55 protein-coding genes and 2 tRNA genes (1 of these 57 running past the window's edge) are annotated in these 57,671 nt (G+C 31.4%); 28 read left to right on the top strand and 29 right to left on the bottom strand.

What is annotated here, in order from left to right:
• From mraY to mraZ, 6 genes are all read right to left on the bottom strand, one after another.
• A protein-coding gene (mraY, locus tag ASC41_RS05385; RefSeq protein ID WP_055435617.1) for a phospho-N-acetylmuramoyl-pentapeptide-transferase crosses the window boundary here: on the bottom strand, window positions 1-1,191 show its 5' portion. It extends 42 nt beyond the left edge of the window; only the first 1,191 of its 1,233 coding nucleotides appear in the window; the start codon lies at window positions 1,189-1,191; the stop codon falls past the left edge of the window.
• 49 nt (window positions 1,192-1,240) lie between these two features.
• The gene (locus ASC41_RS05380) at window positions 1,241-2,704 is read right to left on the bottom strand and encodes a UDP-N-acetylmuramoyl-L-alanyl-D-glutamate--2,6-diaminopimelate ligase (protein WP_055435616.1); all 1,464 of its coding nucleotides are present in this window, start codon (window positions 2,702-2,704) and stop codon (window positions 1,241-1,243) included.
• Entirely contained in the window at window positions 2,701-4,650 is a 1,950-nt protein-coding gene (locus tag ASC41_RS05375) for a penicillin-binding protein (protein ID WP_055435615.1), read from the bottom strand. The genes ASC41_RS05380 and ASC41_RS05375 overlap by 4 nt, the downstream gene beginning before the upstream one ends.
• Before the next feature lie 61 nt (window positions 4,651-4,711).
• Window positions 4,712-5,035: an FtsL-like putative cell division protein gene (locus ASC41_RS05370; protein WP_055435614.1), complete on the bottom strand. Its 324-nt coding sequence runs from the start codon at window positions 5,033-5,035 to the stop codon at window positions 4,712-4,714.
• 136 nt (window positions 5,036-5,171) lie between these two features.
• A complete protein-coding gene (gene rsmH / locus ASC41_RS05365) occupies window positions 5,172-6,068 on the bottom strand; it encodes a 16S rRNA (cytosine(1402)-N(4))-methyltransferase RsmH (protein ID WP_055435634.1) in 897 nt (298 codons plus the stop codon).
• Window positions 6,055-6,525, bottom strand: a complete 471-nt coding sequence (gene mraZ / locus ASC41_RS05360; RefSeq protein WP_055435633.1) for a division/cell wall cluster transcriptional repressor MraZ — start codon at window positions 6,523-6,525, stop codon at window positions 6,055-6,057. The genes rsmH and mraZ overlap by 14 nt, the downstream gene beginning before the upstream one ends.
• Window positions 6,526-6,821: 296 nt before the next feature.
• Here mraZ and ASC41_RS05355 point away from each other — a divergent pair, with 296 nt between their 5' ends.
• The 6 genes from ASC41_RS05355 (at window position 6,822) to lspA (ending at window position 12,436) form a co-directional block, all read left to right on the top strand.
• Window positions 6,822-7,586, top strand: a complete 765-nt coding sequence (locus ASC41_RS05355) for an alpha/beta fold hydrolase (protein WP_055435613.1) — start codon at window positions 6,822-6,824, stop codon at window positions 7,584-7,586.
• Between the two features lie 109 nt (window positions 7,587-7,695).
• Window positions 7,696-8,304 carry a ribosome biogenesis GTP-binding protein YihA/YsxC gene (yihA, locus tag ASC41_RS05350; protein ID WP_055435612.1) on the top strand — a complete coding sequence of 203 codons (609 nt, stop codon included), beginning with the start codon at window positions 7,696-7,698 and terminating at the stop codon, window positions 8,302-8,304.
• A 137-nt stretch (window positions 8,305-8,441) separates the two neighbouring features.
• On the top strand, window positions 8,442-9,302 hold the full coding sequence (locus tag ASC41_RS05345) for an RluA family pseudouridine synthase (protein WP_055435611.1): 861 nt from the start codon (window positions 8,442-8,444) through the stop codon (window positions 9,300-9,302).
• 92 nt (window positions 9,303-9,394) lie between these two features.
• The gene (locus ASC41_RS05340; RefSeq protein WP_055435610.1) at window positions 9,395-10,951 is read left to right on the top strand and encodes an NAD(P)/FAD-dependent oxidoreductase; all 1,557 of its coding nucleotides are present in this window, start codon (window positions 9,395-9,397) and stop codon (window positions 10,949-10,951) included.
• Between the two features lie 88 nt (window positions 10,952-11,039).
• On the top strand, window positions 11,040-11,933 hold the full coding sequence (gene fabD / locus ASC41_RS05335) for an ACP S-malonyltransferase (protein WP_055435609.1): 894 nt from the start codon (window positions 11,040-11,042) through the stop codon (window positions 11,931-11,933).
• A 2-nt stretch (window positions 11,934-11,935) separates the two neighbouring features.
• A complete protein-coding gene (gene lspA / locus ASC41_RS05330; protein WP_055435608.1) occupies window positions 11,936-12,436 on the top strand; it encodes a signal peptidase II in 501 nt (166 codons plus the stop codon).
• Window positions 12,437-12,454: 18 nt separating this feature from the next.
• Here lspA and ASC41_RS05325 read toward each other — a convergent pair whose 3' ends face one another.
• From ASC41_RS05325 to ASC41_RS05315, 3 genes are all read right to left on the bottom strand, one after another.
• Window positions 12,455-12,646, bottom strand: a complete 192-nt coding sequence (locus ASC41_RS05325) for a hypothetical protein (RefSeq protein WP_055435607.1) — start codon at window positions 12,644-12,646, stop codon at window positions 12,455-12,457.
• A gap of 170 nt (window positions 12,647-12,816) precedes the next feature.
• A complete protein-coding gene (gene galE, locus ASC41_RS05320) occupies window positions 12,817-13,830 on the bottom strand; it encodes a UDP-glucose 4-epimerase GalE (RefSeq protein ID WP_055435606.1) in 1,014 nt (337 codons plus the stop codon).
• A gap of 150 nt (window positions 13,831-13,980) precedes the next feature.
• Window positions 13,981-15,138 carry a DegT/DnrJ/EryC1/StrS family aminotransferase gene (locus ASC41_RS05315; RefSeq protein WP_055435605.1) on the bottom strand — a complete coding sequence of 386 codons (1,158 nt, stop codon included), beginning with the start codon at window positions 15,136-15,138 and terminating at the stop codon, window positions 13,981-13,983.
• 70 nt (window positions 15,139-15,208) lie between these two features.
• Here ASC41_RS05315 and ASC41_RS05310 point away from each other — a divergent pair, with 70 nt between their 5' ends.
• Both ASC41_RS05310 and ASC41_RS05305 read left to right on the top strand, forming a co-directional pair.
• Window positions 15,209-16,444 carry a 3-deoxy-D-manno-octulosonic acid transferase gene (locus ASC41_RS05310; protein WP_055435604.1) on the top strand — a complete coding sequence of 412 codons (1,236 nt, stop codon included), beginning with the start codon at window positions 15,209-15,211 and terminating at the stop codon, window positions 16,442-16,444.
• 114 nt (window positions 16,445-16,558) lie between these two features.
• Complete coding sequence (locus ASC41_RS05305; RefSeq protein WP_055435603.1) at window positions 16,559-16,999, top strand: hypothetical protein; 441 nt, start codon at window positions 16,559-16,561, stop codon at window positions 16,997-16,999.
• Between the two features lie 444 nt (window positions 17,000-17,443).
• Here ASC41_RS05305 and ASC41_RS17285 read toward each other — a convergent pair whose 3' ends face one another.
• The 4 genes from ASC41_RS17285 to mutS form a co-directional block, all read right to left on the bottom strand.
• Window positions 17,444-17,803: a hypothetical protein gene (locus tag ASC41_RS17285; protein WP_055435602.1), complete on the bottom strand. Its 360-nt coding sequence runs from the start codon at window positions 17,801-17,803 to the stop codon at window positions 17,444-17,446.
• Window positions 17,804-18,343: 540 nt separating this feature from the next.
• Window positions 18,344-18,427, bottom strand: a tRNA-Leu gene (locus tag ASC41_RS05295).
• A 30-nt stretch (window positions 18,428-18,457) separates the two neighbouring features.
• Window positions 18,458-18,529: transfer RNA gene (locus ASC41_RS05290), tRNA-Gly, on the bottom strand.
• Window positions 18,530-18,615: 86 nt separating this feature from the next.
• On the bottom strand, window positions 18,616-21,228 hold the full coding sequence (gene mutS, locus ASC41_RS05285; protein WP_055435601.1) for a DNA mismatch repair protein MutS: 2,613 nt from the start codon (window positions 21,226-21,228) through the stop codon (window positions 18,616-18,618).
• A gap of 147 nt (window positions 21,229-21,375) precedes the next feature.
• Between mutS and ASC41_RS05280 the strand changes: the two genes are divergently transcribed.
• Both ASC41_RS05280 and ASC41_RS05275 read left to right on the top strand, forming a co-directional pair.
• On the top strand, window positions 21,376-21,909 hold the full coding sequence (locus ASC41_RS05280; protein WP_055435600.1) for an RNA methyltransferase: 534 nt from the start codon (window positions 21,376-21,378) through the stop codon (window positions 21,907-21,909).
• Window positions 21,910-21,915: 6 nt separating this feature from the next.
• Window positions 21,916-22,572 (top strand): class I SAM-dependent methyltransferase, encoded by a 657-nt coding sequence (locus ASC41_RS05275; protein WP_055435599.1) that lies wholly within the window; start codon window positions 21,916-21,918, stop codon window positions 22,570-22,572.
• Window positions 22,573-22,620: 48 nt separating this feature from the next.
• Here ASC41_RS05275 and ASC41_RS05270 read toward each other — a convergent pair whose 3' ends face one another.
• Window positions 22,621-24,966 carry a hypothetical protein gene (locus tag ASC41_RS05270; RefSeq protein WP_152971424.1) on the bottom strand — a complete coding sequence of 782 codons (2,346 nt, stop codon included), beginning with the start codon at window positions 24,964-24,966 and terminating at the stop codon, window positions 22,621-22,623.
• A gap of 52 nt (window positions 24,967-25,018) precedes the next feature.
• Window positions 25,019-26,143, bottom strand: coding sequence for a 2-amino-4-hydroxy-6-hydroxymethyldihydropteridine diphosphokinase (gene folK, locus ASC41_RS05265; RefSeq protein WP_055435597.1), 1,125 nt, complete (start codon window positions 26,141-26,143; stop codon window positions 25,019-25,021).
• Between the two features lie 133 nt (window positions 26,144-26,276).
• Between folK and ASC41_RS05260 the strand changes: the two genes are divergently transcribed.
• From ASC41_RS05260 to rpsU, 3 genes are all read left to right on the top strand, one after another.
• The gene (locus ASC41_RS05260) at window positions 26,277-26,981 is read left to right on the top strand and encodes a queuosine precursor transporter (RefSeq protein ID WP_055435596.1); all 705 of its coding nucleotides are present in this window, start codon (window positions 26,277-26,279) and stop codon (window positions 26,979-26,981) included.
• Between the two features lie 109 nt (window positions 26,982-27,090).
• A complete protein-coding gene (locus tag ASC41_RS05255; protein WP_055435595.1) occupies window positions 27,091-29,769 on the top strand; it encodes an AsmA-like C-terminal region-containing protein in 2,679 nt (892 codons plus the stop codon).
• 112 nt (window positions 29,770-29,881) lie between these two features.
• Window positions 29,882-30,076, top strand: coding sequence for a 30S ribosomal protein S21 (gene rpsU / locus ASC41_RS05250; RefSeq protein WP_055435594.1), 195 nt, complete (start codon window positions 29,882-29,884; stop codon window positions 30,074-30,076).
• Between the two features lie 187 nt (window positions 30,077-30,263).
• Here rpsU and ASC41_RS05245 read toward each other — a convergent pair whose 3' ends face one another.
• Window positions 30,264-31,058 carry a DUF2797 domain-containing protein gene (locus tag ASC41_RS05245; protein WP_055435593.1) on the bottom strand — a complete coding sequence of 265 codons (795 nt, stop codon included), beginning with the start codon at window positions 31,056-31,058 and terminating at the stop codon, window positions 30,264-30,266.
• Between the two features lie 43 nt (window positions 31,059-31,101).
• Here ASC41_RS05245 and ASC41_RS05240 point away from each other — a divergent pair, with 43 nt between their 5' ends.
• On the top strand, window positions 31,102-32,616 hold the full coding sequence (locus tag ASC41_RS05240) for a GH3 auxin-responsive promoter family protein (protein ID WP_055435592.1): 1,515 nt from the start codon (window positions 31,102-31,104) through the stop codon (window positions 32,614-32,616).
• A gap of 144 nt (window positions 32,617-32,760) precedes the next feature.
• On the opposite strand, the gene ASC41_RS05235 is transcribed toward ASC41_RS05240, so the two are convergent.
• The 7 genes from ASC41_RS05235 to ASC41_RS05205 form a co-directional block, all read right to left on the bottom strand.
• Window positions 32,761-33,282, bottom strand: coding sequence for a GNAT family N-acetyltransferase (locus ASC41_RS05235; RefSeq protein ID WP_083477147.1), 522 nt, complete (start codon window positions 33,280-33,282; stop codon window positions 32,761-32,763).
• 66 nt (window positions 33,283-33,348) lie between these two features.
• Complete coding sequence (gene clpX / locus ASC41_RS05230; protein WP_055435591.1) at window positions 33,349-34,581, bottom strand: ATP-dependent Clp protease ATP-binding subunit ClpX; 1,233 nt, start codon at window positions 34,579-34,581, stop codon at window positions 33,349-33,351.
• An 84-nt stretch (window positions 34,582-34,665) separates the two neighbouring features.
• Window positions 34,666-35,340 (bottom strand): ATP-dependent Clp endopeptidase proteolytic subunit ClpP, encoded by a 675-nt coding sequence (gene clpP / locus ASC41_RS05225; protein WP_055435590.1) that lies wholly within the window; start codon window positions 35,338-35,340, stop codon window positions 34,666-34,668.
• A gap of 184 nt (window positions 35,341-35,524) precedes the next feature.
• The gene (tig, locus tag ASC41_RS05220) at window positions 35,525-36,853 is read right to left on the bottom strand and encodes a trigger factor (protein ID WP_055435589.1); all 1,329 of its coding nucleotides are present in this window, start codon (window positions 36,851-36,853) and stop codon (window positions 35,525-35,527) included.
• Between the two features lie 319 nt (window positions 36,854-37,172).
• A complete protein-coding gene (locus tag ASC41_RS05215) occupies window positions 37,173-37,526 on the bottom strand; it encodes a phage holin family protein (protein WP_055435588.1) in 354 nt (117 codons plus the stop codon).
• 24 nt (window positions 37,527-37,550) lie between these two features.
• Window positions 37,551-38,315: an alpha/beta fold hydrolase gene (locus ASC41_RS05210; RefSeq protein ID WP_055435587.1), complete on the bottom strand. Its 765-nt coding sequence runs from the start codon at window positions 38,313-38,315 to the stop codon at window positions 37,551-37,553.
• Entirely contained in the window at window positions 38,315-39,028 is a 714-nt protein-coding gene (locus tag ASC41_RS05205) for a pyridoxine 5'-phosphate synthase (protein WP_055435586.1), read from the bottom strand. The genes ASC41_RS05210 and ASC41_RS05205 overlap by 1 nt, the downstream gene beginning before the upstream one ends.
• A 93-nt stretch (window positions 39,029-39,121) precedes the next feature.
• Between ASC41_RS05205 and ASC41_RS05200 the strand changes: the two genes are divergently transcribed.
• From ASC41_RS05200 to ASC41_RS05160, 9 genes are all read left to right on the top strand, one after another.
• Window positions 39,122-39,781 (top strand): CBS domain-containing protein, encoded by a 660-nt coding sequence (locus ASC41_RS05200; RefSeq protein WP_055435585.1) that lies wholly within the window; start codon window positions 39,122-39,124, stop codon window positions 39,779-39,781.
• 2 nt (window positions 39,782-39,783) lie between these two features.
• Window positions 39,784-40,659, top strand: coding sequence for an NAD kinase (locus ASC41_RS05195; protein WP_055435584.1), 876 nt, complete (start codon window positions 39,784-39,786; stop codon window positions 40,657-40,659).
• Between the two features lie 141 nt (window positions 40,660-40,800).
• Entirely contained in the window at window positions 40,801-41,496 is a 696-nt protein-coding gene (gene porG, locus ASC41_RS05190) for a type IX secretion system protein PorG (protein ID WP_055435583.1), read from the top strand.
• Window positions 41,497-41,551: 55 nt separating this feature from the next.
• Entirely contained in the window at window positions 41,552-42,235 is a 684-nt protein-coding gene (locus ASC41_RS05185) for an isoprenyl transferase (RefSeq protein ID WP_055435631.1), read from the top strand.
• Window positions 42,207-44,819 (top strand): outer membrane protein assembly factor BamA, encoded by a 2,613-nt coding sequence (gene bamA, locus ASC41_RS05180; RefSeq protein WP_055435582.1) that lies wholly within the window; start codon window positions 42,207-42,209, stop codon window positions 44,817-44,819. Before ASC41_RS05185 ends, bamA begins: the two co-directional genes overlap by 29 nt.
• A gap of 237 nt (window positions 44,820-45,056) precedes the next feature.
• Window positions 45,057-46,052 (top strand): OmpH/Skp family outer membrane protein, encoded by a 996-nt coding sequence (locus ASC41_RS05175; protein ID WP_055435581.1) that lies wholly within the window; start codon window positions 45,057-45,059, stop codon window positions 46,050-46,052.
• 38 nt (window positions 46,053-46,090) lie between these two features.
• Window positions 46,091-46,600 (top strand): OmpH/Skp family outer membrane protein, encoded by a 510-nt coding sequence (locus ASC41_RS05170; protein WP_055435580.1) that lies wholly within the window; start codon window positions 46,091-46,093, stop codon window positions 46,598-46,600.
• A 75-nt stretch (window positions 46,601-46,675) separates the two neighbouring features.
• Window positions 46,676-47,458, top strand: a complete 783-nt coding sequence (gene murI, locus ASC41_RS05165; RefSeq protein WP_055435579.1) for a glutamate racemase — start codon at window positions 46,676-46,678, stop codon at window positions 47,456-47,458.
• Between the two features lies 1 nt (window position 47,459).
• A complete protein-coding gene (locus tag ASC41_RS05160; RefSeq protein ID WP_055435578.1) occupies window positions 47,460-47,813 on the top strand; it encodes a hypothetical protein in 354 nt (117 codons plus the stop codon).
• Between the two features lie 24 nt (window positions 47,814-47,837).
• Here the strand turns inward: ASC41_RS05160 and ASC41_RS05155 are convergent, their stop codons facing one another.
• From ASC41_RS05155 to ASC41_RS05140, 4 genes are all read right to left on the bottom strand, one after another.
• The gene (locus tag ASC41_RS05155; RefSeq protein ID WP_055435577.1) at window positions 47,838-48,353 is read right to left on the bottom strand and encodes a gamma carbonic anhydrase family protein; all 516 of its coding nucleotides are present in this window, start codon (window positions 48,351-48,353) and stop codon (window positions 47,838-47,840) included.
• A gap of 123 nt (window positions 48,354-48,476) precedes the next feature.
• The gene (locus ASC41_RS05150; RefSeq protein WP_055435576.1) at window positions 48,477-49,214 is read right to left on the bottom strand and encodes a LytR/AlgR family response regulator transcription factor; all 738 of its coding nucleotides are present in this window, start codon (window positions 49,212-49,214) and stop codon (window positions 48,477-48,479) included.
• 43 nt (window positions 49,215-49,257) lie between these two features.
• Window positions 49,258-49,602 carry a hypothetical protein gene (locus tag ASC41_RS05145; protein WP_055435575.1) on the bottom strand — a complete coding sequence of 115 codons (345 nt, stop codon included), beginning with the start codon at window positions 49,600-49,602 and terminating at the stop codon, window positions 49,258-49,260.
• 1 nt (window position 49,603) lies between these two features.
• On the bottom strand, window positions 49,604-51,796 hold the full coding sequence (locus ASC41_RS05140) for a histidine kinase (protein WP_055435574.1): 2,193 nt from the start codon (window positions 51,794-51,796) through the stop codon (window positions 49,604-49,606).
• Between the two features lie 204 nt (window positions 51,797-52,000).
• On the opposite strand from ASC41_RS05140, the gene ASC41_RS05135 reads away from it, so the two are divergent.
• The 3 genes from ASC41_RS05135 (at window position 52,001) to ASC41_RS05125 (ending at window position 54,248) form a co-directional block, all read left to right on the top strand.
• Window positions 52,001-52,645, top strand: a complete 645-nt coding sequence (locus ASC41_RS05135) for an SIMPL domain-containing protein (RefSeq protein WP_055435573.1) — start codon at window positions 52,001-52,003, stop codon at window positions 52,643-52,645.
• A gap of 29 nt (window positions 52,646-52,674) precedes the next feature.
• Complete coding sequence (locus ASC41_RS05130; RefSeq protein ID WP_055435572.1) at window positions 52,675-52,968, top strand: hypothetical protein; 294 nt, start codon at window positions 52,675-52,677, stop codon at window positions 52,966-52,968.
• A 95-nt stretch (window positions 52,969-53,063) separates the two neighbouring features.
• On the top strand, window positions 53,064-54,248 hold the full coding sequence (locus tag ASC41_RS05125; protein ID WP_055435571.1) for a vWA domain-containing protein: 1,185 nt from the start codon (window positions 53,064-53,066) through the stop codon (window positions 54,246-54,248).
• Between the two features lie 74 nt (window positions 54,249-54,322).
• Here the strand turns inward: ASC41_RS05125 and ASC41_RS05120 are convergent, their stop codons facing one another.
• Window positions 54,323-55,333 carry a PorP/SprF family type IX secretion system membrane protein gene (locus ASC41_RS05120; protein WP_055435570.1) on the bottom strand — a complete coding sequence of 337 codons (1,011 nt, stop codon included), beginning with the start codon at window positions 55,331-55,333 and terminating at the stop codon, window positions 54,323-54,325.
• A gap of 259 nt (window positions 55,334-55,592) precedes the next feature.
• Here ASC41_RS05120 and ASC41_RS05115 point away from each other — a divergent pair, with 259 nt between their 5' ends.
• Both ASC41_RS05115 and ASC41_RS05110 read left to right on the top strand, forming a co-directional pair.
• Window positions 55,593-56,495: a NifU family protein gene (locus ASC41_RS05115; protein ID WP_055435569.1), complete on the top strand. Its 903-nt coding sequence runs from the start codon at window positions 55,593-55,595 to the stop codon at window positions 56,493-56,495.
• 109 nt (window positions 56,496-56,604) lie between these two features.
• Complete coding sequence (locus ASC41_RS05110; RefSeq protein ID WP_055435568.1) at window positions 56,605-56,805, top strand: dodecin family protein; 201 nt, start codon at window positions 56,605-56,607, stop codon at window positions 56,803-56,805.
• A 168-nt stretch (window positions 56,806-56,973) separates the two neighbouring features.
• Here ASC41_RS05110 and ASC41_RS05105 read toward each other — a convergent pair.
• Window positions 56,974-57,671 (bottom strand): T9SS type B sorting domain-containing protein (locus tag ASC41_RS05105; protein WP_152971423.1); only part of this gene is annotated, 698 nt, incomplete at its 5' end.

Genomic DNA, 57,671 nt, shown 5'->3' with positions numbered 1-57,671 from the left:
TATTCCAACAATCCAAAAACGTGTTACTATTTTACTTTCGTGATATCCTCCTTTTTGATAATGATGATGCAAAGGCGACATTTTAAAAATACGTCGACCCTCACCATATTTTTTCTTTGTATACTTAAACCAACTTACCTGTAGAATTACCGATAATGATTCAGCAAAAAAGATTCCACATAACAATGGAATTAACAACTCTTTTCTAACCGCAATTGCTATTACCGCAATAATCCCACCAATAGTTAAACTACCCGTATCACCCATAAACACTTGAGCTGGATATGTATTATACCAAAGAAACCCAATTAACGCTCCTACAAAAGCCGCGATAAACACCACAAGCTCTCCAAGCCTAGGAATAAACATGACATTGAGATAATCTGAAAACACAATATTTCCAGAAATGAAGGCAAAAATGGCTAGTGTAAATACTATTATAGCCGAACTTCCTGCTGCCAAACCATCGATACCATCGGTTAAATTTGCACCATTAGAAACTGCTGTTACAATAAAAATCACAATAGGAATAAACACCAACCATGCATACTTTGCATAATCATCTCCAAACAATGTTACAATACTTGTGTAGTCGAATTCATTATCTTTTACAAAAGGTATTGTTGTTTTAAGAGACTGTTCTTCTGGATTAAATTCTTTAACTGAATTTTGAGTAATTAACTCGGTACTATTAACTGGGTTTATTTTTTCAGTCTTAATGGTTACACCTGGATGAAAATACATTATTGATCCAACAAAAATGCCTAAACCTACTTGACCTAACACCTTAAACTTACCACTTAATCCCGCTTTATCCTTTTTAAATACTTTTATATAATCGTCTGTAAAACCAACTAATCCCATCCAAATAGTAGTTACAATAAGCATTATCACATAGATATTTTCTAGTTTCGCTAATAACAATACAGGGATTAACGTTGAAAAAATAATAATTAACCCACCCATTGTTGGCGTACCTGCTTTTTCAACCTGACCTTCTAAACCTAAATCTCTAACCGATTCACCAACTTGCATTTTTTGTAATAAACGAATGATTCTTTTTCCAAAAATTGTAGAAAACAACAACGACATAATAATTGCCAAGGCAGCACGAAACGTGATAAACTGAAACACACTCGCTCCTGTTAATTGAAATTGTTTTTCTAAATATTCGAATAGGTAATATAACATTGTTTATTTTTTATTTCTTTTTAATTTAAGGCCTAAGCCAAACAACAAACTACTTCTGCATTTGCTTTAATAATTCTTTTACAATTTTAAAATCATCAAAATCGCTACGCTCACCATTAACCTCTTGATAAGTTTCATGACCTTTTCCAGCTATTAATATAATATCTCCTTCATTAGCCAATTGACATGCTGTTTTAATAGCCTGTTTTCTATCTACAATTGATAATGTTTTCTTGAAGTTTTGAGGCTCTACACCTTTTTCGACATCTTCTATTATAGTTTCTGGCACTTCAGTTCTAGGATTATCGCTTGTAAAAACAGCTTTAGTACTTAAAGCTGAAGCAATGTTTCCCATTTTTGGTCGCTTTGTTTTATCTCTATCACCACCGCAACCAACAACAGTAATTAATTCTTCGTTTTTAGTACGAATACTATTTATAGTTTCCAATACATTTTTTAAAGCATCAGGTGTATGCGCATAATCTACTATCGCAGTTATTTTACCTTCAGAAATTAAATATTGAAATCTTCCACTTACACTTTCTAACAAGCTTATTAATCGAAGAATCTCTGTTTTTTCAAGTCCTAATAATTCCGCGGTAGCGTAAATAGCTAAAACATTCGAAGCATTAAAACCACCAATTAACTTTGTCCAAACCTCACTATTGTTAATTTTTAACAACATTCCGCTAAAGGAATTTTCAAGAATTTGCGCTTTATAATCTGCGTAATTTTTTAATCCGTATTTATATTGTTTCGCCTTAGTATTTTGAAGCATTACTGCTCCATTTTTATCATCTGCATTTGTAAGTGCAAAAGCATTTTTTCCAAGGTTATCGAAAAACGTTTTTTTAACGTCGCGATACTCAGCAAACGTGTCGTGATAATCTAAATGATCATGAGTAAGATTTGTAAAAATTCCACCCGCAAACTCTAATCCTTCTGTTCGTTTTTGATGAATACCATGAGAACTCACTTCCATAAAACAGAACTCTACACCTTCGTTATTCATCTCTTTTAAATAACGGTTAATCGTTAGAGAATCTGGCGTTGTATGTGTAGCTTTATAATCTTTATCACCCACCTTAATAACAACAGTAGACAACAAACCGACTTTATAACCTGCCTTTTTAAATAGCTGAAACAACAAAGTTGCAATTGTAGTTTTTCCATTAGTTCCAGTAACACCAACCAATCTTAAATTTGATGATGGATTACCATAATAATTAGAAGCCATAATAGCCAATGCCGAACTAGAATTCTCCACAACAACATAAGCTACACCTTCTTTCAAAGCCTGAGGCAACTGCTCGCAAACTACAGCAACAGCACCTTGTTCTACCGCATTTTCTATATAATTATGCCCATCTACAACACTACCTTTTATTGCAACAAACAAATCGTTTACTGCAACACTTTTTGAGTTAAAATGGATATTACCTATAGATACGCTTGTTGACCCAACAACACTATTGATAGTAACCTTATATAATATGTCTATTAATAAATTCACGATAATTCTAAAACTATAGTTTGATTTTTCTTTACTTTTTGTCCTTTTGGAATAGATTGTGATTTCACAACTCCATTACCACTCATTTTCACCTTTAAACCTAAATTCTCACACAAAGCCATTGCATCCATTACAGGAAGACCAATTACACTTGGCATTATTGTTAAATATGTATTTGCTATATCGTAAAAGTTTTGAAACTCTTTATCTATAGCCGCATTTTCCACTTCAAGAGACTCAATCTCATCAATTATTGGTGTGTCTGTAAAAATCTTTTGAGCGATACGTTTAAAAACCGGTCCTGCAACATCTGCTCCATATAAACCAATTTTTATACTCGGCTTATGAATTACCACAATACAAGAATATTTTGGATTTTCTACCGGAAAATATCCTGCAAAAGACGATACATATTTCCTATCCTTTTTCCATTTTTCAAAATCACCATAATCTGTTCTAGCAGTTCCCGTTTTTCCTGCCATAGAAAAATATTTTGAATACATTCCTCTTCCTGTTCCGTGCTCTACAACATTCTCTAAAAGTTTTTGCGCTTTCTTTATCGTTTCATCAGAGGCAATTTTCTTTACTCGAATTTCCTTATCAAAACTTTCAATCTCTCTATCTAATTCTTTTACCTGACGTAAAAAACGAGGTTTTAACATCTCACCATCATTAGCAACCGCATTATAAAATGTTAAGGTTTGCAATGGTGTTAATTGCATATTATAACCATAAGCCATAGATGGCAATGCGTTTCTACTCCATATTTTATCTCCCGGCTTAGGTATTACCGGCTCTCCTTCACCAACAATAGGTAAGTTTAAATTCTCATGAAGCTTCCACTGCTTTAGTCTATTAATAAACTTACTTGGATTCTTAGAATAGTTATCGTCTATTATAGTAGCCATACCAATGTTAGATGATTTCTCGAACGCTGTACCTACAGAAATCTTTCCATAACCACGCGTATCTGTTATCCCTCTTCCATAAAATGTTTTATACCCACTTCTTGTATCAATAATTGTAGAAGTATCAATCACCTTGTCCTCTAAAGCAGCCATTACAGCCATTAATTTAAAAGTAGAACCAGGCTCGTGAGATTCCCAAACTGCATAATTTCTTTTTTCGTAATACTTACCAGACTTAGATTTCCCTAAATTCGAAATCGCCCTAATCTCACCAGTCTTCACCTCCATCACTACAACACAACCATGTTCTGCATCGTACTTCTCCAACTGCTCCAACAAAGAATGATGTGCGATATCTTGAATATTAACATTAATAGTAGTGTAAATATCATAACCGTCTTGTGGTTCAACTTCGTTAGAATCTTTAATAGGCTTCCATTGTCCTTTACCAATTTTTTGCTTCATACGATGCCCATCTACACCTTTTAGGTATTTCTCACCAAAAGCACCATCTAATCCTGCTCGAGTTATATTCCCTTCTTCGTCTGTTCTCTCATAACCTATGGTTCTCATAGAAATCCCTCCCATTGGATGCTCTCGCTTTGTTGTTTGCTCAACAATCAATCCTCCTTTAAAAGCACCTAATTTTAGTAATGGAAAATCGCGCAACCTGATATAGTCTGAATACCCAATATCACGCGCTAACAAATAATATCTGTTTTTTTTAGCTCGTGCCTTTCTTAAATTCTCTCTATAATAACTTGACGATCTTCCTGAGTATTTTGACAACGAATCGCATAATGGACCAATTTGCTCCTGCCATATTTTTTTCTTCGGCGTTTTTGTATCTATTCTAATATCGTATTTAGGAATAGAAGTTGCCAACAAGTTTCCGTTTACAGAATACACATTACCTCTATTAGCAGGAATTGGCTTATCCTCAATAGTTCTGCTATCTGCCAACTCACGATATTTATCACCATGGATATACTGTATCGTTAACAATTTAATAACCACAGCAAGCCCGAAGATGAACATACATCCAGCTACAAAATACAATCGATTTAATATGTTCGCTTCGTTTACTGCCAAGACTGAACTATTCTTTATTTTGAGATTTAACTTTTATTTTTTGAGGCGGAACTTCTGAAGTTTTCAAGCCTTTTTCTTTCATTTTCACCGATACAACAGATTCTTTTTTCAACTCCATCAATCGCCCTCTGCCTTCTATAAAAGCAGATCGCAACTCTTTTGCTTCATTACCTAGCCGTGCAATTTCATAAACTTTTTTATCTGCACTATGCGAGCTTGCAATCATTACTATAGCCAACACAGATATAAAGAGAATCATTCTCCAATTCTTAAAAGAGTCGTCACTTACTAGAAACGTACCTCTTAATATGCTATAGATATTTTTTTTCAAACTAAATTTTTAATTTTTCGTATTTACTAACCTGATGGCCTACTTATTTCTCCTTTATTAATTCTGAATAAAATCGTGCTTCAATTCAAGAGACTCTCTTGTTGCTAAAAACTATTTTAAAAAAACAGTCTCTTATTTATACTTTTTCAGCAATACGAAGCTTTGCACTTCTCGATCTACTGTTAATTTTAATTTCAGCAGCCGATGGAATAATTAGTTTTCCAACTTTTTTAAGAGGCACTTCAAAATTACCGAAGACATCTCTTTCCGGCTCACCTTCAAACAATCCGTTTCTTATGAAACGCTTAACCAACCTATCCTCTAAAGAGTGATAACTTATTAAACTCAACCTGCCATTAGATTTTAAAATTTCTGGTGTTTGCGCCAAAAACTCTTTTAAAGCTTCAATCTCTTGATTTACTTCAATTCTAATAGCTTGATATATTTGTGCTAAAATTTTATTCTCATGTTTTGGAGATAAAAATTTCTTCATCACACTTTTAAGCTGATCGCTTGTTTTTATCACTTCATCTTTACGAAATTCCACAATCAACTTTGCCATTGCTGGAGCTGCACGCAACTCACCATACTGTAATAACACTTGCTTAATTTGATCTTCGTCGTACTCATTAATAACATGGTAAGCTGAGAGTTGACTTTTTTGATTCATTCTCATATCCAACTCAGCTTCAAATCGTGTCGAAAACCCACGTTCTGCAACATCAAACTGATGAGACGATACTCCAAAATCTGCCAAAACACCATCCACTTCTTTTACACCATGAAACCTTAAAAAACGTTTTATGAATCTAAAATTTTCATGAATAAGCGTAAATCTTGGATCATCAATTTTATTCTCTAAAGCATCTGCATCTTGATCGAAAGCAAACAACTTTCCGTTTTCTCCTAGACGACTTAATATTTCGCGACTATGCCCGCCACCACCAAAAGTGACATCTACATAAACGCCGTCTGGTTTAATATTTAAACCATCTACCGTTTCTTTTAATAATACAGGATTATGATATTCCATTATCTTCTTCATCTTGTCCCATTACTTCCTCAGCTAAATCTGCAAAATCATCAGCTGCATCGTCAATGGCTTGTTCGTACTTATCTTTATCCCAGATCTCCACAATATTAATTGCCGAAGACACTACAACATTTTTAGAAATGCTCGCAAAAACTGTTAAATCCTTCGGAATCAACAATCTTCCACTCGCATCTACTTCTATCATTTTCACACCAGCAGTAAACCTACGGATGAAATCGTTATTCTTTTTCTTAAAGCGATTAAGTTTATTTACTTTCTGCATTAACACCTCCCACTCCTCCATTGGATACAATTCCAGGCAAGGTTGAAAAACCGCTCTTTTTAACACAAAACCATTTTGCAACACAGGAGACAACTGCTTTTTAAGCGCAGCAGGAAGCATTAGCCTTCCTTTGGCATCCGCTTTACATTCGTATGTTCCTATTAATGAGTTCAATGTGTTTTTTTTATATGTAAACGTATAAGAGTCAAATATATTGAAAATTTTACCACATTTTACCACATTTTACCACATTGTTAATAAATATTTGACACAACCACACCTTTAACACTATAAAAAATAGCTACACAACCTTTAAACACATAGCTTTCAGCGATTTAAAAAACAATAAAATAAGTAATCAACAACGGTTTACATATACACCAGTCTAGTTTTTTGAAGTATCTAAATAATACCTCAATTATTTATTTGAAATAACTATATTTGCTTTAACAGATTGACTAAAAAAACGAATGTCGCATACACTTATTACTGAAGGAAAATTTAATTATATTGAAGCTGGAGAAGGCACACCAATAATTGTTCTACATGGACTTATGGGTGGATTAAGTAATTTTGACGCAGTTATAAACCGCTTTAGTAAAGAAGGTTACAAGGTAATTATCCCACAATTACCCGTGTATACTATGCCACTTTTAAAAACCAATGTTAAAGCATTTTCTAAATACTTAGGTGAGTTTATAGATTTTAAAAAATTTGACGAAGTTATTCTTTTAGGAAATTCTCTTGGTGGTCACATAGGACTTTATTTTACAAAAATGAATCCTGAAAAAGTAAAAGCATTAGTTATTACAGGAAGTTCTGGCTTGTACGAAAGTGCAATGGGAGGAAGCTACCCAAAACGTAGTGACTACGAAGTGATTAAGAAAAAAGCGCAAGATGTTTTTTATGATCCGGCTATTGCAACAAAAGAGATTGTTGATGAAGTTTATGAAACTGTAAATGACAGAATTAAACTAATTAAAACACTTACTATTGCAAAAAGTGCTATTAGACACAATATGGCTAAAGATTTACCAAAAATGAATACACCTACCTGTATCATTTGGGGAAGAAATGATGCCGTTACACCTCCAGATGTTGCAGACGAGTTTAACAAATTACTTCCAGATTCTGATTTATTTTGGATTGACAAATGTGGTCATGCCGCTATGATGGAGCACCCAACAGAATTTAATAAAATTTTAGGAGATTGGCTTAAAAAACGCTCTTTTTAATAGCTTTAGTTATTAGCGTATAGCTTTTGGCTACTTAATGTATTGTGCTTACTTTTGCATTTAATATTAACTTTAAACAGGTTTTCGTTTTCACGAAGACAATATCACAATGAAAATTAAGTCTGCTGAATTTGTATTAAGTAATTCTGATGTGGCAAAATGCCCAAAAGATATGCTACCAGAATATGCCTTTATTGGCAGAAGTAACGTTGGGAAATCGTCACTTATTAATATGCTTACCAGCAGAAAGAGTCTTGCAAAAACTTCTGGAAGACCTGGAAAAACTCAACTTATAAACCATTTTCTTATAAATAAAGATTGGTACTTGGTAGATTTACCTGGTTACGGTTATGCTAAAGTTTCTAAGAGTACTAAAAAAGTATTTCAGAAATTTATTACTAAATATTTTCAGGAACGCGAACAGCTAGTTTGCGCTTTTACTTTAGTCGATATTAGACACAAACCACAGCCTATCGATTTGGATTTTATGCAGTATTTAGGTGAAGCTGGTATTCCTTTTTGTATCATTTTTACTAAAGCCGATAAATTAAAACCTAAAGCTATCGAAAGACACGTTGAAGACTACAGAAACGTTATGCTTGAAACTTGGGAAGAAATGCCAAGACATTTTATAACATCTAGTTCTAAAGACATTGGTAAAGAAGAAGTTCTTGGGTACATTGGTGAGTTGAATGATGGAATGACTGAGGAGGTTTAATTGTTCTTTTATTTTACTGTAACATTCCTTAATACCAAATAGTGAGCTGACAACTATTATCTATTAGTATTTTTCTTAATATCTTTTTTAAAATAATACTGTACAAAAAAAGAACACTCCAAATATGCGAAAGCTAAATGCAAACTAAAACTCATATTGTTCCAGAACTCTCAAAACCTATTAGACTTCAAGAGTATGGTGTTGGTCTTTTTAATTTAGTTTTTACAAAATCTGCTTTAAAAAAAGCTTTAAAAAAACAATACATTACTGTTAATGGTATTATTGCAACCTCTGCTACTTTTATATCTGGCGGAGAAACTATTTGTTTAACAATTCCAGAAATTAGCAAGCCTAGAACTAAACTTATTTTAAAATTAAACGTTTTATATGAAGACGATTATTTGGCAGTCATTCACAAACCTGGAGGAATATTAGTAAGTGGTAATAGCTTTAAAACAGTAGCAAATGCTCTAATTCAAAACTTAAAGCCTAGCAGCCTTCTCGATAGAACGACACCTCAACCTATACACAGATTGGACTACCCAACAACAGGCTTACTATTAATAGGAAAGACAAACAGCAGCATTCGTACTTTAAACAAAATGTTTCAAGACAAAAAAATCAAAAAATCTTACTACGCTGTAGCTATTGGCAAAATGAAACCTAAAGGCGAAATAACTACAGATATTGACAACAAGACTTCTAGATCCTTATATAAAGTAAAAGCAAGTTTAGCTTCAGAGCGATTTGATATCCTTAATTTAGTAAAATTAAAGCCAAAAACAGGAAGAAAGCATCAATTAAGAAAACACTTAACAAGTATAGGCAACCCTATTTTAGGAGACAAAGAGTATAACATTGAGCATTTAGTACTAAATGGCAAAGGCTTATATTTACATGCTTATTCTTTGAAGTTTACCCATCCTTTTACTCAAGAAAAATTAATTATAAAAGATGAGTTACCAGAAAAATTTAAAAAGATTTTCGATTCTATATAAAAGACTTCTTTTTTAATTGCTTTGGTAAGTATTTCTTTCAACAATAGCAATCATAAAATAATAATCCATCATTTTTTTCCTAATTTTGCAATATGGTAAAAGACATTCAGCTTCGCTTAACTTTAAAAGACGAAGAACGTAGCGATATATTGCTAATTAAATCGGCTCAATATTTAAGTATTCCAAGAAAAGATATTACTGGAATAAAAGTATTACGTAAATCTATAGACGCTAGAAAGCCTAAAATCATCCTTAATTATAAATTATCTGTTTATATTAAGGAAGCGCTGCCAGAAAAGTCTGATTATCAATTTCACTACAAAGATGTTTCTAAAGCAAAACCAGTACATATTATTGGTTTTGGTCCTGCAGGAATGTACGCTGCTTTACGTTGTATAGAACTAGGTTTTAAACCTATTGTTTTAGAACGCGGTAAAAATGTACAAGACCGTAGGCGTGATTTAAAAGCTATAAATCAAGATCATTTTGTAAACGAAGATTCCAATTATTGCTTTGGTGAAGGTGGAGCCGGAACTTATAGTGATGGCAAATTATACACAAGAAGTTTAAAACGTGGTGACGTTAGAAAAATTTTCGAAAATTTAGTCTTTCATGGTGCTGCAGACGAAATTCTTGTAGATGCCCATCCACATATTGGAACTAATAAACTACCAAAAATCATTCAAAACATTCGTGAGAATATTATTAATTACGGTGGAGAAGTTCATTTTGAAACACGTGTTACAGATTTCAATATTAAAAACAACAAGATAGAATCTATAGTCCTTAATAATGAAAGTGAGATGTCTACCGACCGTGTTATTCTTGCTACAGGACATTCTGCTAGAGATATTTTCTATTTATTAGATGAAAAGAAAATCAGCCTAAAAGCTAAATCTTTTGCTATGGGAGTTCGTGTAGAACATCCTCAACATATTATAGACTCTATTCAATACCATTGCTCAGGAGAACGTAGCGAATTACTTCCACCAGCAGCTTATAGTTTAGTACAACAAGTAAAAGATCGTGGTGTTTATTCATTTTGCATGTGTCCTGGTGGGTTTATTGTACCAGCGGCAACTGCAAACGGAGAAGTAGTGGTTAATGGTATGTCGCCATCACGACGTAACAACAAGTATGCAAACTCGGGTATTGTTGTAGAAATTAATGTTGATAAAGACATTGCTAAATTCGAGAAGTTTGGAGCTTTAAAAGGACTAGAATACCAAAAGAGTTTAGAGCGTATTGCTTTTACTTCAGGAGGCAGAACACAAGCTGCTCCTGCACAACGTTTAACAGACTTTGTACAAGGAAATTTATCTAGCTCTTTAAACGACACTTCTTATCAGCCAGGTTTAAATAGTGCGCCAATGCACTCTTTATTACCCAAATTAATAGGGAGTAGATTAAGAAAAGGTTTTGAAGCTTTTGGTAAAAAAATGAATGGTTACTATACCGAAGAAGCAAATGTTATTGGTGTAGAGTCTAGAACCTCATCTCCTGTAAATATTCCAAGAAATGAAACGTTAGAGCATCCAGAAATTTCAAACTTATTCCCATGTGGAGAAGGTGGTGGTTATGCTGGCGGAATTATTAGCGCAGCAATGGATGGAGAGCGTTGTGCTGAAGCTGCAATTGTAGGATTGTAAACTTCATATTTAATACTGTTGACTGAAAACTGAAGACTGAGGACTTTATCAGAATTTATTCCTATTTTTGCTATTCAAAATTAAACAAATGAAAGCATATATATTTCCAGGTCAAGGCGCTCAATTCTCAGGAATGGGCTTAGATTTATACGAAAACTCACCAGAAGCACAGCACTTATTTGAAGATGCTAATGAAATTTTAGGATTTCATATTACAGACATTATGTTCGAAGGTACTGCTGAAGCCTTAAAAGAAACTAAAGTTACACAACCTGCTATATTTTTACACTCGGTAATTTTAGCAAAAACTTTAGGAGAAAGTTTCAAGCCAGACATGGTTGCGGGACATTCTCTTGGAGAATTCTCTGCATTAGTAGCCAATGGAACTTTAACTTTTGAAGATGGTTTACGTCTAGTATCACAACGTGCTTTAGCGATGCAAAAAGCTTGTGAAATACAACCAAGTACAATGGCTGCTGTTTTAGGTTTAGAAGATAGTATTGTAGAAAAAATATGTAATGACACCGAAGGTATTGTTGTTGCTGCTAATTATAACTGCCCTGGACAATTAGTTATTTCTGGAGAAACTGAAGCTATAAATAGAGCTTGTGAGAATATGAAAGAAGCAGGAGCAAGACGAGCTTTAGTACTTCCAGTTGGTGGTGCATTTCACTCTCCAATGATGGAGCCTGCACGCGAAGAACTTGCAGCAGCAATAGAAAACACAACATTTAGAAAACCTAACTGCCCTATTTACCAAAACGTAACTGCAAACGCAGTAATTAATGAAGCTGAAATTAAAGCTAATTTAATATCCCAATTAACAGCTCCAGTACGTTGGACACAATCTGTAGAACATATGATTGCAGATGGCGCAACCTTATTTACAGAAGTTGGTCCAGGAAAAGTATTGCAAGGTTTAGTAAAAAAAATAAATAGAGAAGCACAAACTGCTTCTGCAACAATAGTAAGCGCTTCTTAATTATGAAAAAAAACAGAACTTTATTTATTGTTTTAATTATTATATTTAATATCGCTTTAGATCAGGTTTCTAAATTTTGGGTAAGAGCAAATGTTATAGCTGGTAGCAAGGCTGAAATTATTGGAGATTACTTTACTCTACATAATGTAGAAAACAAAGGTGCTTTTCTAGGTTTAGGAAGCGATTTTAGTCCAATATTAAAAATAATATTACTAAACGTTTTACCAATAGTTGTTTTAACATTAGTTCTATTTCATATTTTTAGAGACAAAACATTAGATAAATTTTCTCTTATAGGATTCTGTTGTATTATAGGTGGCGGAATGGCTAATTTATACGACCGTGTACTTTACGGACAAGTAACAGATTTCTGGCATATAGATTTAGGAGGTGTGTTTAGAACAGGTATTTTTAACCTAGCAGATATCTCTGTAATGGTTGGAATGGGATTACTTATTTTAGGAAACTTCACAAATAAAAACCATAAAAAAACCTCGATATAATTATCGAGGTTTTTAATTTTATTTAGCTAAAACACAATCTTCACAATCTTTAACTTCACCGTAGTACGTTTCTCTGTATTTGTGTAAAGTCTTAACCGAAATTCCTAGAAACTTCTTTTTAATGTAAGTTACCTTAGCGTTTAATCGTCCCATTTTTGGGGCGAATCTGTTTTCTTGTTTTGTTACTCTTTCAACTTGTATCAGTTTCATAATATCTATTTCATTAAATACAAAGAAACCAAGATTTTAACCCAAAAGCAAACTGAGAGTATTAAGTATTTGTTAATCAATATATTAATATCAAATTAATAACAGAGCTCTGCATGTATTAGTAGACCCTTAGAAAATTTTATAGAATCTTTGGAATATGATAATGTAAATTATAACGTTTGCTGCCATTTCCATGCAGAATCCATTGCATCGTCTAAAGAATATTTTGCCTTCCAACCTAAAACTGAATTCGCTTTATTAGTATCTGCATAAGCAGTTACAACATCACCTTTTCGCTTGTCGACTATTTTATAGTTTAGTTTTTTATTTGAAACACGTTCAAAAGATTGAATAACTTCCAATACGGAGCTTCCTGTACCTGTACCTAAATTAAATGCTTCAAAATTATATTGATGCTCATTGTTTAATAATCTTTGAAGTGCTATTACATGAGCATTTGCAACATCTACAACATGTATGTAGTCCCTAATACATGTACCATCTAAAGTTGAGTAAGTATCACCAAAAACAGATAGCTGTTCTCGTACACCTGATCCTGTTTGCGTTATATAGGGCACTAAATTTTGCGGCACTCCAATGGGCAACTCTCCTATTTTTGATGATGTATGTGCACCAATAGGATTAAAATAACGTAAAGCAATAGCGTTAAAGTTTAAATTAGACTTACAAGTGTCTTTAATTATAGCCTCACCTATTTGTTTAGTATTACCATAAGGAGATTCGGCTAGTTTTATTGGTGACTCTTCTGTAATTGGCATTACATCTGCTTGACCATAAACCGTACAAGAAGAACTAAAAATAAAATTAGCGTTCTTCTTTTTATTTAGCTCTTGAAGTAAATATATTAAGGTGTTTACGTTATTCTCGTAATACAACAATGGATTACCAACACTCTCTCCTACTGCTTTGCTTGCAGCAAAATGGATAACCCCAAAAATATCGTAGTGCTTTTTTAAAAACTGTTGAGTTTTAAGCTTATCTCTTAAGTCTAAATTTTCAAATTCTGGTACTTGACTAGTTATTGCTAAAATACCATCTAACACTTTTATTGAAGAGTTCGATAAATTATCTACAACTACAACCTTAAAACCTGCCTCTTGTAAAGCAACTACTGTATGCGAACCAATATAGCCTAGTCCTCCTGTTACTAATATCTTTAACATTTTTAAAAACTTAAACTATTATTTTTATTACTAATTTTAGTCTTGCAAGAAGGATGGAAACGGCATCCTTTTTTGCTTTTTCAGCAAAAAAGATATAGTGGACAGCCTGACTTTTGGCTCTTAAAAGCCAAAAGTCTCGCCCAAAATAATTTAATTATTATCTATAAAATCGATTACAGTTTTCGTTATAAAACTAATTTGCTCACTGTCTAATTCTGTATGCATTGGTAACGAAATAACTTCTTTAACCAGTTGGTTTGTTACAGTAAAATCTGCTTCGTTATAACGCTCGTCTACGTATGCTTTTTGCTTGTGCAATGGAATTGGATAATACACACCACATGGTATTTGATTATCGTTTAAGTGTTGAACCAACGCATCTCTATCTGCATTTACAATTTTAAGTGTGTATTGATGGAATACATGACAGTCGCATGTATCGCACATACTATCACACTCACTTACCATTTTAGGTGTTATAATATTTGGATGATTTGCAAATGCCTTAGTATAAGCTCTTGCTGCATCTCTACGTGCGTTATTATACTTGTCTAAATGTGGTAATTTAGCATTTAAAACTGCTGCTTGAATAGAATCTAAACGCGAGTTTACACCAACAACATCGTGGTGATAACGTTTGTACATTCCGTGATTTACGATACCACGAAGTGTATGCGCTAAATCATCGTCATTAGTAAAAATAGCACCTCCATCTCCATAACAACCTAAATTTTTAGATGGAAAGAATGACGTTGAAGCCACATGCCCTATAGTTCCAGACATGGCTTTTTCTCCTTTACTATTTGTGTATTTTGCACCAATAGCTTGAGCATTATCTTCTATTACATATAAGTTATGCTCTTTGGCCAGTGCCATTAACGCTTCCATATTTGCACATTGTCCAAATAAATGTACTGGTACAATTGCTTTAGTTTTTGGCGTAATTGCTTTTTTAACAGCTTCTATATCTATGTTAAAATCGTCTGGATTAACATCTACTAAAACCGGTGTTAAGTTTAAAAGTGCGATAACCTCAACTGTTGCAGCGAAAGTAAAATCGGCAGTAATAACCTCGTCTCCTGGTTTTAAACCTAATCCCATCATTGCAATTTGCAAAGCATCTGTACCGTTAGCACATGGTATAACGTGTTTAACACCTAAATAATTTTCTAAGTTTTTTTGAAATGCGTGAACCTGTGGTCCATTTACAAAGGCTGTAGTCTCTAATACTTCTTGTATAGAGTCGTTAACCTCTTTTTTTATTTCGGCATATTGACCTTTTAGGTCAACCATTTGTATTTTTTTCATAAAACGAATTTACAAAATTCGCAAATGCTAAACAATGAATTATGTATTTTAGCACAAAGCATTTTTAAAGTTGAATTTATTGTACTCTTTCGGAATTTACTTAGCCAGTTTTGCATTAAAAATTATTGCAAATTTTAACACTAAAATAAAACTTGGTGTTCAAGGTCGGGCAGAAACTTTTACTAAGTTAAAGTCTAATATTAAGCCTAATGACAAAACGCTATGGTTTCATTGCGCATCTTTAGGTGAGTATGAGCAAGGCTTACCAGTGTTTACAGAGTTACGAAAAGACTACCCAAATCATAAAATTGTTCTGTCTTTTTTCTCTCCTTCTGGTTTTGAAATAAGAAAAAATGCGCCTTTTGCTGATGTTGTAATTTACCTACCATTAGACAGCAAAGCGCAAGCAAAACGCTTTTTAGATATAGTAAATCCAGAGTTAACCATTTTTGTTAAATACGAAATATGGCCTAATATTTTAAATGAATTAAAGAAAAGACGATTGAAAGCTGTATTAATATCGGCTAGCTTTAGAGAAAACCAATCTTTTTTTAAATGGTATGGCAAGCATACAAAGAACGCTTTATTTGCTTTTAATCATATTTTTACGCAAAATGAAGCTTCGAAAAAACTATTAGAAAAAATAGGTTATACAAATGCTACCGTTTCTGGAGATACACGATTTGATAGAGTTTTTAATCAATTAGCACAAGACAACACTTTAAATTTCATATCAGAATTTAAAGGTGATAGCCTATGTGTTGTAATAGGAAGTTCTTGGCCTGACGACGAGAAACTAATAGTAAGTTATATTAATACAGAAGCCAATAAGGATACTAAATTTATAATTGCACCACACAATATAAAAGCAACTCAAATTGAAGGTTTAAAAAACAGTATTTCTAAGGACTGCGTATTGTTTACTAAAAAAGAAGGAAAAACACTTAACAACTATCAAGTTCTAATACTAGATACTATTGGCTTATTAACCAAAGTCTATAACTATGCTGATATTGCATACGTAGGCGGAGCAATGGGTGCAACGGGTTTACACAACACACTTGAAGCTGCTGTTTTTGGTGTACCAATAATAATAGGTAAAAACCACGAAAAGTTTCCCGAAGCACAAAACATGATTGATAACAATGGTATGATTTCTATATCTAACAAAAGTGAACTTAGAAAAACTTTAAATTTGTTTGTTAATGATGAAGAAATAAGAAACCAATTTGGGCTGAATAATTTTAACTTTATTAAAAAAAATAAAGGTTCGGTGATCCAAATACTTAACTTTTTACGTATTTAAACTAAGATTACTGCTTTTTATCAAGAAAATGTTAAAAAACATGCCAACAAAATGTTAAAATTAACTTTCAAAATAGTAATTTCACACCCTAATTTAATTTAAACACTAAAACAAATGAAAAAATTACTATTAAGCGCAGCTTTATTATTAGCATTAAGCGCAACGTTTACTTCTTGTAGAGAAGTTAAAGAAGGAGCTGATTCTGTAGGAGATGCTGTAGAAAATGCTGCTGAATCAACAGGAGATGCACTTGAAAACGCTGGTGAAGCTGTTGGAGATGCTGCTGACGCTGCTGGCGATGTTGCTAGTGACGCCGTAGATGCTGCTGGAAATGCTGTTGATGCAACTGGAGATGCACTTGAAAACGCTGGTGAAGCTGTTGGAGATGCTGCTAGTGATGCCGTAGATGCTGCTGGAAATGCTGTTGATGCAACTGGTGCAGCTATAAAAGATGGTGCTAAAGATGCTGCTAATAAAGTAGAAGATGGCGCTAAAAAAGCTGTTGATGCAACTAAAGACGGTGTTAAAAACGCTGCTGACGCTCTTAAAAAATAAGCTGATAAACTATAGTTTTTATCTAAAACTTTTATCATAAAAAATCGCCTAGTCAATAATTTCGGTAGGATTTTTTTGTTTTATAAATAACCGAAAGCAAAGATTATTCTTTAATTCTGTTAAAAATTCTTTTGTAAAAACAGCACTTTTATAATGCTTTATATTAATCCTCCTGACAAACATGCCAAGGAACAAGTGTCCTAAAACTTGCGATTTGAATAATAAGAAACGTAAAAAAAATCTTCAAATATTATAACATCAATAAAATTTAAATTATTTGCCGCTAACCTCTTACTAGATACAAGTAATGATTTTACCCCTAAAGCTAACTGATTTTTTTTAAGATGCTTTACATACAATATTTAACCCTAGAAATTGAAAACCAGTATGTTTTTCCTTACTAAAAATAGAATTCTTTTATGCTTACCTTTTTTACATATACCTTTACTTATATAGCCTCTTTACAAAGCTACCGATACTTAATCCTTGTACAATGATTGAAAACAACACGATAACATAAGTTCTATGCAGTATTAAATCACCAGAAAGCTCTTTACTTAAGCTTAAGGCTAGTGCAATAGAAATACCTCCTCGTAATCCTCCCCAAGTTAAAATAACATATAATGCTCCAGCAAATAATAGGAAACTTAAAATACCATTAAATAACAATGTTTTAAAATCTGCATTAACAATTATGTCGCAAAAGAATCTATAAAATTCTGGAAAAATAGTTTCACTAAGCGCTATTGGGATAATTAAAATTAGACTCAAAATGATTAACCCAATAGTTGTAGGTAATTTCAACCACTTATAATTTATGTAGTAAAAAATGCTGCTATTGTAAATATAATACTGAAAGATTCGAACATTCTTTTTTGTTTTTTCTACAAATATTTTATTACTTAATGTTGCATTAAGCTTAAGCAAAAAGAGTAAGCTAGGAACAATTGTAATTCAGAAATACCAATTTACCATGTTTTAATGTTCAAATATTAAATACATGATTAATGAGATAAAGGTAATAAATTTAAGAGTTGCGAGATTCTACTAATTTCTTGGCAACTCCTCAAAACAATACTCGGTAAAATTTTTTAATGAATTATTATTTCTTTTAAGCTATTAGATAAATGCTATAAAACTCCAATATTTAATAATCTAACTAAACCACTAATGCTATTTAATGTAAATAAAGAAAGGCTTCACAAAAATGCGAAGCCTTTCTCTATATCAAGATCTGTGACAAAATCATCACACTAATATGTATTTAATTTTTAATTAACTCTTTTAAAAAATTCAAAAAAAGAGCATAAAAAAAGCCTTTACAAGAATCTTGTAAAGGCTTAGTACTGAAGACGGGACTTGAACCCGTACGTCCTAATGGACATTGGATTTTAAGTCCAACGTGTCTACCAATTCCACCACTTCAGCATTGGAATTATTTTAATAAAAATATCTCAGAGCGAAAGACGAGATTTGAACTCGCGACCCCCACCTTGGCAAGGTGATGCTCTACCCCTGAGCTACTTTCGCAGTCTTTATATGAACAAACAATATTGCTATTGCGGTTGCAAATTTAAGACTTTTTTGGAAACTCCAAAGCCTTTTTGCAATTATTTTTATTTTTTTTGAGTTTTAACCAACATTCTTTTAATCTCATTTAATTTCATCAAGGCTTCAACAGGCGTAAGTGTATCAATATCAGTTAATAATATCTCATCTTTAATTTGAAGCAATAATGGGTCATCTAAATTAAAAAAACTTAATTGCATCTCATCTTTTATCGATTTCACATTATCTGTTAGTTCTTCGCTAGAATGTGATCGTTCTAATTTCTTTAAAATAGCATTAGCACGATGTAAAACTTGCTGAGGCATTCCTGCTAATTTAGCTACATGAATTCCAAAACTATGTTCACTTCCTCCTTCTACTAATTTTCTTAAGAAAAGAACATTGTCTTTTAATTCTTTCACAGAGACATTAAAATTCTTGATACGTGTAAATGTTTCAGTCATTTCATTAAGCTCATGATAATGCGTTGCAAATAAGGTTTTGGCTTTTGTTGGATGCTCGTGTAAATATTCACTAATTGCCCAAGCTATCGAAATACCATCGTAGGTACTTGTTCCTCTTCCTATCTCATCTAATAAAACTAAACTTCTTTCTGATATATTATTAAGAATAGAAGCTGTTTCGTTCATCTCTACCATAAAAGTAGATTCTCCCATAGATATATTATCGCTTGCTCCTACTCTTGTGAAAATTTTATCGACTAAACCTATTCTAGCGCTTTTAGCTGGCACAAAGCTTCCTATTTGAGCCAATAGAACTATAAGTGCTGTTTGACGTAATATTGCCGATTTACCCGACATGTTTGGTCCAGTAATCATTATTATTTGCTGCGCTGTTCTGTCTAAAAACACATCGTTAGCAATATATACATCACCAATAGGTAATTGTTTTTCTATTACTGGATGGCGACCGTCTTTTATTTCTAAATCGTGAGAATCGTCTATTGTTGGATATACATACTTATTATCTTTTGCTAATTGCGCAAAACCACACAAACAATCTAACTGCCCAATTAAATGTGCATTTTGCTGTACAGGTTTTATATATTGATGCATCCAAGTTACTAACTCTGAAAACAATTGCTGTTCGATTGCTAGTATTCGTTCTTCTGCTCCAAGGATCTTACCTTCGTATTCTTTTAACTCTTCGGTAATATAACGCTCGGCATTTACTAAAGTTTGTTTCCTAATCCACTCCTCTGGAACTTTATCCTTATGCGTATTTCTTACCTCTATATAATAACCAAACACATTGTTAGATGCTATTTTAAGAGATGTAATACCTGTACGTTCACTTTCTCTTTTAAGCATTTGATCTAAATAATTCTTACCTGAAGTTGATAAACCTCTAAGCTCATCTAATTCGGCAGAAAATCCTTCTGCTATAGTATTTCCTTTTAAAACATTTACAGGCGCCTCTTCATTAAGTGTTAGCTTAATTTTAGAGCGAAGAACATCGCAACTTTGTAGCGTGTCTCCAATAATTTTTAAAGATTCATTTTCACTTTTAGACGACAACTCCTTTATTGGAGTGATGGCTTCTAAAGAGTTTTTAAGCTGCACAACTTCTCTAGGACTCACTTTACCTGTTGCGACTTTGGAAATTAATCTTTCAATATCGCCAATGCTTTTGATATGATCTTGAATTTTTTGATGCACATTTTGGTTTCCCTTTAAAAACGAAACCACTTCGTGACGTTGTTTTATTTTTTCGACATTTTTTAATGGTAATGCCAACCAACGTTTTAACAAACGCCCTCCCATTGCAGAACTTGTTTTGTCGATAACATTAAGTAAGGTTACTGCATTATTATTTGTTGAATTATAAAGTTCTAAATTTCTAATAGTAAAACGATCCATCCAAACATATTCATCTTCCGCTATTCTAGATACAGAAGTTATATGCTGCAATTTATTATGTTGTGTTTCGGCTAAATAATGAAGTATAGAACCCGAAGCAATAATACCTTCGCTTAAATCTTCTATTCCAAAACCTTTTAGTGATTTTGTATTAAAGTGTTTTAGTAAAGTTTCATTAGCATAATCTGTTTGGTATACCCAATCTTCTAAATTAAAAGTATGAAAGTCGCTACCAAAACTATCATTAAAATGCAATCGCTTTTGTTTAGACACAAGCACTTCACTTGGATTAAAATTTTGAAGCAATTTGTCTATATATTCTTGATTACCTTGACTTGTTAGGAATTCGCCCGTAGAAATATCTAAAAATGCTACTCCAATTGTGGTTTTTCCGAAGTAAACAGAACATAAAAAGTTATTTGTTTTAGACTGCAATACCTCATCGTTAAAAGCAACTCCCGGAGTAACTAACTCTGTAACGCCACGCTTTACAATATTTTTTGTTTGTTTTGGGTCTTCTAATTGATCGCAAATAGCAACACGCTCTCCAGCTTTTACAAGCTTTGGTAGATATGTATTTATAGAATGATGAGGAAAACCAGCAAGCTCTATTTCGCTTTCGCTTCCCGCACCTCTTTTTGTTAAAGTAATACCCAAAATACCAGCTGCCTTTATAGCATCGGTTCCAAAAGTTTCATAAAAATCTCCTACTCGAAATAACAATAAAGCATCTGGGTATTTTGCTTTTATAGCATTATACTGCTTCATTAAAGGTGTTACTTTTTTTGTTTTTGCTGCCAAAGGAATTTAGTTTTTAAGTAAGTTTGCAATGTAACTAAATATTGATTTTTTTTGAAATCAATTTTACTTTAGTTATTTATAATTATTCACAATTGAATTGAAGAGATTACCTGTAAAGTATCCTCCTCGAAATGAAAGATTGATTTTATGCGCAAATTAAAAAATAGTGAACTTGATAGATTAAGTATTAACGACTTTAAAGAAGCGAACAAAACACCTATTATTATCGTTTTAGATAATATTAGAAGTTTAAATAATATTGGTTCTGTTTTTAGAACAAGTGATGCTTTTTTAATTAAAAAAATCTACCTCTGTGGCATAACTGCAACACCACCGCATAAAGACATACACAAAACAGCATTAGGCAGTACAGACACCGTAGATTGGGAATATGCAGAAAACACAGCTTCAGTTATTGAAAAACTAAAGACTGATAAAGTAAAAATTTGCGCCATAGAACAAGCCGAAAATGCTACTATGTTAAACGACTTTAAAGTTGAAGACAACACAACTTACGCATTAGTTTTTGGTAATGAAGTTAAAGGTGTTGCTCAAGATATAGTTTCTACTAGTGATACGGTAATTGAAATTCCTCAATTTGGGACCAAACACTCTCTTAATATATCTGTTAGTTGTGGCGTTGTGGTTTGGGATTTGTTTTCTAAATTAAAAACAACATAAATACAGGTGACTAAAAAACAAAAAAAGCCTTGGAAAACAAAACGTGTGATGGATCAGATTTATGATATGAAACTTTGGGGAGGAAAAGAATATGATTTTTTTTCTGGAACAGGTTCTCACGATTCGAAAATTACAGATCCATACATTGAGGCTTTAAAAGCTTTTTTTAAAACTAAAGACCCTTTAACGGTTTGCGACTTAGGTTGCGGTGATTTTAATATTGGAAAACACCTTGTAACATCAGTTCAAAAGTACATTGCTATAGATATTGTTGAAAAACTAATTGATAGAAATAAAAAAACTTTTCAAGAAAGCAACTTGGAATTTGATTGTTTAGACATTTCTAAAGACAACCTTCCTCATGCAGATTGCCTTATAATTAGACAGGTGCTACAACACTTATCTAACGCCGAAATACTTAAGATTACAAAAAAAATAGAGGCTTATAAATATGTAATACTAACAGAGCACTTACCTACGGAAGACTTTATACCAAACAAAGACATTATATCTGGTCAAGGCATAAGATTAAAACAAAATAGCGGTGTTAACTTACTTGAATCTCCCTTTAATTTAAAAATTAAAAACGTGACTGAATTAGATGATTATATTACAGATAATAAGAAAGGACATATTGTAACAACAGTTTACCAACTCTTTTAATAATAAAAACATCAATATCTAATTACTATTGAATCCATAAATTAGAAACTACTTAATCTTAGTATTATCTAATTTATAAAATCCACTGATAAGCTCTCCATTATCCGAAAAACCCTGAATAGAGAATAATAAGTTTTTATTATTCAAATCTTCTTTAAGCTTAAACACAACCTCTCCTTTAACATTAGACACCAAACTTGGTTTCCAATCTATTTCCTGACCAACAACATCGTTCGATTCTAAAAACAAAGGCTTATAGTATTTTTTCGACCTACTATAACCTTTTTTAAAAACATATGTTGTAAAATTATTTGTTGTTCCGTTTTTATAATCATCTGTTGTAAATATTGCTAAAGCATCAGTACCAGGCGTTACTTTTGGCTGAAAAAGAATATTATCTACAGATGCCATTCCCATACCTAACACTACTTCAAGCGGTATTCCTCCTCTTTTAGGAAAAACAGGTTTTCCATCTATAGTTACAAGCACAACTCTATCAACCTTTAGAAGAAAAAGGTCACCCATAGAAGATCTTTTAATTTTAAAAAGTCTGTTTTCTAAATACTCTCGTAAAGACGAATCTTCGATAACATAATCCTCAAGCACTCCTAACTCATAATAAGCACCAATATGAAAAACTTCCTTTCTGTGTTTTTCGTCAAAAGCTTTTCTATCCAAAAAAGCCTTACTTTTCTTCTTCGTTTTTAAGTTCACAGTTTCTAAACTAAGAACATCTTTTTTATTTGACAAATACCTAGTCTTATTAATCTCTAATTGCTTAGTTGTATCGTTTTTAGCTGACTTTAAATATTCTTTTTCAAAATTAAACACAAAACTATCTTGATTAGTCTCGATAGAATCGAATTGTATTCTTTTAGGTTTTATTCTTAGTACCTCCCTATCAATAAATGCTAACTTTATGGAATCTCCTTTAAAAGCAACTAAGTTCTTAAAAGAAAAAAGCGTTTGATTATTTAAAAACTGCTTAGTTATCATTTGATTATCCATTGTAAACATGCCTAGATTATTATTAAACACAGGATTCAGCTTTCCTTTTAAAGCAAATCCTTTTTCAAAATTGTGCTTTAATTCTGGGTTAATCTCTTTTATAAAATCTTCACAATCATACTGTATCCATCCTTGCGTTAGTAACAATAAATCTAAATATGCCTCTCGATTTATATTTTCTTCATTAAAATAAAAACTAGGATTCTCTACATAACCCTTAACATATGGCGTTAAATACATTGCGCTTGCAATATCTGTAGTACTTGTATAATTAGAACTTAATGTCAAAACCGAAAGACTAATATTACTTTTAGACTTCACATCTTTGACTTTAAATTTATATACAATTGAGTCTTCTAATCTGTTTAATTTCTCAATTGAAAATTCGTTCTTAATTATCCCAGCTACAAAAAACTTACGTTCCAATATTGGCTTGTTATTTTTTAAAACAATTAAAGAGTTTACTCCTTTTAAAAAGTCTTTTTTATTAAAAACAAAAGTTCTCTTTTTTAAATTATTAAAATCTACATTAACATAATCTATAATTGTATTTTTTTGATGAAAAAGTAATATATAATCATCTAATGAAGCACCTTTATTAGCTACTAATTCAAATTTAACTACATCTTTATTATCACTTATTTTACTAATAGACACACCCACCTCTAAAGCCTTAGGCATCTCTGTTTTTATAATAGTATCGTTAACTTCTATTATAGCTTTATATTTTTCGCCTTTTCTATATTCGAATTGAGATTTAGACATTCCTAAATGTAAGCTTGAGAACATTGCAACCTCTTTGTTCTTTGAGTTAACAATTTTACCCTTATAATTACAAGCTCTACCATTTATTAAAGCTTTTATAGATACAACATTTTTAACACCTTCTAAAAAGTGACCGCCTTCTGGAAAAAATTGAATATCATACTTAGCACCTGAAACCGTTTTCTCTATTCTTTTTTCTCCCACTACAATAGCTGATACAAACTTATTATGATCTCCAAAATTTAACATGTTATTAGTATACGCCTGGATAAAGTATTTGCCCGCGACTAAATCTTGAGAGATGTTAAGTTGATTAGTCCCAACACCGTTTTTAATATAAACGGTCTTTGTATTTATTAGTTTTCCGTATTCGGAAAACAGACTAACATACACTCTTGCCGTTTTTAATGAAGGTTTGTTGTCTTGATTTGCAACGTAAACTTTAAACCAGATAACATCTTCATTATCATAATTTGTTTTATTGGTATGAATAAATACTTTTTCGAAAAGCAATTGATCTTTTTGCAAGGCAGACACAATAGAGTCTATAGGTTTACTTTGCCCAAATGAGGAATACAAGAAAAAGAAAGAAAGGATTATAATAGCGAGAAAATGTTTCATGATTTGATTGATTTACATTAAAGTTAAGTAAAAACAAACAAATTTTTAAAACCTACTTACATATAGCATCTAAAACATATAAATAATCCTCACGATTTTTTACGAAATCGCGATCTGAGATATCTATAATTTTCACATTAAGTTCTGTTTGATTTTTTAAAAAATCTAAATAACCAGAATTAATTTTATCAAGATATTCGCTTTCTATATTTTGCTCGTATTTTCTACCACGTTTCTTAATATTAGCTTTAAGTCTTTCGGTATTTTGATAGAGGTAAACGTATAGTTCTGGTTTCGCAATATCTTTATACATTAGATAAAACAACTTTCTATACAACTTAAATTCGTCTTGATTTAATGTTATTTTAGAAAAAATTAATGATTTAAAAATATCGTAATCACTCACTATAAAATCTTTAAACAAATCTAATTGAGATAAGTCATCACTTATTTGCTGATAACGATCCGCTAAAAAAGACATTTCTAAGCTAAAGGCATAACGTTGTGCATCTTCGTAAAACTTTGGCAAAAACGGATTATCTGCAAAACGCTCTAAAATTAATTTTGCATTGTAATCTTGAGCAATTTTTGTTACCAAACTTGTTTTTCCCGCACCAATGTTTCCTTCAATAGCAATGTAATTATACTTCGAAAAATCGTACAGCTTACTTGGGTTCTTTAACCAAATATTAATTGACTCTAAAGCACTTTCATCTTTACATTCAGTTAGTAAAACAGAAATTTCTTTCTCTAAAACTGGATGCTTAAACTTAGAAGCTATGTTATATAGTGGCTCTAAAACAAACCTACGGTTGTGTAATTCTGGATGTGGTACTTTAAGAGACTTTGTGTCGATTATTAATTCGTCTATAAATAATATATCTAAATCTATAATTCTAGACTCGTAACCTTCTTTTTTAGTTCTAACTCTACCTAAAGCTGTTTCTATTAGCAATAGTTCTTTAAGTATTTTACTAGGTTTTAAAGAACTATCAACCAGCAAACATGCATTTAAAAAATCGTCTCCTTCGAAACCTAGAGCTGGAGTTTTAAAAATTTTTGAGATAATTTTTACTGTCCCAATTTTTAAATGAATTGCATCCACAGCTGCTTGCAAATTTTTAAATTTGTCGCCTTTATTACTTCCTATAGATATGTAAATTTTCTGTGAATCCATTTTTAATCGAGAAAGCAAAATAACTAAAAGTAAATGGTTTCCTTTATATTTACTTAAACTATTTATTAACGAATTTAGTTTAAGTTTCCACAATACTAAGCAAAAGGCTCTGTGTGAAAAATTTAAAAGGAATATGACATTAAAAAACAAACTTAAAGCCCAACGTATTTACCTATTCCTGGGCGCTTTGTTTATTACTTCTTTAGTGGTTTCTAATTTAATATTTCAGAAGTTTTTTTATTGGTATCCTTTAGGTCTTAAAATATTAGGTTTTAGGCTATTTGAAATATCCGTTGGCATTCTACCTTATCCCATCACTTTTTTAATTACCGATTTAATAAGTGAAATTTATGGAAAGAAACGCGCAAACGATGTGGTTATCGCTGGTATCTTTGCTTCATTTTTTTCATTATTAATAGTTTTAACAGCAGATGCAGTTCCTGCAATCAACAACTCTCCTATTAATAATAAAATATTTCACAAAGTATTTGGAGCATCTTCTATTGCTGTTTTCGCAAGCATGACCGCTTATTTAATTGCACAGTTTATAGATATTCAAGTTTATCATTTCTGGAAACGCTTAACAAAAGGCAAACATTTGTGGTTGCGAAATAATTTTTCGACATGGTTTTCCCAATTTATAGACACTTTTTCTGTTCTGTTTTTGCTGTGCTCTTTTGACATTATTGATTGGAGCAGTTTTAACGGCTTATTAATAAGTGGCTTTCTATTTAAAGTTTTAGTCGCTTTTATAGATACTCCTTTTTTATATTTGGGCGTTTTTATTTTTAGAAAGACCTTCAATTTAAAAGTTAATGAAGAAATAGACCTATTATAATTAATGCTAAACTTTTATTAAAATCTTTGATAATAAATCTAAATCATTAGATTATACGTAAATACTATACTTAACAAAACTAAATCTATCCCAAAACCCGGGAAAAAACATGAAAAAAATATTAAAAATTACAGGTATCTCACTATTAATTATAGTCATACTTTTATTAGTTGCTCCTTTTATCTTTCAAAATCAGATAAAAGATATGGTTCGTAATTTTATTAACAACAGCGTAAATGCAAATGTTGAGTTCGCAGATGTTAGCTTAAGTTTTATAAGCAGCTTTCCACAAGCCAATGTTACTGTAGACGATCTTAAAATCACCAACTTAGAACCTTTTAAAGACGAAACACTAGGAAGTGTGAAATCGCTTTCTTTTGACATGTCTGTAAAAGAACTTTTTAAAAATGCAGACGAAGGACCAATTGTTATTAATTCAATTTATATAAATGAAGCACTTGTTAATCTTAAAGTAAACAAATTTGGAGATGCTAATTTCGACATTGCAAAAGAAACAGAAAACACAAATACTAGTACAGACAAAAGTGAAGGTTTTACTTTAAGCATAGAGGATTATGCCATTACTAAAAGCGCATTAACTTATTTAGACGAAGGATCGAATACTAGACTACATGTAACAGAATTAGACCATTCTGGAAGCGGTATATTCTCGGAAAGTGTTTCAGAATTAAACACTAAAAGTGAAGCTAACGTTACTCTAAGTTTAGACAGTACCGAGTATCTTAGCAATAACCGTATTAAATTAGATGCTTTAATAGATCTTGATTTAGAAAACAGCAAATACACTTTTAAAGAAAACAAAGGTTTAATAAACGACCTTCCTTTGGAGTTTTCAGGTTACGTACAATTAATAGAAGACGGACAAGACATTGATATTACTTTTGAAAACCCGGGCTCAACCTTTAAAGACTTTTTAGCTGTTATCCCTAAAACATACTCTAACAATATTAGTGATGTTGAAACTAGTGGGAATTTTAAAGTAAACGGTAAGATTAAAGGCTTAGTAACAGAAAAAACAATACCAACACTAGACATTAACATAGCTTCTAACAATGCTTCATTTAAATATCCTGAATTACCAAAACGTGTAGAAAATATTAGCATTAATGCTGCAATAAAAAATACAACCGGAAATGTTGATGATACTTTTGTAGACTTAAAAACACTGAACTTTAAAATTGACGAAGACGAATTTAAATCTTCAGCTGTTATTAAAAACCTTACAAAGAACATGCTTGTAAGCGCTAATATTGATGGTGTTTTAAATTTAGCAAATATCACTAAGGCTTACCCAATAACTTTAGAAAACGAATTAAGCGGTATTATTAAAGCAAAACTAAACACTAGTTTCGATATGAATGCTATTGAAAGCAATGCTTACGATCGCATTAAAAATAATGGAAATATTAGTGTTAATAATTTCGTGTTTTCGTCTGCAGATATTGTTAATCCGTTAAATATTACCGAAGCTAATGTTAGCTTTAAGCCAAGCATTATAACTTTAGAAAACTTTAAAGCCACTACTGGAAAAACAGATTTAAATGCAACAGGAACCATAAACAACTTATTAGGCTTTTTATTAAGTGACAAAAAACTAAAAGGTGATTTTAATGTGGTATCCAATAATTTTTTAATTAGTGATTTTATGGTTGAAGGCGGAAGCGATAAACCCGTAAACCAAAGTGCAGAGCCTAACGATGCTCTTAAAATTCCTGCTTTTTTAGATTGTACTATTACTGCTGATGCAAAAACTGTAGTTTACGATAATTTAACGCTTACAAACGTAAAAGGAAAACTATTAATTAAAGACGAAACGGCTAATTTACAAAACGTTACATCTAATTTATTAGGCGGAAACCTTAATATGACCGGTTTAATTAATACTAAAACTAAAACACCAACTTTTGAGATGGATTTAGGTATGAGTAATTTTGATATATCACAATCATTTAGAGATTTAGATATGCTTCAAAATTTAGCTCCAATTGCAAATGTATTACAAGGAAAATTGAATAGTGCTATTACACTAAACGGAACTTTAGGAGATGATTTCACTCCTCTAATGAGTTCTATTTCTGGTGGCGCTTTAGCGGAATTATTAACAACTAAAGTAGAGCCAAAAAACGCTGCATTATTTGATGCACTAACTAGTAAATTAAGTTTTATAGATTTTGACAAGCTAGATTTAAAAGATTTGAAAACAGCTATAAAATTTGAAAATAGTCGTGTAAGTATTTCTCCTTTTAATTTAAACTATAAAGATATTGGTATTACGGTTGGCGGAAACCATGGGTTTGATAAATCTATGGATTACAATGTAGTTTTTAATGTACCTGCAAAATATTTAGGAAGCGAAGTAAATAGACTTGTTGGAAAAATAAACGATAACGACGTTAATAAAATTAGCATCCCAGTAACTGCTAATTTAACAGGATCGTTTACGAGTCCAAAAGTACAAACCGATTTAACTAGCGGAGTTAAAAATTTAACGACACAGTTAATAGAAATTGAAAAACAAAAGCTACTTAATAACGGAAAAGATAAAATTAAAGATTTATTAGGCATTAACAGTAGCAACCAAACAGCAAGCGATAGTACTCAAACACAAACAAGCTCTCCTGTTATAAATGTGATTAAAGATATTTTTCCTAATGGAAACAACTCAAGCACACCAACAGATTCAACAAAAAACCCAACAAATGTAGTAAAGGATGTTTTAGGTGGATTGTTCGGGAAAAAGAACAAGAAAAAGGACACAGTTAATTAAGAATAAATAATAATCAAAATAAATTGCAAAAACTTTATAAGTCTATTGTTTAAATTAAAAGATAAACTTATATTTGCAACCTGAAATTTAAGAATACACATAATATAAAGATATGTTAAGAATAGAAATTAAAGACGGAGAAAATATAGAAAGAGCTTTAAAACGTTACAAAAGAAAGCACCGTAACATTAAAGTAATGCAGAACTTAAGAGAAGGACAACACTTCACTAAGCCTTCTGTAACACGTCGTCGTCAAATTCAAAAAGCATCTTATATCCAAGGATTAAGAGACGCAGAAAACGTATAGTAAATACTTTTTCTTTTATAATATACAAACCTTGCATTCTATGAATGCGAGGTTTTTTTGGTTAGTTACAACTCAAAGTTAAAATAAATTACAATTTAAGCTACAAAGTGAGCTACAGCCTTGTTTAAACACATTCAATTTCAATATGCTTAAACAAAAACAGAGTCTTGGCTATAACAAATAGAGCTTATACTATTTCTATAGTAACTACTTTACCTTCATTTCCTCGAATATTACAAACGGTATCATCTTCAAAAATAAGATACTGCCCTTTTATTCCTTTTAACACACCTTCATAACTACCCGCTTTTTCAATATTCAAACTTTTTGGTTTTACAGGATATGATAGCACAGGAAAATCCATATGTGTTTCATCGTTATTTTCAATGTAATATTCTTGAGCTTCAGCTGGAATGTATTGTTTTAACTTGTTTTTCCACTCTACTAAACTCTCATCTACCACATCGTTTTTAAGCATGGTTCTCCAATTTGTTTTATCTGCTACATAATCTTTTAAAGCAACTTCTGTAATACCTGCTAGATAACGATTTGGTACCTCAACAACCTCTATAGCCTCATGTGCACCTTGATCTATCCAACGTGTTGGCACTTGTGTTTTTCTGGTAACACCAACCTTTACATTACTTGAATTTGCCAAATAAACAATATGTGGCTTTAATTGCACTTTCTTTTCGTATTCCAAATCGCGATCTTCTTGATCTAAATGTGCCGTACTTAACTCTGGTCGCATAATCCAATCTCCAGCTTGAGGCATATCGAAAAAACAACTTTTACAAAATCCTTGTCTAAAAATTGGTTTATCTAAACTACAGTTTAAACATTGGTGTTTAACAAATTGAAATTTCAAAGTTTTATTTAGCAATTGATTCATATTAATGAAATCGTTTTCGAAAACTAAATAATATTGAATTGGGCTAGAAAATTCTGTTGCCATTTTTGTTAGCACGCCTTGGTAAGTCATAAAAAAAAGTGTTATTTTTAGTGTCTAAATATACTATAAATATATGCCAATTCCTTTAGTAAATTCTATCGCTTCATGGTTTTTAAAGAAACGGTTTCACCAAATCGATTTGTTCTTAAAATACCCAAATGAAGTACAAGAAGAACTGCTATTTAACTTAATTGAAACAGCTAAAGACACAGAGATTGGTAAGCAGTACGACTATTCTTCTATTAAAACCTATGCAGAATTCGCAAATAGAGTTCCTGTAAAAAACTACGAAGGGTATCAAGATTTATTTGAACGTTCTCGTTTAGGAGAACACAATATTTTTTGGCCTTCTCCAATAAAATGGTTTGCAAAATCTAGCGGTACTACTAGCGCAAAAAGTAAGTTTATACCTGTAAGTCAAGATTCTTTAGAAAACTGCCATTATGCTGCGAGTAAAGACTTACTGTGTATGTATTTAAATAACAATGTAGACTCTCAACTCTTTACAGGAAAAAGTTTAAGACTAGGCGGTAGTAAAGAATTATATAAAGAAAACGGAACTGCTTTTGGAGATTTAAGCGCTATTTTAATAGACAATATGCCTTTTTGGGCAGAGTTTAGTAGCACACCTAGCAACAAAGTCTCTTTAATGAGTGATTGGGAAACCAAAATGGCTGCCATAGTAAATGAAACGATAAATGAAAACGTTACAAGTTTAGCCGGCGTACCATCTTGGATGCTTGTTTTACTTAATAATGTTTTAGATAAAACTGAAAAGAATTCTTTATTTGATATCTGGCCAAACCTGGAAGTTTACTTTCATGGAGGTGTTAGCTTTAATCCATATGTACAACAGTATAAAAACATTTTACCAAAGAAGGATTTTAAGTATTATGAAATTTATAATGCCTCTGAAGGCTTTTTTGCTATTCAAGATTTAAACCACTCTAGCGAATTACTACTAATGCTAGATTACGGCATTTTTTATGAGTTTATTCCTATGGATACTCATGATACACCAAAAGAACATGTTATTCCGCTAAGCGAAGTGGAGAAAGGTAAAAACTACGCAGTAATAATTACTACAAATGCAGGGTTATGGCGTTACAAAATAGGTGATACTATTCGTTTTACATCTATCTCACCCTACAGAATAAAGGTTTCCGGTAGAACAAAACACCACATTAATGTTTTTGGAGAAGAACTTATTATTGAAAATGCAGAAGATGCCCTAAAGAAAGCCTGCAAGAAAACAAAAAGTGAAATTGTAGATTATACTGCTGCACCAATATTTATGGAAGGCAAAGAAAAAGGTGCACACCAATGGCTAATAGAATTTAAAACACCACCAAAAGACATTGACTATTTTAATGAATTGTTTGACAATGCTCTAAAATCTTTAAATTCAGATTACGAAGCCAAACGCTATAGCAACATGACCTTAAATAAGCCAAAGATCACTATAGCTAGAACTAAACTATTTTACGATTGGCTAAAAGACAACAATAAACTTGGAGGACAACATAAAGTACCTCGACTATCTAATACTAGAGACTACATAGACGAGTTACTAAAGCATAATTGTTAAAATAAATTATTTAATATTATGATATTCAAATAATTATCGTTAAATTCACAATGCTATTAATCAATTCTATCCTAGTTGAATCTATATTAATTAGTTAATTCAGATTCAAAAAAAACCACTCCTAACTTTTTTACGAGTGGTTTTTTATTTCTGTAAAGCATATATACTGTTTTTTGGAAATCCTGGATCTTTTCTTTCTGGCTGATGCACAAATCCACATGCAACTAACAACCTCTTAGAGCTTTCGTTTTCTACATGTGTAAAAGCTTCAATAGTATTTAAATTAAGGTCTATAAAACCTAATTCAATAACAGCTTTTAAAGCCTCAGACATATAGCCTTTTCTAAAATAGTCGGGCAACAAATCGTAACCAACCTCAGCTGTTTTTCTATCTTCAGAGAAATTCCATAAACAAATACCTCCTATTTTTTTATTTAAAGTTTTATCTATTAAAGTCCAACTAATGGATTTATCTTCTTCTAAATAACCTATTAGTTTTTTTATATGACTTATTGCTTCTTCCTCCTTTGTATACAAAGGCTGCATAATGTATTTTCTAACAATTGGGTTAGATCTTGATTCAAAAACAAGAGCAACATCATCCATACTTGTAGTAACAAACAAAAGTCTTTCTGTTTCTGGTTTTTTTAAGCTTATTAATTTCATTTTATAAGAAATAAAAAAGCCTACCTTAAAATAAGGTAGGCTTCAATTTATAGTATCCTATTTAATTTAAGAAACCGCCTTTAGTTTCTTAATAGTATTCTTAGATATTTTTTGTTCGGCATAAGCCTTAGTAACATTTATTTTCTTAACATCACTTCCTGGTAATTCGAACATTGCATCTGTTAAAATCTCTTCGCATAAAGAACGTAATCCTCTAGCTCCTAATTTGTATTCTATAGCTTTACCAACTATAAAATCTAAAGCACCATCTGTAATACTAAACTCAATCTCATCCATAGAGAACAGTTTTTTGTATTGCTTAATAATAGCATTTTTAGGTTCTGTTAAAATAGCTCTTAATGTTGCAGCATCTAAAGGATCCATGTATGTTAATACAGGTAATCGTCCAATAATTTCTGGTATTAATCCAAAGTCTTTTAAATCTTTAGGAATAATGTATTGCAGTAAATTATCGTTATCCACAACGTCATCACTAATTGAAGCACTGTAACCAACGGCTTGCATGTTTAATCTTTTAGAGATCACACGATTTATACCATCGAAAGCTCCACCAGCAATAAACAAGATGTTTTCTGTATTTACTTCAATAAATTTTTGATCAGGATGTTTACGACCTCCTTTTGGCGGTACATTAACAACTGTACCTTCTAACAACTTAAGTAACGCCTGTTGCACGCCCTCTCCAGAGACATCTCTAGTTATAGACGGATTATCACTTTTACGAGCAATTTTATCGATCTCGTCTATAAAAACGATACCCTTTTCTGCTTTCTCTAAGCTATAATCTGCCGCTTGTAATAAACGTGTTAGTATACTTTCTACATCTTCACCTACATAACCAGCCTCGGTTAATACCGTTGCATCTACAATAGCTAAAGGCACGTTAAGCATTTTAGCAATTGTTTTAGCCATTAATGTTTTACCTGTTCCAGTTTCTCCAACCATAATAATGTTGGATTTTTGAATCTCGATATCATCATTTGTTGGCGGCTGTAACAGACGTTTATAATGATTATAAACAGCTACAGACATCACCTTTTTAGTAGTCTCTTGACCTATAATATACTCGTCTAAGAACGTTTTAATTTGCTGCGGCTTACGCAACATAAGTTCTGCCGACAAGTCTGAGCTATCACTTTCTTTAGATTCTTCTATAACAATACCATGTGCTTGCTCTATACAGCGATCACAAATATGTGCATCTAAACCTGCTATTAATAAACTTGTTTCTGGCTTTTTCCTACCACAAAACGAACATTCTAATTCTTCCTTTGCCATTTTTTTTAAGTTGAAAGTTGAAAGCTAAAGTCTAAAAAGTTTTCACTTTTATCGTTCTAACTTAACCTAATTCTTATCCACTATTTAGTTACGAGCTAAAATCTCGTCAATCATTCCGTATTCTTTAGCTTTATCAGATTTCATCCAATAATCACGATCACTGTCTTCGTAAACTTTGTCGTAATCTTGGCCTGAATGTTTACTAATAATTTTATAAAGTTCTTCTTTTAAAATTAAAATTTCGCGAGCTGTAATTTCTATATCACTAGCTTGACCTTGTGCTCCTCCTAAAGGTTGGTGAATCATAACACGAGAATGCGTTAAACCACTACGTTTTCCTTTTTCTCCTGCACATAATAAAACGGCTCCCATAGAAGCTGCCATTCCTGTACAAATAGTTGCTACATCTGGCTTAATAAACTGCATAGTATCGTAAATACCTAATCCAGCATATACACTTCCTCCAGGAGAGTTAATATACATTTGAATATCTTTATTTGCGTCTACACTTTCTAAAAACAAAAGTTGTGCTTGTATAATGTTTGCAATATTATCGTTAATCCCTGTTCCTAAGAAAAGGATACGATCCATCATTAATCTTGAAAATACATCTAGTTGAGATATATTTAATTGACGCTCTTCTATAATGTAAGGCGTCATGTTTTGAGGCATCATACTACTAACAATTTTATTGTAATATGTGCTGCTAATTCCTTGATCTTTTATGGCAAATTTCTCGAATTCTTTTCCGTAATCCATATTTATTTTTTGAATTTGATATTATATTTAAGTTCTCAAATCTCTTCAAGAAGTTATAAATGTATAGTTAAATCAGCAGTTAACAAACTTTTTAAGTCGAATTTAACGCTAAGAAAATAGGCGTTGAATCTATAATAATTCAACGCCTAAATATAATGATTATTCTTTAAAAAATAAGCTTGACTTATTTATCGCCATAAACTTCCTTAACAAACTTATCGTAAGTTAATTCTTTTGTTTTTACGTTAGCTTTTTCTTTGTAAAGATTTAATAGTTTTTGGCTCACAACTTGCTCGCTTAAACGCTTTACTTCTTCTTGGTTAGACAATACTCTTGCAGCGATATCGTCAAGTTCTTTATCACTAGGATTCATTTGACCAAACTGTGCCATTTGCACTTTAATCATTGACTTAGCACTTTCCTTTACATCTTCGAAATCTACTTTAATATTGTTAGCTTGCATTAACTTACCTTCGATAAGTTGGTAACGTAAGCTTTTCTCAGACTTCTGGTATTCTTCTTTAGCAGTAGCTGCATCCATAGGCTTCTCTCCTGCAGATTGCATCCATTTAGTTAAAAATTCTGCTGGCAAATCGAATTTAGTATTTGCGACTAAATCTTCAGTAACATCGTTTAAGAATTTTTGATCTGATTGTTGTATGAATTGCTTTTCAGCATCTTCTTTAATCTTCTCTTTTAATTCTGAAACAGATTTCACACCATCTTTACCAAATAATTTATCAAATAACTCTTGGTTTAATTCTGCTGGCTCACGTTTATTTATTTCAGTTACTTCAAAAGCAACTTCAATATCTAAACCATGTGCCTTATCGTGCTCTAATTTTAAAGCATTCATTAGTTCGTGATCGTCTTCGTAAAGTCCTTTTGTTTTTAATGTAATAACATCTCCAACTTTAGCTCCTACAAACTTCTTTTCTGTTGCTTTACCTTTAAATTTATCTAAAGTTAGAGTTACAGAGTTTTCTATTTCTTCAGCTTCATTTTTATAAACTCCAGTAATTTCACTTTCTTTAGCAACTTCTTCTAAAGGTGCTAATGTTCCATATTGCTTTTGGATATTTTCTACTTGACCATCGATCAATTTATCGTCTGCAACAATATTATAATGTATTATATCTTTTTTTCCTTCTAAATCTACTTCAAATTCTGGTGCAAGACCTAATTCAAAATCAAAAGAAAAACTATCAGAATCCCAATTGATTTCATCTTGAGCTTTTGGTAATGGCTGACCTAAAACATCTAACTTTTCTTCAGCTAAATATTTATTTAATCCTTCTTGAATTAATTTATTAACCTCATCAGCTAATACAGCTTTACCGTATTGTTTTTTAACCATTCCCATTGGTACTTGACCTTTTCTAAATCCAGGAATATTTGCTGTTTTTCTGTAATCTACTAAGATTTTTTCAACTTTAGCTGTGTAATCCTCTTTCTCGATTACCACTGTTACTACAGCATTTAATGCGTCTTTATTTTCTCTTGTAATATTCATTTTGAATAATCTATTTTATAAACTAGTTTAAACTTCTAAAATTGGTTAAACATCTCCTTCTAAAAACAATTCTACATCTTTTTACACTTATCTATAAAATTTAAAAAGAAGTTCTAAATTGATTTTAAAATCACTCACTTTTACCTTTACCAAAAGCTTAAACAAGTGTAATGTAACCAAAAATGGAGTGCAAAAGTACTGATTTTTTACACTCCATCAAAGTTTTTAATATGTTGAATTTCAGACGAAATATAATCGTAAAGAATGTTATATCAAGGACATTAAGTTTCAAAACTCGTTGTCTATAACTGATTGTTGTCTAATTTTTTTTCTTATCGGTTTTCATAAACGATTGCAGTAATGATTGTAATATTGATAATAGTACACTAAATAAAAGAGCCCACCAGAAATTAACAACAGCGAAACCATCGATTAATTTATCGGCTAGGAGAATAATTAGCGCATTTATTACAATTAGAAACAATCCTAATGTAATTATGGTTATTGGTAACGTTAATATTACCAATAATGGCTTTACCAACAGGTTTAAAACTGACAGTACAATTGCAACAATTATTGCAGATACATAACCATCTACCTCCACACCACCTAATACGTTAGCTAACACAAATACAGCGATAGCATTTAAAAGAAGTCTTATTAACAAGTTCATATTTTTTTTATTTTAAAATGTTTCTTAATTTACAAAATTAATTACTGCGTTGTAAAAATCTTTAGGGTTTTCTGCATGCAACCAATGTCCAGCATTTGAAATGGTTTCTATTTTTGCATTTGAAAAATGTGCTTTTATAATTGATTCGTCTTGCGCTGCTATGTATTCACTTTTATCTCCTTTTAAAAATAAGGTATCACCTTCAAACTTAGAATGCATTGGCAAAGCTTCACCAACCTCACTAACGTTATCGGTTAAAACATCTAAATTTATTCTTAAACCTAAAACTCCTTTTTCTACCCAATACAGATTTTTTAAAAGAAATAGTCTTGTACCATAATCGCTAACATAATTCGATAATTGCTCTTCTGCCGCTCCTCTAGTTTTTAAAGTATTAAAATCTAAACTCGCTAAACCTTCTAAAATAGCATCGTGGTGAATAGGATAAAAGCGCGGCGAAATATCTGCAATCAATAATTTAGACACATAATCGGGAAATTGTGATGCAAATAACATTGCTGTTTTTCCTCCCATAGAATGACCAAGCAAAACAATATCTTTTAAATTATGCGTATCACAATAGTCTTTTAGATCTTGAGATAAAAGGTCGTAATTAAAAGCTTCGCTATGAAAACTTCTTCCATGATTTCGTTGGTCTATTAAATGAACCTGAAATCCTGCTTTGGCAAATTCCTTTCCTAATGTTTTCCAATTATCGCTCATGCCTAAAAAGCCATGAAGGATAATAAAGGGCTTGCCTTCTCCTGTTATGTTTGAGTGTAATTGCATTATTTTAATTTATTCAAATACATATTAACTACATTTTCAATACCTAAATATAAGCTTTCAGAAATTAAAGCATGGCCAATAGACACCTCTAATAATCCTGGAATGTTTTGCTTAAAAAACTGGATATTATCCAAAGATAAATCATGCCCAGCATTTACACCTAAACCTATTTTATTTGCTAACTCAGCACATTCTGCATATGGCTTAATTGCTTCTTTATTTCCTAAATGGTATTGATCTGCAAAACCTTCAGTATATAATTCTATTCTATCGGCTCCAGTTTCTTTTGCGCCTTCAATTTGCTTTTTATCTGGATCTACAAAAATAGATGTACGAATGTTGTTCCTTTTAAATTCAGCAATAACTTCAACTAAAAAATCTTTATGCTTAATAGTATCCCAACCTGCATTACTTGTTAGTGCATCTATACTATCTGGCACCAATGTTACTTGCGTTGGCTTAATTTCTAGAACCATATCTACAAATTTAGAGATAGGATTTCCTTCGATATTATACTCTGTGTGCACAATTGGTTTTAAATCGTAAGCATCTTGGTAACGAATATGTCTTTCGTCTGGTCTTGGATGTATAGTTACACCTTCTGCCCCAAAACGTTGAACATCTTTTGCAAACTGTACCACATTAGGCGTATCTCCACCTCTAGAGTTTCTTAATGTTGCTATTTTATTTATGTTTACGCTTAATTTTGTCATTTTAAATATGAATTAATTAGTACAAAAATACAAAGTAGATACACGAGATTGTTCTTATTTTTAATTAATTTGCATAAAATTGAAACACGCACTATGAATCTTCTAGATTACATAATAAACGATATTAAACCATTAATAAATACTGATAAAGTTAAAGAGATTCAGCTACTTTTTAACCAGTTGACTTATTCACATATTCCTATTGTAAATGCTGATGGCGTTTACTTAGGTTGTATTTCTGAAAATGATGCTCATTGTTTTGATAGCGAAAAACCTATTGAAGATTATCGTTATTCGGGTGAAGGTTTTTTTGTAAGAGAAGGTACTAACTGGCTAGACGTACTTGAGGCATTTGCACAAAACTCGTCTAACATTATGCCTGTTTTAAGTAACAAAAGTGTGTATTTAGGTTATTATGAATTAAACGACATCATTACCCTTTTTAACGAAACACCTTTCTTTTCTGAAGCTGGAGCAGTATTAATTATAGAAAAAGGTGTTGCAGATTATTCTTTTAGTGAAGTTAGCCAGATTGTAGAATCTAACAATGGCAAACTATTAGGTTCTTTTATATCTAAATTTGAAAATGATATCGCTCAGATTACTTTAAAAATTAGCAATGCTAATTTAAATGAAATCATGCAAACGTTTAGACGCTACAGTTATAATATAATTTCTGGACATGAAGACGACAGCTATTTAATAGGCCTTAAAGAACGTTCAGACTACTTAAACAGATACCTAAATATATAATTATGAAGGTTGCCATATATAGCCAGTATCCAAAAAAGCAGTCTAAAGACTCTCTAAAAACACTAACAAAAGAACTTTTAAATTTAAATGCCTCTCTATTTTTAGAGCACGAGTTCTACAACGATATTAAAGACGAACTTTCTAAACCTTCAGTTTTTAAAACTTTTAAAGCTTTAGACAAAAGCTTCGATTTACTTGTAAGTATTGGTGGAGATGGTACTATTTTAAGAGCTATTACTTTTGTAAAAGATTTAAATATTCCAATAATTGGTATAAACACAGGAAGACTTGGTTTTTTAGCAACCATACAACCCGAAGATATAAAAGAAGCTATTCAAGATATTTATAATAAAAAATACTCTTTAAGTAAACGCACCTTATTATCTATTGAAACTTCTCCTGAAAATAGCGACATAAAAGATTTAAACTTCGCTTTAAATGAAATTGCTGTAAGTAGAAAAAACACAACTTCTATGATTACAGTTGAAACCAAACTAAACGGAGAGTTTTTAACATCGTACTGGAGCGATGGATTAATAATCGCAACACCAACAGGATCAACAGGCTACTCTTTAAGTTGTGCAGGACCAGTAATTACTCCAGACACCACCAGTTTTGTACTAACACCAATAGCGCCTCATAATTTAAGCGCAAGACCTTTAGTTATTGAAGACTCCTTTACAATAGAACTAAAAGTAAGTGGTAGAGAAGATAATTATCTTGTTTCTTTAGATTCTAGAATTGCAACCTTATCTAACGACACTATAATTACCATAAAAAAAGCACCTTTTACTATTAATATGATAGAGCTAAACTCTGAAAGTTTTCTAGCAACTTTGCGAAAAAAACTACTTTGGGGAGAAGATAAGAGAAATTAATCTTCTCTTTTTTACTATTATAGCATACAAATCATTCCTTTTTACAATAAATTTAAGTAAATACTGTTTTAAACAGTAACTATTTAGCTGAAATTACAATAGGCTAATCTTATTTATTATATTTGCAAACTTTGAAGATTTATGAGGTATTTAACGCTTTTAATAATAGCATTCTTTAGCATACAAATAAGTAGCGCTCAAATTAACGAATTTGGTATATTCGTTGGTGGGAGTAACTTTATTGGAGATGTTGGTGCAACAGACTATATCGCACCTAAGCAATTAGCTTTTGGAGCATTATATAAGTGGAATAGAAGCAAAAGGCATTCATACAGATTTTCTTTAATATTTACAGATTTAGAAGGTATTGATAACAAATCGGATGATCCAAGCAGACAAATAAGAGATTTTGAGTTTAACTCAAGTATTTTAGAGCTTTCTGCAGGAATGGAATTCACCTTTTTCGATTTCGACCTACATAATGGTGGAGCAGCTTCAACTCCTTACTTATACTCAGGGATTAGTATTGCTAAACACGATAATTTCTTTTTTAATTCAGACGGAACAACAGTAGACGAAGGCACTACAAGCTATGCTTTTGGTATTCCTATGGTTTTAGGATATAAAGTAGCGGTTTCTTCAGATTTTATTTTAGCTTTCGAAATTGGAGCGCGTTACACCTTTTCTGATGAATTAGACGGAAGCGTTCCAGACGCAAAAGAAGCTATAGAAAGTAGAAGCTTTGGGAATTTAAATAATAATGACTGGTATACTTTTACTGGTATTACACTAACTTACACATTTGGCAGAAACCCATGTTTTTGCCCTGGAGGATAATTTGGATACAAGCAAAATAAATACACGTAAACTACCTAAACATGTTGCCATAATTATGGATGGCAATGGTCGTTGGGCTAAACAAAAAGGATTTCTTCGCGCCATTGGTCATGAAAATGGCACAAAATCTGTCCGTGAAACTGTTGAGGCTAGTGCCCAGTTAGGCATAAAAAACCTAACCTTATATGCTTTCTCTACAGAAAATTGGAATAGACCTAAACTAGAAGTTGATACCTTAATGAAGCTTTTAGTCTCTGCTTTAAAGAAAGAAATTAAAACACTTCAAGAAAACAACATAAAACTTAATGCTATTGGTAATCTTAATAGTTTACCAAAAAAAGTATTCAAAGAACTTACCGAAGTAATAGAAAGCACAAAGAACAATAACCACATGACATTAACCTTAGCATTAAGCTATGGCTCTCGTGATGAATTGTTAAATGCAGTTAAGGAAATAAGCAATAAAGTTAAAAATAATATAATTTCTTCAGAAAATATTGACGAATCGATTATTAATGAGCATCTTTACACGCAAAATTTACCAGATGTAGACCTACTTATTAGAACAAGTGGAGAACAACGCATCAGTAATTTTTTACTTTGGCAGATAGCTTATGCAGAGCTATATTTTACAAAAGTATTATGGCCAGATTTTACACAGCAACACCTTTGTGATGCTGTTATAGAATATCAAAATAGAGAAAGACGCTTTGGGAAAACAAGTGAACAAATTAGTTAAAATCATACAATTGAAAACATTTTTACAATACACATTAGCAATACTATTTGCACTATCTAGTTTTTTTACTCAAGCGCAACAGCTTTCTTACGAGAATAGTGAAAAATACACAATCGCAGAAATTAAAGTAGTTGGTAACACAACCTTTAGTGAGCAAACCATTATTACTTATTCTAAACTAAAAAAGGGAGATGAAATACAAGTTCCTGGCGAAGAAATAAGTAATGCTATTAAAAAATTATGGACATCTAATTTATTTAGCGATATTGAAGTATACCTCGCTAAAGTTGAAGGAAATGCAGCATATCTAGAAATTAGATTATCTGATTTACCCGCACTTAATGAACTTAAAATTAATGGTGTAAAAAAGAGTAAAAAAGAAACTTTAATTAAAGAAGCTAAGCTTCAGCAAGGTGTTAAAGTAACTGAAAACCTTATAACAACTACAAAAAATTATATTCAGAATAAGAATAAAAAAGCAGGTTTTTTAAATACCAAAGTAAATATTAATACCATTCCAGTTGTGGACTCTTTAGATAATGCTAGAGTAAATATGGTACTAACTGTAGACAGAGGTGAAAAAGTTAAAATTGACAAAATTAATTTTGATGGCAATACTGTTCTAAGCGATAAGAAGCTTAGAAAAGCTATGAAAAACACTAAGCAGAAAAAAATGTTGCGCTTATTAAAGCGTTCAAAATATATTGAAGCAGACTTTAAAGACGATTTAAATAGTGTTGTAGACAAGTATAAAGAAAGTGGATATAGAGATGCTCGTATAATCTCAGATACGTTATTAGTCAATAATGCAAAAACAGTAACTTTAGATATTAAAGTTGAAGAAGGAGAAAAGTATACCTTTGGAGATATTACATTTATTGGTAACACTGTATATACTGACGATTTTTTAAGACGCCAGTTAAGAATTGAAAAAGGAGACACTTACAATGGTGTTTTGTTAGAAAAACGTATTGCAGATAATACTAGTCCAGATGCAGATGATATTACAAATCTTTATCAAGATCATGGTTATTTGTTTTCTACTATTAATCCTGTAGAAGTAAGTGCTGATGGTAATGTAATAGACATGGAAATTAGAATTTCTGAAGGAAAACCAACATACTTTAATAAGATTACTGTAGTTGGTAACGAAAAAACAAACGACCATGTTATCTATAGAGAAATCAGAACTCGTCCAGGCGAATTATATAGTAAATCAAAAGTTGTGCGTACAGTTCGTGAATTAAGTCAATTAGGATTCTTCGATGCAGAACAAATTGATCCTCAATTTAAAAATGCAAATCCAGATGATGGAACAGTAGATATAGAATATGGAGTTGTAGAATCAGGATCTAGCCAAATTGAACTACAAGGTGGTTATGGTGGTGGTGGTTTTATTGGTACTTTAGGTTTATCCTTTAACAATTTCTCACTAAGAGATATATTTAAAAAAGATGCATACAGACCAATCCCAACTGGAGATGGACAAAAACTAGCTTTACGTTTACAAGCTAGTCAATTTTATAGAACTTACAGTTTTCAATTTTCTGAACCTTGGATGGGAGGAAAAAAGCCTGTACAGTTTTCAACATCTGTATCTCACACACAACAATTTTTATATGATGCAGCTACTGGAGAAGCAGATAAAGACAGTAGATTTAATATTACAGGTCTTACATTTGGTTTAGCTAAGAGATTATCTGTTCCTGATGATTACTTTACTTTATCTCAAGCTTTAAGTTTCCAACACTATAACTTAAAAAACTACAATACAGGTTTATTTACTTTTGGAGATGGTTTTTCTAACAACCTTTCTTACACCATTGGGTTAAGTAGAAACAACACCTTTAACGATCCTGTATTCCCTACAGGAGGATCAAGTTTCTCTGCTACAGCTAAATTCTCTTTACCATACTCATTATTTAACGGTACAGATTACGAAGATTTAAAAAATGAAAGAGATGCAAATCTAGAAATAGTAGACGATACCACTTTGGATATTGAAGATAGAACAACAGCATCGGAAAGAATTTCAGAAATAGATCAAGAACGTTTTAAATGGTTAGAATTTTACAAAGTGAAATTTAAAGGAGATTGGTATACTAAACTAGTAGATAAATTTATATTTAAATCTAGTTTAGAATTTGGTTTCTTAGGTGCTTATAATCAAGATAGAGGTATTATTCCTTTTGAACGTTTCTTTCTGGGAGGTGATGGTTTAGGAAGTTATAGTTTAGATGGTAGAGAAGCTGTTGCTTTAAGAGGATACCCTAACCAAGCATTATCAGATACTGATGGTGGAACTATTTTTAACAAATTCTCTTTAGAGTTACGCTACCCAATTACATTAAAACAATCAGCAAAAATATATGCATTAGGTTTCTTAGATGCAGGAGCATCATATAATAATTTTAAAGACTACAACCCATTTAACGTACAACGTTCTGCTGGTTTAGGTATTAGAATATTCATGCCTGCCTTTGGTTTATTAGGTATTGATTTTGGTCATGGTTTCGATCCATTACCAGGAAATACAGTAAAGAATGGTTGGGAAACACATTTTATTATCGGACAACAATTTTAATAACATAAAGGTCTTTTTTTATGCAAAAAAGACCTTTATTCATGTTTAAACTTTAACACTTTCTTATTTTTGGCACGATATTTTCAATAATGACTTTGAGGATTTGATACAAGAATTAAAATTTTTACAATTAAAATTCGTTATTTTGAAAACTGATTGATTCATAAGAAGACAGAATCAAAATCTAAACTGTCTGTTTTTTTGAATTTATGTTATTAAATATTAAAATTTAACCAGATGAAAATTAAAGTTCTTTTTGTATTGACCATAATATCAATACTATCTTTTCAAGCTAACGCGCAAAAAGGCGTAAGAATTGGATATATTGACACCGAATATATTTTACAAAACGTACCTGAATATTCTGAAGCAACTTCACAGTTGGATTCTAAAGTTCAGAAGTGGAAAGTTGAAATTGAGCAAAAATTAAAAACTATAGAACAAAAGCGTACCGATTTAAATAACGAAAAAGCGCTTTTAACTAAAGAATTAATTGAAGAGCGCGAAGAGGATATTACATTTGAAGAAAAGGAAATATTAGATTATCAGCAAAAGCGATTTGGACCTAATGGAGATTTAATGATCCAAAAGAAACAATTAATGCAACCTGTTCAAGATCAAATTTTTCAAGCTGTTCAAGATATAGCAAAAGCAAAGAAATACGATTTTGTTTTCGATAAGTCTGCAGACGTAGTAATGTTATACTCGGCAGAACGTTTTGATATGAGCGAGCAGGTTTTAAGAACTATAACTCGATCTTCGAAAAGAAAGCAATTAAAATCTAACAAAGAAAAAAGAGAAGCTAAAGACGAAGATGTTACCGTTGAAATAGACGAAAGTAAAGACGCTAGACAATTAGCTTTAGATAAGAAAAAAGAAGAGAGAGCAGCTTTAGTAGAGGCCAGAAAAAAAGAAATAGCCGATAAAAGAGCCGCAGCAATTGCAGCAAGAGAAAAAGCTAAACAAGACAAATTAGACGCTAGAAATAATACTAAAGAAGATACAGAAGAAAAAACTAGCGAAGAGAAGAGCATAGAAGATAATAGTGCAGATACAGAAGAAACTCCCAAAACTAAAGAACAAATTTTAGAAGCACGAAGACAAAAGAAACTAGCAGATAGAGCAGCTAGAAAAAAAATGCTTGATGAAAAAAAGAAGAAAACCTTAGAGGATCGTAAGAAAGCAAAAGAAGAGAAGGACAGTGCTCCAGAAAACGAGAATCAAGACGATTAAATTTAATAATTATAACACACACAAATACTATTTTAAAAATGAAAAAAATTAAAACATTACTAATTGCAGCATCATTATTTATTGGAGCAACAAGTTTTACAAACGCTCAATCTAAAGTTGCACACATTAATACAACTGAGTTAATTAAGGCAATGCCTGCTATGAAAACTGCTCAAGCAGATATGGAACGTGTTGGTAAAACTTACCAAGCAGATATTGAAGCAATGAAAAAAGATTTAAAAACTAAAACAGATCTTTTTGAAGCTCAAGCTACAACAAAAACTCAAGAAGAAAATGAGAAGCGTTACCTTGAAGTTCAGACAGATAACCAGTCTATTCAGCAATATGCTGCAAATGCACAGCAACAATTACAAAAAAAGGAATTAGAGCTTTTAAAGCCTATTACGGATAAAGCTAAAGCAGCTATATTAAAAGTAGCTAAAGCTCAAGGTTTTGACTATGTATTAGATTCTTCTCCTCAAACAGGAGTAATTATGGCTGAAGGTAAAGACTTACTTGCAGATGTAAAAAAAGAATTAGGATTCTAAGAAAACCTAAAACAAATAATACAAAAGCCGACTTATTAAGTCGGCTTTTGTATTTTTATAAAGTGAATAAAACTTATGAGTAAACAACCTATTGGCATATTCGATTCTGGTGTTGGTGGCACTTCCATTTGGAAGGAGATTCACGCACTATTACCGTACGAGAACTCTATTTACTTAGCCGATAGTATTAATGCTCCTTATGGCCCAAAAGGGAAAGACAAAATTCTAGAGCTTAGTATAAAAAACACAGAGTTTCTTGTAAAAAAGAACTGCAAACTTATTGTTATTGCTTGTAATACAGCAACAACAAATGCTATTAGTATATTAAGAGAAAAATACAATGTGCCTATTATTGGTATTGAACCAGCCATTAAACCTGCTGCTTTAAATACAAAAACGAAAGCCATTGGTATTTTAGCTACTAAAGGCACATTATCCAGTTCACTGTTTCATAATACTTCAAATTTATATTCTAACGGTGTTACAATTGTAGAGCAAATAGGAGAAGGTATTGTACAGTTAATTGAAAGTGGCAAATTAACTTCTGTTGAAATGGAAGCATTACTAAAAAGCTATTTAGAGCCTATGTTAGGCGCTAACATAGATTATCTAGTATTAGGTTGCACACATTACCCATATCTTATTCCTATGCTTATTAAATTACTTCCAAAGCATGTAAAGATTATAGATTCAGGATTAGCTGTTGCTAAACAAACTCAGTCCATTTTAGACCAACACAATTTATTAAATACTGAATTGATAAAACCTAAAAACGAGTTCTATATTAATTTAGAGAATACTAAAGTAATGCAATCGCTTTTAAGCCCTCCTTTTAAAGTAGATTATTTAGATTTTTAAAATGAAAACACTTCTTTTTGTTTACAATGCAAATTCCGGTATAAGAAATACTGCTTTAGATATTGCACACAAAGTATTTAGTCCCAAAACATATAACTGTAATTTATGTGCTATTACTTTTAACACCTTTTCTGAAAACAAAGCTTGGAAAGTTTTTAGAACAGACTCTAATATAGAAATGGAATTCTTTCATATTAACGAGTTTACAAAAGCGTATCCCGGTACTAAATATGAATATCCAATAGTTTTATCCAAAACAGAAGATGAATTATCGGTTTTGATTTCGGATAAAAAAATTAAAAACATCGCTTCAACTGAAGCTTTAATTAGTAAAATTAAGAAACTAACAACTTAAAATTATCTTCACATTTATATAGGGCTATTCTTTATACCATGAAGAATACTTAACATAATTATCTGCAATACGGTTTATTTCACCACTAACTAATTCTTTACTTATGTCCTTCACTTTTTTTGCAGGAATTCCAGCATAAATACTACCAGATTCTATAATTGTATTTTGAGTAACTACTGCACCGGCTGCAACAATACTATTACTTTCTACTACACAATTATCCATAACAATACTTCCCATACCTATAAGCACATTATCTTTTATAGTACAACCATGTACTATTGCATTATGTCCAATAGACACGTTGTTACCAATAATTGTTGGATATTTTTGGTAAGTACAATGTACTACTGCACCGTCTTGAATATTAACCTTATTGCCTAGTTTTATATAATTTACATCGCCTCGTAATACTGCATTAAACCAAATACTGCATTGTTTTCCTACTTTTACATCTCCTACTATTGTAGCGTTATCTGCTATGTAGCAATCTTCTGGTAATTGTGGCAATTTTCCGTTTACTGGTTTTATTATTGGCATAGCTTTATTTCTTTATTGTGTTATTTTTTATTTTTTTTCTAGCTTCACTTCAAATCTTTTAATTTTTGGCAAATTAATATTTTGAAATACCTTTTATAAGCACCTTTTTTTTAAAGGAACTTATTACTTAAAATAAGAAAGTAATTCAGATTTTCTAGAAGGAGATACCATTACTTCTTTTCCATTACTTAAAATTACGCTGCCTCCTTTACCTTTTACATATTTAACTACTTCGTTTACATTAACCAAATAACTTTTATGAACTCTTGCAAAATTTGAATCTTGTAGAGCTTCTTCAAAATATTTAAGTGTTTTACTTACTACTTTCTTTTTGTTGTTATTTAGGTAAATCTCAGTATAATTATCATCTGCTTTACAAAATAAAATATCTGCTGTACTTACTACTTCAAAACCATTTTGCTGTGGAATGGTAATTTTGCCATTTATATTATTAATTGTTTTTGGAACTAAAACCTGATCTTGAAGTGCGTTTTCTTTTGTCTTAATTTCTACAACATAATCTACTGCTTTTATTAATTCATCTATGTCAATAGGTTTCATTAAATAGTAGCTTGCATGTGCGTTTAAAGCATCTATTGCATAATTATTATAAGCAGTTACAAAAACAGTTTCAAAGTCTCTGTCTCCTACTTTATCTAGCAAATCGAAAGCATTACCATAAGGCATTTCTACATCTAAAAATACTAAATCTAAATCTTTGCTTCTAATAAGTTCTAAACCTTCATTTATATTTGAAGCTTCTCCAACAACATTTACATTTGGGCAGTATTTTTTAAGATAATTTTTAAGTATCTCTCTGCTTGCTTGTTCGTCTTCTACTATTATTGAGTTTAGTTTCATATCTATTTACTGCGAAAGCAGGAATCTTATTAATTAATACTTTTTATTTAATTTTTTCCAAACATTTATTGGTTGTGATAATTAGGACTCCATTATCTTCTCCATCCAATTGACTCCCATTTGCACCTCGAATACTGTTTATATTAATTAAATTTTTGTTATCAATTAATTTCAAAACACCTTCTTTTGATGACAAGGCATTATCTACAACCCAAACAACTTTTTCATAATCAACATATCCATCAATATAATTTTTAAATTCTTCAAAAGAATTAATTTCTAACGGAGTTTTCCCGTTAACTAATTCAAGACATTGCTTTCTTTCTTTGGCTGCTTTACAATTAAGAACTGAAACAAGAATCAATAAAAACAAAACTCTAATTTTCATATTAATCACGTTTTAAAGTCACAACAACCTTAGTACCTTTATCTTCTTCGGCTTGACCTTGATATAATTCGTCTATAAAAACATCAACTTTATCTTTATACATTTCGTTTAAAATAGCGACACGTTTTTTAATATTACCCATGCCTTTAGAATTCTGCTTCTGCTGGTTTTCGGTTTTAAGTGCTTTAGATTTTTCGCGACCTATACCATTATCTGCAATGGTAATTGTAATTTCATCTTTACTCTTTTTAATTATAGAAATATCAAGCTGCCCTTTTTCTTCTTTATAGCGTAACCCATGCCAAACTGCATTTTCTATGTAGGGCTGCAATAACATTGGAGGAATTTGAAAATCGGATACATTTATAGCTTTATCTACAGTTATATTATATTCAAACTTATCTTGAAATCTAAAGTGTTCGAGTTTAGTATATAATTGCAATAACTCTACTTCTTTTTCTAACGGAATAAAATCTTGTTCACTATTCTCTAAAACTGCTCGCATAAGTTTAGAAAAATCGCTTAAATACTTATTTGCCGTTCGCTCATCGTTAGTCGCAATAAAACTATTTACAGAGTTTAAAGCATTAAAAATAAAGTGAGGATTCATTTGGCTTCTTAAAGATTTTAAGGCTAAAAGATTATTTGCTAAACGTTGTTGCTTAATATATTTATACATTAAATAAGCTGCAAAAAGCAATAATAATAATCCGCCAATAAGTGAATAAATAATTATTTTCTGATTCTTATTTTGCTCCTGATTTAATTGATACCTACTTTCGGACAGTTCGCGATCGCTTTCTAACGATGTAATACGGTTTTGCTGCTCTGCAATATTTTTATTAAAACGTGCAGCTTGTGTAATTTGCTGTTCTTTTTTAACATAAAGTGCCTCTACCGATTTGGTATATTCTTCATACGTTTTTAAAGCACTTTCGTAATCTCCAGATTCTTTAAAAACCTCTGAAAGTTTTCGGGTTGCATCTTTTTCTACTACTAAATCCTTTCGTTCTGTTGCTTCAGCTCTACTTTTTTCTAAGTAAGGTATAGCTTCAGCATAGTTTCTTTGCATATACAATGCATTACCAATTTTATAATTTTGTTTTTGAGTGGTAAAATCGCTTTCAATGTCTATTACAGAATCGGTTTCAATATCTTCAATATCTAAAATCGCCTCTTCTCTCATACGAATTTCATCAGCAAAATTGCGATTAGAATTATTAAAATCTGCAAATTTAATTTTCTCCTCAACAGCTCTTTTCTTGTTTTCTTTTGAAGCAAGACTAAGTGAGTTATTATAATATTCTTCTGCTTTATCTGTGCTTCCGCTAGCATCAAAAGATTGTGCTATTTTAGAATTTAAATCGGTTACTTTTGGTGTAATTAAATATTTTTGAGCAACACTTAATCCTTCATTATAAGAACTAATAGACTTTTTATAGTCTTTCATTCTATAATATACATCACCAAGACCTTCGTATAACTCAACCAATTGATAATTGGATAATTCTTTTGTGTTTAAGTCTTTAAAAACAGAAACACTTTCTTGATAATTATTATTCATCATATAAGCTATTGCTAGCCTAATCTTAACTTCGTTAGATTGAAAACTGTTAAGACTTATTCTATAATTAGAAACTGCTAAATCGTATTGTTTCCAATGCATGTATATATCCGAGAGCACCTCGAAAGCCTCTGCATTTTGTTTTACAGATGTACTATTCTTTAAACTTTCTGTTACAAACTGAATACTTTTTTCGGCAGATTTCTTTTTATATACTAATGCAGAATCTATTAAATTGTTAAAGGAATTGTTTTGCGTTTTCTTTAATGTTTTATCATAAGATCCGGATGCTAAAGACCTTACATTTAATGTAATTCGCTCGTCACTTTTTACTACATAATAAACGGTTTCAAAATCTTTATGACTAATAACAAGTTCGTCTCCTATTTTTGTTCTTACCCTAAACTCACCTGCTCCATTAGATGCTGTGTAGGCACCTCCATTTATTTGTATATTAACATCTTCTATAGCTTCGTTTGTATCTTCTTCTTTAACAAGACCTCGTACATAAAAATAAGCTTCGTTAACATTCTTAGTTTCTTTATTTACACTATCACTTTGTTGCGCGTATAATGTATACGAGCAAATAAAGAGTAGAATACTACTTATATATAATTTAATATGTTTCATTTTATTTTTACTAAAAGATAAACTTACACACTTTAATTGGCATAATAAAATGAGTGTTCTCGAAATTGAAACAATACAGAGAAAAAACCACCTTGTTTACTCAATTAAAAGTGTTACTCACTCATTATAAGGTATCATTTACTCATTGCTCTTTTTATTTAGAAAAAGTTGAACATAAGTTTACACTCTAAATAATATAAACAAATGAAACACTCAATTTACTTAGTCCTGCTATTATGCTTTTCTTTTTCATCTGCACAAATAAAAGGTAATGCAACTACTATTTCTAGACAGAATGTTATACATGCAGAATCTCTAGGCAATGCTAATGCCTATGGCAATAACCTAAATACTTTTAGGCAACGAAACTTAATGCCTAATCCGGTAATTACTATAGATGTGAAAGCCCTTAATAATATTGTGGCAGATTCTTACACCGCAGTCTTTAATTTGGTACAGATTGGAGAAACAGCAGAAGCTACCAACAAGTTAATGAACAAACGTGTTAATAGTGTAAAGAACAGTCTAGCCATGCAAGGTATAGTTAGTAATGATATTGTTATAGATGTTATTTCTTTTGTTCCTGTTTATGAAACTGTTGTTGAAAAGAAATTGTTTAGCAAAACTTACACTGAAGTTCCTAAAGGTTTCGAACTACAACAAAACCTGCATATTAAATTCACAAAGGTGAATCAGTTTGAAAAGATACTGGCCATATGTGCTAAAAATGAAATTTACAATTTGGTAAAAGTCGATTATTTTATAAAAAACATAGAAGTTGTTTACACTAAATTGAGAGCCGAAATTTTAAAAACACTAAAAGAAAAAAACAATTTTATAATGATTTAGGTTTCGATTTAACAAATTACAAACCAACAATGGCAGATATTAAATATTGTCATTTCCCAAGAGAATTCTACAAAAACTACCAAGCTTTTAATAGTATTTCTTTAGAAGCTCTCAAACAAAACAAAGGTGTTGTTAAGGCAAAAAAACAAACTTCGTATTATTATGACCCGTTGTCTTTTAAGGCGTATGATATTGTTATAAACTCATCTATTGTAGAACCTGTTATTCAAATAGGAATGGAAATAAAACTACAGTACAGAGAAAAGCCTGAAACTCCAAAACCAATAGAAAAAGTAAAAGAAGTAATATTTCGTCCTGTCTAAAGATGGAAAGCTTATAGCTAAAGAATTAAAATTAGAAAATTAATACTACTAGCATATTATATGCTATAGACTATGCATAAATAAAAAATAAACTTATGAAAACAACAATTAAATTTAGCCTACTAGCTTTAACGAGCTTTGTATTTTTAGCCTGTAATGCTAACAATAAAAAGCAAACAAAAAACTATGTTTTAAACGAACCAACAGAAACAGTTGAGCCAAAAACACTAGCAAATCCTAAACCAGAAAAACAATTCATAAAGGTTGCATTGTTACTTGACACAAGTAATAGTATGGATGGTTTAATAGATCAAGCAAAAGCGCAACTTTGGGAAATTGTAAACGAGCTTTCTTATGCAAAGTCTAAAGACAATAAGCCTAATCTAGAAATTGCTATTTACGAGTATGGCAACGATAATTTAAATGCAGAAGAAGGTTACATTAGGCAAATATTACCATTTAGTAATGACCTAGACGAAATCTCAAAACAACTCTTCTCTTTAACCACAAAAGGTGGTAACGAATATTGTGGTTACGTAATAAACACAGCTTTAGCTCAATTAGATTGGAAAGATAATCCAGATGATTTAAAGTTTATTTTTATTGCTGGAAACGAACCTTTTACACAAGGTAAGGTAAACTACAAAGACGCATCAAAACGTGCACATAATAAAGATATAACGGTAAACACTATTTTTTGCGGAGATTATAACCAGGGTATTTCTGGCTATTGGAAAGAAGGAGCAGATTTAGCACATGGAGATTACATGGCTATTAACCATAACAAGGAAACTATTCATGTAGCTACACCTTACGACGATACTATTTTAAAACAAAACAACAAGCTAAACCAAACATATATAGCTTATGGTTCTCAAGGCATAAAAAAAATGCAGCTACAAGCAGAACAAGATGATAATGCTGAAAGTTATAGTAGCGCAAATGCAGTAAGTAGAACAATTAGTAAAAGTTCTCACTTATATAAAAACTCCTCTTGGGATTTGGTAGATGCTTCAAAAGATAAAGCTTTTAAATATGATCGTTTAGATGATAATGAATTACCTCAGGAACTTAAAGGTAAAAATGCTTCAGAAATTGAAACCTATGTTACCAGCAAAAAGAAAGAGCGAGAAGCTATACAAGAAAAAATTCAAGAATTAAATATCAAAAGAAAAGATTATATCTTGAAAGCAAATAAAAACAATAGTAATGGGCTAGAAAATGCTATGATAAAAGCAATAAAATCTCAAGCTAAAGCCAAAAACTATTCTTGGAAGTAAACTATACCTTTACACTTAAAAACATAAAAAAAGCCGAATAATCGAGGCTTTTTTTATATGTATTTATTATGTACTTAGTTTATTGCAGGACAATTACAGCTGTAACGCTCTCTAGAACAACCAAAGTTATATCCTAAAGTTAATTGATGAAAACCACCATTATTAAACACTACAGAATTAGCTTGGTAACTATATGTATAAGCAAACATAAAATCGTTTACATTAACACCTAAAAGTGGTGTTATATATTGTAATTTTTGACTACTAACACCAGAACCATCAACAAAATCTGCTCCATCTAAACTTCTTCTGTAAGAGATTCCTCCCCAAACTTTACCAAAGTCCATTGTTTTATAAGCTTTAAGGTTTACATCAAAAGAAGCTTCTTCTGTAGCATCTCTATACATAAACATAACTGAAGGCTCAAAACTCCAATCGTTGTTATAGCTACTAAATGTATTACCTACAGAAACTAAATATGTTCTTAGGTTATTATAACTTAAGCCTTGTTCGTTAAAATTAACACCTTCATTATTTAAAAGATTCTTTACAGTTGCATGTGCATAAAAATCATATAAGTGATAAGAAAAACCAAAGTCTACATTAAAATTTGTTGCAGATTGTTCGATTCCAGCAATAATTGGGTCAGGACCATCAAACAAAAACGATGTCTCATCTAATTTGTATTGAATTGCTCCCATACTTAAACCAAAAGATAACATGTTTAAATCTATTTCATTTCTAGAAAACATAATATGATGCGCATATGTAAAATATGCACCTGTTTGCGAATGGAATCCATTTTTATCAGAATATACTATTGCACCAATTCCAGATTGAGAATCTCCAATTCTACCATTTACACTTGCTGTTAATAATGCAGGAGCATCATCGTCTCCAAACCATTGTTGACGACCGGTAATTCTAACCTTAGAACAGTTAGCAACTCCAGCCATAGATGGATGAATTAAATAGTAGTTATCTGTTAAGTAATCTGAATATACAGGAAGCCCTTCTTGTGCTTTAGCAATTTGGGTACTAAAAAACACTAAAACTGCCAGTATTAATAACCTTTGTAATCTCATAATCTCTTTTTTCAAGGTAGGTGTTGGTTAAATAATGTATAGCTTACGCTATTATAACTCTTTTCGTATAATAAACTATACTGTTGTCAAATATATAAATTTACTTTGTAATATTTAGGCTCTCAAAAGTTAAAGCTACCAATATAAAAAGGTTTTATTAAAAAAACTAAGTTTTTACAATTATAAGAGCCATCTTTAAGTATCAAATATATCGATATCTGTTCTTTCTTTTAGTATTTTTGTAGAAAAATATTGCATAATGAATACTTTTAAAGTTACTACACAAGAAACATCGAATCCTACTATATTAAAATTTGAAGTAAATCAGTTTATTACACAACACCAAAGCTTCGAATTTAACAACATAGATGAAGCTAAAGCTTCTCCTCTAGCACAACAATTATTCTATCTTCCTTTTGTAAAAAAGGTCTATATAACTAGTAATTTTGTTGCTATCGAGCGTTTTAATATTGTTGAATGGCAGGATGTACAAAATGAAGTTTCAGAACAAATAGAAAACTATTTAAATGAAGGGAACGCAGTTATTAATCAAGACATTGCTCCTAAAAAGACACCAGTTACAGTTTATGCTGAAAGTACGCCAAATCCAGGTGTTATTAAATTTGTTGCTAATAAAAAAATAGCAAATGCTGCTTTTGAGTTTACTTCAATAGATACTGCAAAATCTTCACCTTTAGCTACAGAGCTGTTTCATTTCCCTTTTGTTAAAGGCGTTTTTATAGATGAAAACTATGTTTCTGTAACAAAATATGATATTGCCGAATGGAATGATATCACAAATGAACTACGTGAATTTATTAGAGGATATATTGAAAATGGAAAAGAAATAATTTTAGCGAATGCTCCTGAAGTTATAGAAAGGTCTACAGAAAAAGTTGAAGCACATTTTGAAAGCTTAGATGATATCTCTAAAGAAATCATTAATATCCTTGAAGAATATGTTAAACCTGCAGTTGCTAGTGATGGTGGAAACATTCAGTTCGATTCTTACGATGAAGCTACCAAAACTGTAAAAGTAATATTACAAGGTGCTTGTAGTGGGTGTCCTTCTTCTACATTTACACTAAAAAATGGTATTGAAAACATGTTAAAAGAAATGCTAAAAGGCAAAGTGAATACGGTTGAAGCTATAAACGGTTAATCCCACAAATAAACCTTTCATCGGTTTAGCCTTTTTTTTAATAACTCCATTTGTAGATTTTTATAAAATCCTTTAATTTAGAGTCAATATTAATTTAAAACTCAAAATTATGGCTGTATTAAAAGTTATTGAAGTATTATCAAATTCTGAAAAAAGTTGGGAAGATGCAACTAAAAAAGCAGTAAAACATGCTTCTAAAAGTGTAAAAAATATTCGTTCAGTATACGTTCAAGATCAAAGCGCAAGCGTTAAAGATGGAGAAGTATCAGACTTTAGAGTTAACTTAAAGATTACGTTTGAAATAAATTAATTACATTCAAAATATAATTACAAAAAAACGCCTGAACACATGTTCAGGCGTTCTGTTTTAATAACACTTCTTTATTTAAGTTGTTCCTAATTATGTCACACCTTATATTCTAAACAAAAAGCCTGAACTTTCGTTCAGGCTTTTTCTATTTAATAAATAGTATTCTTTTTATCTTTTCAAAGTAAAGTGCTTACGTATCGATTTCTTTTCGTCTGTACTTGGCTCTCTGTATTCTAAAGTAAACCAATAGTCACTTGTTGGCATTGGGTTACCGTTGTAACTACCATCCCATCCAGCTCCTGTTGGACTTAATTGTTTTAACAGTTTACCGTAACGATCGAAGATGTAAATTACTGCGTCTGGCTGTGTTCCAATATTGTAAACATTCCATGTGTCGTGGTAACCATCTCCATTTGGTGTAAAGTATAATGGGTAGTCCATAATCATTACTGGATGTGTTGTTTCTCCACAACCTACCGTATCTCTTACCGTTACAATATGCTCTCCTGCTTCAATATTTGTAAAAGTATATGTATACTCTCCTGCTGCATTTAACGTTCCTAGTTCCCAGCTTCCGCCATCAATACTAAACTCGTATACTGCTATTGAAGTAGCTGTTGTTCCTGTGGCAGTGATTACTACATCATGCTGATCGGCAAAAGCTAATGTTGTTATTTCCGATGTTACTACTGGTGGCTCGCTAACTGTTACTAAAGTATTCACTTCAATACTTGAGCATCCTGTTGCAATATCTGTTGCTACAACGCCATAAGTACCACCTTCAGCTGGCTCTATAAACTCTGCTGTTTCTCCTGGTAAAACGGTTCCGTTTAAGTTCCATTCAAAAGTATATAATGCAGGATCTA

It is taken from the genome of Lacinutrix algicola, assembly GCF_001418085.1.
In the GTDB taxonomy this organism is placed as follows: domain Bacteria; phylum Bacteroidota; class Bacteroidia; order Flavobacteriales; family Flavobacteriaceae; genus Lacinutrix; species Lacinutrix algicola.
Note: the sequence above shows the minus strand (reverse complement) of the source record. Positions and strands in the feature narration are given on the sequence as shown.

Excerpts from the sequence above, each read along its gene's own strand:
- ASC41_RS05375 (WP_055435615.1), bottom strand. The coding sequence starts at position 4,650 with ATGTTCATCTTCGGGCTTGCTGTGGTTATTAAATTGTTAACGATACAG.
- rsmH (WP_055435634.1), bottom strand. The coding sequence starts at position 6,068 with ATGGAATATCATAATCCTGTATTATTAAAAGAAACGGTAGATGGTTTA.
- ASC41_RS05355 (WP_055435613.1), top strand. The coding sequence starts at position 6,822 with ATGTCGCATACACTTATTACTGAAGGAAAATTTAATTATATTGAAGCT.
- yihA (WP_055435612.1), top strand. The coding sequence starts at position 7,696 with ATGAAAATTAAGTCTGCTGAATTTGTATTAAGTAATTCTGATGTGGCA.
- ASC41_RS05345 (WP_055435611.1), top strand. The coding sequence starts at position 8,442 with ATGCAAACTAAAACTCATATTGTTCCAGAACTCTCAAAACCTATTAGA.
- ASC41_RS05340 (WP_055435610.1), top strand. The coding sequence starts at position 9,395 with ATGGTAAAAGACATTCAGCTTCGCTTAACTTTAAAAGACGAAGAACGT.
- fabD (WP_055435609.1), top strand. The coding sequence starts at position 11,040 with ATGAAAGCATATATATTTCCAGGTCAAGGCGCTCAATTCTCAGGAATG.
- lspA (WP_055435608.1), top strand. The coding sequence starts at position 11,936 with ATGAAAAAAAACAGAACTTTATTTATTGTTTTAATTATTATATTTAAT.
- ASC41_RS05325 (WP_055435607.1), bottom strand. The coding sequence starts at position 12,646 with ATGAAACTGATACAAGTTGAAAGAGTAACAAAACAAGAAAACAGATTC.
- galE (WP_055435606.1), bottom strand. The coding sequence starts at position 13,830 with ATGTTAAAGATATTAGTAACAGGAGGACTAGGCTATATTGGTTCGCAT.
- ASC41_RS05315 (WP_055435605.1), bottom strand. The coding sequence starts at position 15,138 with ATGAAAAAAATACAAATGGTTGACCTAAAAGGTCAATATGCCGAAATA.
- ASC41_RS05305 (WP_055435603.1), top strand. The coding sequence starts at position 16,559 with ATGAAAAAATTACTATTAAGCGCAGCTTTATTATTAGCATTAAGCGCA.
- ASC41_RS05280 (WP_055435600.1), top strand. The coding sequence starts at position 21,376 with ATGCGCAAATTAAAAAATAGTGAACTTGATAGATTAAGTATTAACGAC.
- ASC41_RS05270 (WP_152971424.1), bottom strand. The coding sequence starts at position 24,966 with ATGAAACATTTTCTCGCTATTATAATCCTTTCTTTCTTTTTCTTGTAT.
- folK (WP_055435597.1), bottom strand. The coding sequence starts at position 26,143 with ATGGATTCACAGAAAATTTACATATCTATAGGAAGTAATAAAGGCGAC.
- ASC41_RS05260 (WP_055435596.1), top strand. The coding sequence starts at position 26,277 with ATGACATTAAAAAACAAACTTAAAGCCCAACGTATTTACCTATTCCTG.
- ASC41_RS05255 (WP_055435595.1), top strand. The coding sequence starts at position 27,091 with ATGAAAAAAATATTAAAAATTACAGGTATCTCACTATTAATTATAGTC.
- rpsU (WP_055435594.1), top strand. The coding sequence starts at position 29,882 with ATGTTAAGAATAGAAATTAAAGACGGAGAAAATATAGAAAGAGCTTTA.
- ASC41_RS05245 (WP_055435593.1), bottom strand. The coding sequence starts at position 31,058 with ATGACTTACCAAGGCGTGCTAACAAAAATGGCAACAGAATTTTCTAGC.
- ASC41_RS05240 (WP_055435592.1), top strand. The coding sequence starts at position 31,102 with ATGCCAATTCCTTTAGTAAATTCTATCGCTTCATGGTTTTTAAAGAAA.
- ASC41_RS05235 (WP_083477147.1), bottom strand. The coding sequence starts at position 33,282 with ATGAAATTAATAAGCTTAAAAAAACCAGAAACAGAAAGACTTTTGTTT.
- clpX (WP_055435591.1), bottom strand. The coding sequence starts at position 34,581 with ATGGCAAAGGAAGAATTAGAATGTTCGTTTTGTGGTAGGAAAAAGCCA.
- clpP (WP_055435590.1), bottom strand. The coding sequence starts at position 35,340 with ATGGATTACGGAAAAGAATTCGAGAAATTTGCCATAAAAGATCAAGGA.
- tig (WP_055435589.1), bottom strand. The coding sequence starts at position 36,853 with ATGAATATTACAAGAGAAAATAAAGACGCATTAAATGCTGTAGTAACA.
- ASC41_RS05215 (WP_055435588.1), bottom strand. The coding sequence starts at position 37,526 with ATGAACTTGTTAATAAGACTTCTTTTAAATGCTATCGCTGTATTTGTG.
- ASC41_RS05210 (WP_055435587.1), bottom strand. The coding sequence starts at position 38,315 with ATGCAATTACACTCAAACATAACAGGAGAAGGCAAGCCCTTTATTATC.
- ASC41_RS05205 (WP_055435586.1), bottom strand. The coding sequence starts at position 39,028 with ATGACAAAATTAAGCGTAAACATAAATAAAATAGCAACATTAAGAAAC.
- ASC41_RS05200 (WP_055435585.1), top strand. The coding sequence starts at position 39,122 with ATGAATCTTCTAGATTACATAATAAACGATATTAAACCATTAATAAAT.
- ASC41_RS05195 (WP_055435584.1), top strand. The coding sequence starts at position 39,784 with ATGAAGGTTGCCATATATAGCCAGTATCCAAAAAAGCAGTCTAAAGAC.
- porG (WP_055435583.1), top strand. The coding sequence starts at position 40,801 with ATGAGGTATTTAACGCTTTTAATAATAGCATTCTTTAGCATACAAATA.
- ASC41_RS05185 (WP_055435631.1), top strand. The coding sequence starts at position 41,552 with ATGGATGGCAATGGTCGTTGGGCTAAACAAAAAGGATTTCTTCGCGCC.
- ASC41_RS05175 (WP_055435581.1), top strand. The coding sequence starts at position 45,057 with ATGAAAATTAAAGTTCTTTTTGTATTGACCATAATATCAATACTATCT.
- ASC41_RS05170 (WP_055435580.1), top strand. The coding sequence starts at position 46,091 with ATGAAAAAAATTAAAACATTACTAATTGCAGCATCATTATTTATTGGA.
- murI (WP_055435579.1), top strand. The coding sequence starts at position 46,676 with ATGAGTAAACAACCTATTGGCATATTCGATTCTGGTGTTGGTGGCACT.
- ASC41_RS05160 (WP_055435578.1), top strand. The coding sequence starts at position 47,460 with ATGAAAACACTTCTTTTTGTTTACAATGCAAATTCCGGTATAAGAAAT.
- ASC41_RS05155 (WP_055435577.1), bottom strand. The coding sequence starts at position 48,353 with ATGCCAATAATAAAACCAGTAAACGGAAAATTGCCACAATTACCAGAA.
- ASC41_RS05150 (WP_055435576.1), bottom strand. The coding sequence starts at position 49,214 with ATGAAACTAAACTCAATAATAGTAGAAGACGAACAAGCAAGCAGAGAG.
- ASC41_RS05145 (WP_055435575.1), bottom strand. The coding sequence starts at position 49,602 with ATGAAAATTAGAGTTTTGTTTTTATTGATTCTTGTTTCAGTTCTTAAT.
- ASC41_RS05140 (WP_055435574.1), bottom strand. The coding sequence starts at position 51,796 with ATGAAACATATTAAATTATATATAAGTAGTATTCTACTCTTTATTTGC.
- ASC41_RS05135 (WP_055435573.1), top strand. The coding sequence starts at position 52,001 with ATGAAACACTCAATTTACTTAGTCCTGCTATTATGCTTTTCTTTTTCA.
- ASC41_RS05130 (WP_055435572.1), top strand. The coding sequence starts at position 52,675 with ATGGCAGATATTAAATATTGTCATTTCCCAAGAGAATTCTACAAAAAC.
- ASC41_RS05125 (WP_055435571.1), top strand. The coding sequence starts at position 53,064 with ATGAAAACAACAATTAAATTTAGCCTACTAGCTTTAACGAGCTTTGTA.
- ASC41_RS05120 (WP_055435570.1), bottom strand. The coding sequence starts at position 55,333 with ATGAGATTACAAAGGTTATTAATACTGGCAGTTTTAGTGTTTTTTAGT.
- ASC41_RS05115 (WP_055435569.1), top strand. The coding sequence starts at position 55,593 with ATGAATACTTTTAAAGTTACTACACAAGAAACATCGAATCCTACTATA.
- ASC41_RS05110 (WP_055435568.1), top strand. The coding sequence starts at position 56,605 with ATGGCTGTATTAAAAGTTATTGAAGTATTATCAAATTCTGAAAAAAGT.